46 protein-coding genes (2 of these 46 running past the window's edge) are annotated in these 57671 nt (G+C 36.2%); 26 read left to right on the plus strand and 20 right to left on the minus strand.

Translation table 11 applies throughout. The annotated features are described in order from the left end of the window. The 6 genes from HAV12_RS15535 to rpsF all read right to left on the minus strand — a co-directional run. Positions 1-3200 carry the 5' end (the start) of a gliding motility-associated C-terminal domain-containing protein gene (locus HAV12_RS15535; RefSeq protein WP_171570461.1) on the minus strand. The gene continues 8026 nt to the left of window position 1, outside the view, so 3200 of the gene's 11226 nt are visible here — the first part of the coding sequence; the start codon lies at positions 3198-3200; the stop codon falls past the left edge of the window. Positions 3201-4572: 1372 nt separating this feature from the next. Next, positions 4573-5046 carry a DUF6495 family protein gene (locus HAV12_RS15540; RefSeq protein ID WP_171570462.1) on the minus strand — a complete coding sequence of 158 codons (474 nt, stop codon included), beginning with the start codon at positions 5044-5046 and terminating at the stop codon, positions 4573-4575. A gap of 107 nt (positions 5047-5153) precedes the next feature. Beyond that, positions 5154-8357: a carboxypeptidase regulatory-like domain-containing protein gene (locus HAV12_RS15545; RefSeq protein WP_171570463.1), complete on the minus strand. Its 3204-nt coding sequence runs from the start codon at positions 8355-8357 to the stop codon at positions 5154-5156. A gap of 100 nt (positions 8358-8457) precedes the next feature. Beyond that, positions 8458-8898: a 50S ribosomal protein L9 gene (gene rplI / locus HAV12_RS15550; RefSeq protein WP_132033577.1), complete on the minus strand. Its 441-nt coding sequence runs from the start codon at positions 8896-8898 to the stop codon at positions 8458-8460. Positions 8899-8965: 67 nt separating this feature from the next. Further along, entirely contained in the window at positions 8966-9262 is a 297-nt protein-coding gene (gene rpsR / locus HAV12_RS15555) for a 30S ribosomal protein S18 (RefSeq protein WP_002987043.1), read from the minus strand. Between the two features lie 5 nt (positions 9263-9267). Beyond that, positions 9268-9609, minus strand: coding sequence for a 30S ribosomal protein S6 (gene rpsF, locus HAV12_RS15560; protein ID WP_059118879.1), 342 nt, complete (start codon positions 9607-9609; stop codon positions 9268-9270). A gap of 177 nt (positions 9610-9786) precedes the next feature. Between rpsF and HAV12_RS15565 the strand changes: the two genes are divergently transcribed. Next, positions 9787-10485 (plus strand): LytTR family DNA-binding domain-containing protein, encoded by a 699-nt coding sequence (locus tag HAV12_RS15565; RefSeq protein ID WP_132033575.1) that lies wholly within the window; start codon positions 9787-9789, stop codon positions 10483-10485. Here the strand turns inward: HAV12_RS15565 and priA are convergent, their stop codons facing one another. The 5 genes from priA to nadC form a co-directional block, all read right to left on the minus strand. Beyond that, the gene (gene priA / locus HAV12_RS15570) at positions 10486-12936 is read right to left on the minus strand and encodes a primosomal protein N' (RefSeq protein ID WP_171570464.1); all 2451 of its coding nucleotides are present in this window, start codon (positions 12934-12936) and stop codon (positions 10486-10488) included. 185 nt (positions 12937-13121) lie between these two features. Then, on the minus strand, positions 13122-13877 hold the full coding sequence (gene bla-B1-FLAV, locus HAV12_RS15575; RefSeq protein ID WP_171570465.1) for a subclass B1 metallo-beta-lactamase: 756 nt from the start codon (positions 13875-13877) through the stop codon (positions 13122-13124). A gap of 20 nt (positions 13878-13897) precedes the next feature. After that, the gene (locus HAV12_RS15580) at positions 13898-14329 is read right to left on the minus strand and encodes a DUF2147 domain-containing protein (RefSeq protein WP_132033569.1); all 432 of its coding nucleotides are present in this window, start codon (positions 14327-14329) and stop codon (positions 13898-13900) included. 4 nt (positions 14330-14333) lie between these two features. After that, a complete protein-coding gene (locus tag HAV12_RS15585; protein ID WP_171570466.1) occupies positions 14334-15254 on the minus strand; it encodes a YihY/virulence factor BrkB family protein in 921 nt (306 codons plus the stop codon). Positions 15255-15351: 97 nt separating this feature from the next. After that, positions 15352-16209, minus strand: coding sequence for a carboxylating nicotinate-nucleotide diphosphorylase (gene nadC / locus HAV12_RS15590; protein ID WP_171570467.1), 858 nt, complete (start codon positions 16207-16209; stop codon positions 15352-15354). 235 nt (positions 16210-16444) lie between these two features. On the opposite strand from nadC, the gene HAV12_RS15595 reads away from it, so the two are divergent. The 10 genes from HAV12_RS15595 to rlmH all read left to right on the plus strand — a co-directional run bounded on the left by HAV12_RS15595 (position 16445) and on the right by rlmH (position 30048). Then, a complete protein-coding gene (locus HAV12_RS15595) occupies positions 16445-17539 on the plus strand; it encodes a DNA alkylation repair protein (protein ID WP_171570468.1) in 1095 nt (364 codons plus the stop codon). Positions 17540-17653: 114 nt separating this feature from the next. Continuing rightward, positions 17654-17941, plus strand: coding sequence for a DUF6660 family protein (locus HAV12_RS15600; RefSeq protein WP_370528499.1), 288 nt, complete (start codon positions 17654-17656; stop codon positions 17939-17941). A 93-nt stretch (positions 17942-18034) separates the two neighbouring features. Further along, a complete protein-coding gene (locus HAV12_RS15605) occupies positions 18035-22351 on the plus strand; it encodes a CusA/CzcA family heavy metal efflux RND transporter (RefSeq protein WP_171570469.1) in 4317 nt (1438 codons plus the stop codon). 12 nt (positions 22352-22363) lie between these two features. After that, positions 22364-23572 carry an efflux RND transporter periplasmic adaptor subunit gene (locus HAV12_RS15610; protein WP_171570470.1) on the plus strand — a complete coding sequence of 403 codons (1209 nt, stop codon included), beginning with the start codon at positions 22364-22366 and terminating at the stop codon, positions 23570-23572. 9 nt (positions 23573-23581) lie between these two features. After that, on the plus strand, positions 23582-25579 hold the full coding sequence (locus HAV12_RS15615) for a heavy metal translocating P-type ATPase (RefSeq protein WP_171570471.1): 1998 nt from the start codon (positions 23582-23584) through the stop codon (positions 25577-25579). A gap of 377 nt (positions 25580-25956) precedes the next feature. After that, entirely contained in the window at positions 25957-26838 is an 882-nt protein-coding gene (locus tag HAV12_RS15620) for a pirin family protein (RefSeq protein WP_171570472.1), read from the plus strand. A gap of 2 nt (positions 26839-26840) precedes the next feature. Next, positions 26841-27236, plus strand: coding sequence for an OsmC family protein (locus HAV12_RS15625; RefSeq protein ID WP_171570473.1), 396 nt, complete (start codon positions 26841-26843; stop codon positions 27234-27236). A gap of 6 nt (positions 27237-27242) precedes the next feature. After that, entirely contained in the window at positions 27243-27527 is a 285-nt protein-coding gene (locus tag HAV12_RS15630; protein WP_171570474.1) for a GNAT family N-acetyltransferase, read from the plus strand. 380 nt (positions 27528-27907) lie between these two features. After that, positions 27908-29326 (plus strand): adenosine deaminase, encoded by a 1419-nt coding sequence (locus tag HAV12_RS15635; protein WP_171570475.1) that lies wholly within the window; start codon positions 27908-27910, stop codon positions 29324-29326. Between the two features lie 248 nt (positions 29327-29574). Further along, positions 29575-30048, plus strand: coding sequence for a 23S rRNA (pseudouridine(1915)-N(3))-methyltransferase RlmH (gene rlmH / locus HAV12_RS15640; RefSeq protein ID WP_171570476.1), 474 nt, complete (start codon positions 29575-29577; stop codon positions 30046-30048). A 33-nt stretch (positions 30049-30081) separates the two neighbouring features. Here rlmH and HAV12_RS15645 read toward each other — a convergent pair whose 3' ends face one another. Together HAV12_RS15645 and folP are read right to left on the minus strand one after the other, a co-directional pair. Continuing rightward, positions 30082-30729 carry a hypothetical protein gene (locus HAV12_RS15645; protein ID WP_171570477.1) on the minus strand — a complete coding sequence of 216 codons (648 nt, stop codon included), beginning with the start codon at positions 30727-30729 and terminating at the stop codon, positions 30082-30084. Positions 30730-30731: 2 nt separating this feature from the next. After that, positions 30732-31556, minus strand: coding sequence for a dihydropteroate synthase (gene folP / locus HAV12_RS15650; RefSeq protein ID WP_171570478.1), 825 nt, complete (start codon positions 31554-31556; stop codon positions 30732-30734). Positions 31557-31706: 150 nt separating this feature from the next. Between folP and HAV12_RS15655 the strand changes: the two genes are divergently transcribed. The 15 genes from HAV12_RS15655 (at position 31707) to HAV12_RS15725 (ending at position 43868) form a co-directional block, all read left to right on the plus strand. Further along, positions 31707-32246 carry a DUF1599 domain-containing protein gene (locus HAV12_RS15655; RefSeq protein WP_171570479.1) on the plus strand — a complete coding sequence of 180 codons (540 nt, stop codon included), beginning with the start codon at positions 31707-31709 and terminating at the stop codon, positions 32244-32246. Between the two features lie 81 nt (positions 32247-32327). Further along, positions 32328-33449, plus strand: coding sequence for a BT_3928 family protein (locus tag HAV12_RS15660; RefSeq protein ID WP_171570480.1), 1122 nt, complete (start codon positions 32328-32330; stop codon positions 33447-33449). Positions 33450-33543: 94 nt separating this feature from the next. Beyond that, positions 33544-34209: a YqiA/YcfP family alpha/beta fold hydrolase gene (locus HAV12_RS15665; protein WP_171570481.1), complete on the plus strand. Its 666-nt coding sequence runs from the start codon at positions 33544-33546 to the stop codon at positions 34207-34209. A gap of 294 nt (positions 34210-34503) precedes the next feature. Further along, positions 34504-35007, plus strand: a complete 504-nt coding sequence (locus tag HAV12_RS15670; RefSeq protein ID WP_171570482.1) for a TlpA disulfide reductase family protein — start codon at positions 34504-34506, stop codon at positions 35005-35007. A gap of 53 nt (positions 35008-35060) precedes the next feature. Next, positions 35061-35813: a triose-phosphate isomerase gene (tpiA, locus tag HAV12_RS15675; RefSeq protein WP_132033532.1), complete on the plus strand. Its 753-nt coding sequence runs from the start codon at positions 35061-35063 to the stop codon at positions 35811-35813. A 202-nt stretch (positions 35814-36015) separates the two neighbouring features. Next, on the plus strand, positions 36016-36849 hold the full coding sequence (prmA, locus tag HAV12_RS15680; protein WP_171570483.1) for a 50S ribosomal protein L11 methyltransferase: 834 nt from the start codon (positions 36016-36018) through the stop codon (positions 36847-36849). A gap of 144 nt (positions 36850-36993) precedes the next feature. After that, the gene (locus HAV12_RS15685; RefSeq protein ID WP_095381901.1) at positions 36994-37269 is read left to right on the plus strand and encodes an ATP-dependent Clp protease adaptor ClpS; all 276 of its coding nucleotides are present in this window, start codon (positions 36994-36996) and stop codon (positions 37267-37269) included. Positions 37270-37333: 64 nt separating this feature from the next. Next, a complete protein-coding gene (locus HAV12_RS15690) occupies positions 37334-38605 on the plus strand; it encodes a sterol desaturase family protein (RefSeq protein ID WP_171571704.1) in 1272 nt (423 codons plus the stop codon). An 11-nt stretch (positions 38606-38616) separates the two neighbouring features. Then, positions 38617-39315, plus strand: a complete 699-nt coding sequence (locus tag HAV12_RS15695; protein ID WP_171570484.1) for a lysoplasmalogenase — start codon at positions 38617-38619, stop codon at positions 39313-39315. A gap of 98 nt (positions 39316-39413) precedes the next feature. Further along, positions 39414-39866, plus strand: a complete 453-nt coding sequence (locus tag HAV12_RS15700) for a 2-dehydro-3-deoxyphosphooctonate aldolase (protein ID WP_171570485.1) — start codon at positions 39414-39416, stop codon at positions 39864-39866. Positions 39867-40511: 645 nt separating this feature from the next. After that, the gene (gene kdsA, locus HAV12_RS15705; protein WP_171570487.1) at positions 40512-41330 is read left to right on the plus strand and encodes a 3-deoxy-8-phosphooctulonate synthase; all 819 of its coding nucleotides are present in this window, start codon (positions 40512-40514) and stop codon (positions 41328-41330) included. Between the two features lie 19 nt (positions 41331-41349). Beyond that, positions 41350-42246 carry a hypothetical protein gene (locus HAV12_RS15710; protein ID WP_171570488.1) on the plus strand — a complete coding sequence of 299 codons (897 nt, stop codon included), beginning with the start codon at positions 41350-41352 and terminating at the stop codon, positions 42244-42246. Positions 42247-42344: 98 nt separating this feature from the next. Continuing rightward, positions 42345-43019 (plus strand): YiiX family permuted papain-like enzyme, encoded by a 675-nt coding sequence (locus tag HAV12_RS15715; RefSeq protein ID WP_171570489.1) that lies wholly within the window; start codon positions 42345-42347, stop codon positions 43017-43019. Positions 43020-43107: 88 nt separating this feature from the next. Next, entirely contained in the window at positions 43108-43560 is a 453-nt protein-coding gene (locus HAV12_RS15720) for a hypothetical protein (RefSeq protein WP_171570490.1), read from the plus strand. A gap of 2 nt (positions 43561-43562) precedes the next feature. Beyond that, positions 43563-43868 (plus strand): hypothetical protein, encoded by a 306-nt coding sequence (locus HAV12_RS15725; RefSeq protein ID WP_171570491.1) that lies wholly within the window; start codon positions 43563-43565, stop codon positions 43866-43868. 73 nt (positions 43869-43941) lie between these two features. Here the strand turns inward: HAV12_RS15725 and HAV12_RS15730 are convergent, their stop codons facing one another. From HAV12_RS15730 to HAV12_RS15760, 7 genes are all read right to left on the minus strand, one after another. Next, positions 43942-45333: a M20/M25/M40 family metallo-hydrolase gene (locus HAV12_RS15730; RefSeq protein WP_171570492.1), complete on the minus strand. Its 1392-nt coding sequence runs from the start codon at positions 45331-45333 to the stop codon at positions 43942-43944. 168 nt (positions 45334-45501) lie between these two features. After that, positions 45502-47424, minus strand: a complete 1923-nt coding sequence (locus tag HAV12_RS15735; RefSeq protein WP_171570493.1) for a family 43 glycosylhydrolase — start codon at positions 47422-47424, stop codon at positions 45502-45504. A 97-nt stretch (positions 47425-47521) separates the two neighbouring features. Continuing rightward, positions 47522-49822, minus strand: coding sequence for a beta-glucosidase BglX (gene bglX, locus HAV12_RS15740; protein WP_171570494.1), 2301 nt, complete (start codon positions 49820-49822; stop codon positions 47522-47524). Between the two features lie 188 nt (positions 49823-50010). Then, complete coding sequence (locus tag HAV12_RS15745; protein WP_171570495.1) at positions 50011-51378, minus strand: glucoamylase family protein; 1368 nt, start codon at positions 51376-51378, stop codon at positions 50011-50013. A 71-nt stretch (positions 51379-51449) separates the two neighbouring features. Further along, positions 51450-52925: a RagB/SusD family nutrient uptake outer membrane protein gene (locus HAV12_RS15750; protein ID WP_171570496.1), complete on the minus strand. Its 1476-nt coding sequence runs from the start codon at positions 52923-52925 to the stop codon at positions 51450-51452. A 4-nt stretch (positions 52926-52929) separates the two neighbouring features. Then, the gene (locus tag HAV12_RS15755; protein ID WP_171570497.1) at positions 52930-55959 is read right to left on the minus strand and encodes a SusC/RagA family TonB-linked outer membrane protein; all 3030 of its coding nucleotides are present in this window, start codon (positions 55957-55959) and stop codon (positions 52930-52932) included. Between the two features lie 244 nt (positions 55960-56203). Beyond that, positions 56204-57671, minus strand: the 3' portion of a protein-coding gene (locus HAV12_RS15760) for a LuxR C-terminal-related transcriptional regulator (protein WP_171570498.1). 1277 nt of this gene lie beyond the right edge of the window; only the last 1468 of its 2745 coding nucleotides appear in the window; its start codon lies beyond the right edge, outside the window; its stop codon occupies positions 56204-56206.

Below are 57671 nucleotides of genomic sequence, written 5' to 3' on the forward strand. Positions count from 1 at the left end.
GCTTCCAGAGGGCTTGTTATAACCACATCGGCAGGAGTTGCTAACGGATTTACAGTTATTGTAACAGGCTGACGAACACTATTGATACAGGCACCACGCGCTGATTCTACATAATAGGTTGTAGTACTACTTAACGGAAGTGTTGGATTAACAGCCACTATACTTCCTCCTGTTGGTGAATCGTACCAGGTAAACGTTTCTGTTCCTGTTGAAGTAGCGGTTAATAAAGCTACATCTCCTGCACAAATTGTTGTGGCTCCGGTTATTACCGCATTTGGATATCTGTAAGAAGCGCCATAAATATTCACACTAGTCAATAATGTTGCTACACCGCCTAAACGAACTTCCACTCTGTCAAAGACTGCAGCTGTAGTAAAACTAGCTTTGAATCGGTTTCCTGATAATAATTGTACATTCAATAAATTATTATTAATGGCAACTCTGTCATTATTATAAGTCACTCCGTTATAGGTTGCCAAAGTAATATAAGATAAAGCACTTATATCAAGAAGTCCACCCGGAACTTCCAATTCGACGTCTATAATATCTCCGGCCTCACCTGCTGAAGCGAAAGTTAAGGTTTGCTGAATATAACTTCCCAGTACTCCAATTGGTATGGTAAGAGTAGCGGCTGTATTTATATTTCCGTCAACAGAACCACCCGGATTGGTTGCTCCACATCCAACACATAAAAGCCCCGGATCTAAAGTGGTAACCTGCGAATTAGCCTGCAAGCAATTACTAATCGTATTAATTACTACAACATCAATTACTGCTCTCGAACTACTTACACAACCTGTAGTTATATCTGTAGCTTCCACATAAAATGTTTTATTTGCCGTTAAAGCCGGAGTTGGCGTATAAGTACTTGTATTAGTTGCTAAAGCAGTTCCTCCTGTTGGAACATCGTACCAAACATAAGATATTCCGGGATCAGGATTTGAAATGCCTAACATTACATTCTGACCAGACTGAATAACCACATTCGATGATAATGGTACCGGAACTGCTGGTAATGGATTTACAATAAGGTTGAAGGGACTACGGTCAGCTGTACAACTTCCTATTGAAGCTTCAACAAAATAAGTAATGTCGGCTGTTAAGGCAGGTGTAGTAAAAGAAGTTCCTGTAAACACTAAGTTCCCTCCTATATTTGCATCGAACCAATTGTAAACTGTACCCGGAACCGGTGCCTGAATACTTAAGTCAGCAGTCTGTCCGCTGCAAATTGTTGTTGGAACAGCCGTAATCGTTGGAGATATAGGGCTTTGCACTATTACCGATACAGGATTACGCTCACTGTTTAGACAACCATTTCTGGTAATGGCTACATAATAAGTGGTATCGGCATTTAAAGGCGGTGTTGTATACGACGCTGTATTTACTAATGGGACGCCGCCGGTTGCTGCACTGTACCATTCAACTGTTTCACCCGCACCTAGCGTGGCTGTCAGTGTAGTGGTCTGTCCATTACAAATTGTTGTAGTACCTGTAATGGCAGGAGCTTTATATCGGTAAGCAGCCTGATAAATATCTAAGCTTGTTACGGCTGAAACCAGACCGCCCAATCGCACTTCAACACGATCAAAAGCGGCACCTGCAACAACACTGGCTCTAAAACGGTTTCCACCTAATAATACAATATCAACTATATTATTAATCGAAACTCTGTCATTATTAAAAGTTGCTCCATTGTAAGTTGCTAAACTGATGTAATTTAATACACTTAGATCCAGAATCCCTCCCGGAACTTCCAGTTCTACGTCAACAATATCCCCTGCTCTGCCGGGATTATTAAATTGGAGTGTTTGCTGGGCATATCCGTTAATTAAACCAACAGGAATGGTAAGCCTTGCTGCAGTTGCCGGATTTCCGTCAACTGAATTATTAGGGTTTGTCGAACCACATAATAAACAAAGACCATTAAAATTGGTTTGCTGACTATTCGCTTCTAAACATGTTCCCAAAGGATTGCTGACAACTGTTACCGTTACCGGTACTCTAGAAGCACTTGCACAACCTCCGGCTGCGCTTTGGGCTTCTACATAATAGGTCTTAGTAGCAATTAATATAGGTGTTGTAAATGTTGCCGAATTAGTCAGAAGCGCAGTTCCGCCGGTGGCAACATCATACCAGTTTAAAGTAACGCCTGCTCCGGTAGCGGCAGCAGTTAATGTGGCATTCTGACCTGATTGTATCGTAACACTTTGTGTCAGAACTGTTGGTAGTGCCGGTACAGGATTTGATGTTACAACCACCTGAGTTCTTGCCGGACTTACGCAGGAACCAATTGCTGCTTCTACAAAGTAATTAGTAGTACCAACAGGTACTGTTGGAGCGTATGTATCACCGGAGGCTAAAATCGTTCCTCCACTATTTACAGAATACCAATTGTAAGTGGTACCTGGAATAGGATTAATTACAGACAAAGTAGTTTGCTGTGTAGCTCCTGTAGAACATATTGCGGTTCCTACTGTACTGATAACCGGAGCAACAGGATTAGAAACATTAACCACAAGTGGTACACGTTCACTGCCTTCACAGCCGGCGGCTCTGGTTACACCTATATAATAAGTGGTAGCTGTCGTTAAAACAGGTGTTTGATAACTATTAGCAGTTATCAAAGGAGTGGTCGAAGTTGCAGAACTATACCATGACAGCGAAGTGCCTGCTGCAGGAGTGGCAGTTAAAGTAGTAAAATTTCCGGAACAAATAGTTTGACTTAAACCTCCTGATACAGTTGGTTTTGCAAAATCTAAACGAACATCATAAATTCTTAAACTTACCAAAAGGCTTAAAAGCCCGCCTACTTGCACCTGTATCTGATTCGTATCAGCTGTAACAGTAAATCGAACTGCTGCAATTGAGTTACCGGATAACAAACTTAAGTTTAAAAGCGGGCTGTTTAATGCCACACTTGGACCTACATTTGTTCCCGAAAGTTTAGCCTGAATAGTGGCATTAGATAATAATCCAACATCAAGTAAACCATTTCCTGTACCCAGATAAAGTACAATTTGATCTCCGGCTTTTGCCGTCTGATTCAGTGTTAATGTCTCCTGGACAAAACACCCGACCCCAACAGCGTTTGTCAGGGTTGCATAAGTAGTCAGGCCTGCGTCATTGTCGTAGGCACTGGCGGGACTATCTATATCTAATCCTACACATAATAATCCACCCTGGCTATTCGTTTGGGACACAGGCCGACAAACTGTTTGCGAAAATGCATTAGTACATAATAGGAATAAAAATAATAGTCCGAATAATCTCTTCTTTGGAATGAGATTACAAAAAGTAAAGATTTTTTTCATAATTTGGAAGATTAGAAAATGGACAATAAAATACCTGCTGCCATAAGTACGTATACTCAGGCAATTTAAAAAACGTTAATAATCAATAGATTAGAGTTAAACTTAAAACCTAACAAGCAAAACTTAAATTAGATTTCCTTTAAAAAAAAATAATTATGTAATAGTTATACAATGAAACACTAAGAGTCTTTTTATTCACTTTGAATAAAAAAATAACTCAAAAATTTTGAGGAACATTGACCTGAATCAATTTTCCGGACGGAGTGATTTGTTGTAGTGCAAATTTTCAGAAAAGAAAATTTTATTAAGCCAAATAGAATTGGGGAGATTCTATGGATTGATACATAAGAATGATTCAATATTAATAGAAAGTTGATTAGTCAATCTGTTAATTGGTTTGATTAGAAATAAATTCTAAAAAATTGAAACCATGATTTTATATCAATGAATTTAAAATTAGAACATAGCAATGCATTTTATTACCAAAACTAATGACTGGGTTTTGGCAGCAAAAATGAAAATTTAATATAATGTTGGAATTTATAAAACAAATTTGTTGCTAAACTAAAATTCAATTTGGGAATAAATTTCAGTTTTTTGAAAATTAAAAGATTTAAAGCTAAAATGATTAGGACACTTAAAACAAATTTGATAAAGAGAGTATTTGTCAATTCCATAAGCAACTTAATTAAGTTAGTAAAAAATTTTAACTTTAAAAATTATAGAAGGAAAATCAAAAAAAAGGTTTCATTATATTTTGAAAAAAGGCTGTAAAAAATTACTTCCTTTATAAATGTTTATAGAAAAACCTAAAAACCATTTTGTTTAACTTTCTTTTACTAAAATTAGTTAAATTTAAAATACAAAACAAACCTAAAATTGTTGTTTTTTTGGATTGGCTTAAATTTTAAAAAGAAAAAAAACAGCTCAAGCACAGGAATTACTGATATTTTAAGCTTAAAATGAAGCAGTTACATATATCACATTTTTTTTAACTATTTTTTGTGAAATATATAAAAAGTAGGTTTAGTACTACTTTTAAGCATTTTGAAAACTATTTTTATTAACACAAAAGCAGTATTTGAAAAGTAAAACTTACAGAATTAATGAAAAAGTTAAAATGATTAGCTATTCGAAAAAAACACGTAGAAATACGGGTAAAAAAAAATAAAAAAGATTAAACAAAAGTTAAAACACTAAAAAAAGGTAAATAATTTAACACCAATCATTTACCTTTTTCAATTTAATAGTTTCTAAATTATCAAGATTCAATAATCGTATTGATTTGTTTGAATAATTGTCCGTCACTTAAAAAAGCACCCTGCTGAATTAATTCAAAAATAGATATATTACGATCTTCAGTAAATACTTTTTTTCCGACCTTCATTTCTATGTTCTCTGTAAACATATTATCGCTCAGCCACTGCAAACCTTCCTGCGTCAGAAAATCAGTTTCAGGAACCAATGATTTTAAAACGATAGACTGCACATGACTATCAAAACATTGAAATAAGAAAATATGGTTTTTAGAAAAATGTTCCAAAAACTCAGCTCTGGACAAAACACCTTCCCAGATCAAATCTGAAAAAATGTCCAGTTCCTGCTCTGCTACTTCGGGTTTATTTTCTTTTATGGAATCCCACTCTGCTTTGTCAATTGCCTGCGTTGCCAAAAAACTGGAAAATTCTGCATGCAATTCGTCAAATTGCTCTTTTGTTAATCTTGCGTATTTCATTATTATTTTTTCAAATTAAACCTTTGTACAGCTTTATAAGTATCTACATTTTTAAACAAAAAAAGCCCCCTCAAATGAGGGGGCAAATTTACAATATCTTTATTCGATTAGAAAATATATCTGATACCAAATTGCATTTGCCATCTTGAATTCAGACTGGCATCATAACTAAAGGTTTGTGTCTGTGTATTGGTAAAGGTATACGTTGGCGTATTTCCAACAACCGTAACTCCAATTGGCTGTACACTGGTAGGAACCTGAACAACTCCCCAGTCAGAATTTAACAAGTTTCCAACATTTAAAATATCAATACTAAACTGTATGGTATTCTTTTTTTCTGAAGCAGATGAAAACTTGAAATTATAATCCTGTAAAAGTTTTAAGTCCCATTTTCCTCTCCACGGAGAAATTGCCCCGTAACGCTCTGCATACTGACCTCTTCTGTCTCTTAAATAATCATCCTGTTCAATAAATTTATTAAAAGCATCACCTTGTGCCACTCCTCCTGTAAACGTCATTTGTCCGATTTCGGCTGCTGTAGGCACATAGATTAAGTCATTTACCGCCGATCCGTCATTATTGATGTCACCTCCATAAGTATAACTAAAACGACCTCCTCTGGCATATTCGAAGAAAGTAGAAATTGTCGTAGACCACTTATCGTTCCCGTATTTCCATTTCTTTGACCCCACACCAATGAAACGGTTATTGTCTCCGTATTTAGAGTTAGAAAGTACATCTTTATTTACATTACCCAAAGCAGGATTAAAGGCAAAGGCATCTCCGGTAATTTCAGCTTCGATAGAATTCACATCTTTAGACACTAAATAATTATAAGCTAAACTCGCATACAAACCATTTTCAAAAGTTTTCTGGATTTTAACGGAACTATTAAAAGCAAATCCTTTATCTGAGTTAGTCATCACATAGGCATTATTTGCGCCTTTATCAGCAGCAGTATAGATCAATCTGCCGTCTACACCTCCCAAAGTTCCCGTTGGATCTTTTAAACCCCAGTTTTGCACATGAACGCCATTAATATCTTTGTTATAAGACATATCAATAGTCAAAATATAATTACTTTCAAATTTATGATCATATCCTAAACTGGTTCTCCACACTTGCGGCCATTTATAATCCGGATCCATAATCTGAAAAAAACTGTCATCGGCACCACTTACCTGATTACCTAACCAAACAAAAGGAATCCTGCCCGTAAAAACTCCGGATCCGCCTCGAAGCTGTGATGTTTCATTACCACTGGCATCCCAGTTAAAACCAATTCTTGGTGACCACAAAATTTTATCGCTTGGCAGGTCAGTAGAAATTAATTTTACGGCTTTTCCTGTTTCAGGATCAAAATAATCTATATTATTATTTCTTTTCGATCCGCCATTATTCGTATCAATATATTTCTGAATTAAATCTGACGTATTAAAGTACAAGGGTTTATCTGCTCTTAAACCAAATGACAACTTGAAATTATCGGTAACACTCCAGTCATCCTGAGCATAAAAAGCCCATTGGCCTACATTTAACTCTGCCAGCTTCCAACCATTATCGGCACCAACAGCATAATTATTTTTCGAGTTATACGTATCAATCGCATTCTGCATATTCTGGGCTACGGAACTGGATGCAAATGGCAAAGCCGCATCTGCTAAAAAGTCCGCTACACTTGCATAAGGTCTAAAAGTTCCGTAATAAGGAACCGGATCTGTATTAGCACGAAACTTATCGTAACCCGCTAAATTAAAGGAATTTTCGAAATTAAATTTTTCAAAAGAAGTCCCAAAAGTAAAGGCATGGCTGCCTACAGTATAATTCAGATTATCGGTAATCTGAATTACTTTCTGCTTCAGTGTGTTATTGATGGAAAATGGCTCATGCCCTGCAATGATATAATTTGATCCGGCACCGTCCTGTATATTAATCACCGGAGCGGGAGATGAAAAAGGATCCCTGAAATCATTGAAATACGTATAACCGGCCTGCAGTTTATTAGAAACAGATTCGCTGAATTTTGAATTTAACTCCAATAAAAAAGAACTCAGTTTATTGTTAATCTGATATCCTGCATTCTGAAACTGAAGAATTGAAGCATTTGGCCCCCTGAACCCTAATGCTGTCGGATGTGCCGGTTTATCTTTGGAAGCATCCAGAAAATTATAAATAACAGCTAATTTATGATTGTCATTAATATTCCAGTCTACTTTTACAATTCCTTTTGTAGAATTTGAATTGTGTACAAAACCCTGGTAAGCGCCGGGATTATAATTAAAATTATTACCATTGGCATCTTTTAGGCCCGCTAAGGCATTTGATACTGCAATTAAATCAGACTCCAATACTCTGGATTCGTTAATTCCGGTAACACCATCATTATTATTGGCCACGAAATTAGATCCCAAATCGCTTCTTTTATCAATTTCAAAATTTCCGAAAATGAATAATTTATCTTTAATAATTGGAGCTCCCAAACTGAATCCGGCCTGGGTTTGTTCTAAAGAAGGTACAAATATTTTTTCTCCTTTTATTTTACTCCCCGTTAAATCCTGGTTTCGGTAAAAAACATAGGCAGTACCATGAAATTCGTTACTCCCCGACTTTGTTACCGCATTTACAGAAGCTCCTGTAAAACCGGACAAAGTAACATCGTAAGGAGCGGTTGCTACCTGAATCTGATCAATTGCATCTAATGAAATTGGCTGGGAACCTGTTTGCCCACCCGGAGTTGCCGCATCCAAACCAAATGGATTATTAAAAATAGCACCATTTAAAGAATAATTATTGTACTGGTCATTTCTTCCTCCAAACGAACCCCCGCTGGCCGTTGGCTCTAAACGTGTAAAATCTTCAGCTGATCTCGAAATAGTAGGTAAAGCAGTCAGCTCTCTTCTGCCAATTGTGGTTTCGGCGCCGGTTCTTCCGCTTTGAAAAACTTTATTTTTAGAAACTACTTTGACTTCTTCTAAAGCCTGGCTTTCATTTGCTAAAATAACATCTAAATTAAATACCTTTCCCAAATCAAGATAAACATCATTATATTCCTGATTTTGGTACCCTACAAAAGTAAAAATGATTTTATATGGCCCGCCAACTCTCATATTCAAAATATTAAATCTTCCATCTCCATTAGAGAGAGAAGAATATTTTGAACCAGTCGGAGTATGAATTGCCTGAATAGTCGCTCCCGGCAAAAGTTCGTTACCCGAACTTTTTACTATACCTTTAATACTCGATGTCGTAGTTTGCCCCATACTGGCGGTAAGACCTAAGACACATAACAATAATGCAAAGATTTTTTTCATTTTCTTGGTTTTGAGTGAGTTATTTCACTCAAAATTAGGCAAAAAAAAATCACTCCAAGGAGTGATTTTTATATTTTATTAACAAAAAGTTAACAATCTGTTATTTCTCTGCAATAATTTCGTAAGGTAACTCAACTATTACATCTCTGTGTAAACGGATGTTTGCAGTATATTTTCCAGTACGTTTTACGATACCACTAGTGATGAATTTTCTATCAATAGCGTTACCGGATTTTTCTAAAGCTTCAGCAATGTCGATGTTTGTGATAGAACCAAAAAGTTTCTCTCCACCAGCTTTTGCAGTAAGTTTAATTTCAAGAGCTTTTAAAGTTTCAGCTAATGCTTTTGCATCACCAACTACTTTAGCTTCTTTGTGTGCTCTTTGTTTTAGGTTTTCAGCCAAAACTTTTTTAGCAGAAGGAGTTGCTAAAGCAGCAAAACCCTGAGGTATTAAAAAGTTACGTCCGTAACCCGCTTTTACAGATACTACATCATCTTTAAATCCTAGATTCTGTACGTCTTGTTTTAAAATAAGTTCCATGTTGTTGTCCTTATATTTGAGAAGTTAGGTTCCGTTTTAACGGGAAACCAACAACTGAGTTTTTAAATTATTTTAATAAATCGGCCACGTATGGCATTAAAGCTAAGTGACGCGCTCTTTTTACAGCTACAGACACTTTTCTTTGGTATTTCAATGAAGTTCCTGTTAAACGACGAGGAAGAATTTTTCCTTGCTCATTAACGAATTTCAATAAGAAATCAGCATCTTTATAATCGATATATTTGATTCCTGATTTTTTGAAACGACAATACTTTTTAGTTTTGTTAGTTTCAATATTTAAAGGCGTAAGATATCTGATATCCCCGTCTTTTTTTCCTTTTGCAGATTGCTCTATTGTAGACATAATAATTAAGCTTTAGTAGATTTTAATTTGGCTCTTCTTCTTTCAGCCCAAGAAATTGCATGTTTATCCAAACTTACAGTCAGGAAACGCATAACTCTCTCGTCACGTCTAAATTCAGTCTCAAAAGCAATTAGGACTTCTCCTGCTACTTTGTACTCAAACAAGTGATAAAAACCACTTTTTTTGTTTTGGATTTCGTAAGCCATTTTTTTTAGGCCCCAATCCTCTTTTGATACCATTTCAGCTCCTCTGCTAGTAAGAAATTCTTCAAATTTCGTTACTGTTTCCTTCACCTGAACCTCAGATAAAACGGGATTTAAAATGAAAACAGTTTCATAATGATTCATAAATATAATATTTATTTGTTAAAATTGGGTGCAAAAGTAGTGAATATATTTATATCCGCAACACTTTTTTACGTTTATTCGCCGGAAAATGAAAAATAAACTTCAATTTTAGTTTTTTTTCTAAAAAAATAATATATTTACTACTGCTATCCTGAATTTATACTAAACTTAAATGTTATGAAACTAAACTGTGTTGTTGTGGATGATAGTTCTATACAGAGGACAATTATTGCAAAATTAGTAAATAATCACCCAGGCTTGCATTTGATTGGTGACTTTTCGAACGCAATTGAAGCGAAAAGCTGTATCTCTCTTAATAATATCGACTTAATATTTCTTGATATAGAAATGCCCGTTATCAATGGTTTTGATTTCCTGGACGGGCTAAAATCCAAACCGCAGATCATTTTTATTACTTCTAAAGCTGAATATGCCTTAAAAGCATTTGATTATGATGCTACCGATTATCTTCAAAAGCCTATTGCTGTTGATCGTTTTAACTCTTCCGTTAAAAGAGCGGTTGATATGCATTTACTTAAAAAAGAGGTAAAAGAAGAAGAAGGCGAACATATTTTCATCAAAAGCAACCTTAAAAAACTTAAAATTTTCACTGCAAAAATCAAATGGATAGAAGCTTTCGGAGATTATGTAAGAGTGGTTACCGAAGATGACAGCAATCTGGTACTTTCTACGATGAAATCTTTTGAAAATGATTTATCTAAAGATAAATTTATTCGTGTACACAAATCCTATATTATTAATATTGATAAGGTAGAACGCTTTAACAGCAAATTTGCAGAAATTGGTATTACAAAAATTCCGTTAAGCAGAAATAAAAAGGAAGACCTTGTAAAAGCTCTTTCTACTTCTTCTTAATTAATAGAAATCGACATTTATTACCACTTTTATAGCTCTGTATTGAGCAACGGCCTCAAAACTATTCAACATTTTCTGAATAGTTTTTTTTGTACCCCCTAATGGCAGATTTTGAGGAATCTTAATCAAAATCGTACGTATGTACTCATTTCTTATTCTACTGATAGCCGGCTCTTCAGGCCCCAGTACCGGCATAGCCAGATTCTGGCTCAGCACCTGATACAGCCACATGGAACCTTCTTTGAGTTTATCAAAATCACGATGTTTTAAAGTCAGTTTGATAATCCTGAAATAAGGAGGGTATTTATAGATCTGGCGATCGTACAATTGCTCCTTATACATACCTGCATAATTATTGTTTGTTACCTGTTGAATGGTATTATGATTGGGATTATAAGTCTGGATCACCACTTTACCTTGTTTTTCAGCTCTTCCAGCCCTTCCCGCAACCTGTGTCATCATCTGAAAACTACGCTCGAAAGCCCTGAAATCCGGATGATACAGCATGTTATCAGCATTCATGATTCCGACGAGACTCACATTATCAAAATCCAGACCTTTGGCTAACATTTGTGTTCCTACCAGAATATCTATTTCGCGATTTTTAAACGAATCAATAATTTTTTCAAAACCAAACTTTCCACGGGTTGTGTCCTGATCCATTCTGCCGGTTTTCGCTTTCGGAAAAAGAGTCAGTAATTCCTGCTCAATCTGTTCTGTCCCGAAGCCTTTTGTCGTCAGGTCAATACTGGAACAGCTGTGGCAGTGTGTAGGTTTTGCAATCGCATAACCACAATAGTGGCAACGCAATTGGTTTTTATGCTTATGAAAAGTCAGACTCACATCGCACTGCTGACAATGCGGAACATGGCCACAAGTCAGGCATTCAATTACAGGGGAATATCCACGTCTGTTTTGAAACAAAATCACTTGTTCGCCTAATTGTAGTGCTTCAGCAATTTCTTCGATCAGGAGGTCACTAAAATGTCCGGTCATTTTTTTTCTGAAATGTTTGTCTTTCAGATCAACCAGAACAATTTCGGGCATTCGGACATTATTGTAACGTTCCATAATCGACACCAAACCGTATTTCTCTGTTTGTGTATTAAAGTACGTTTCTATACTTGGTGTTGCGGATCCTAAAAGTACTTTGGCATTATGAAAATTTGCCAAAACTACCGCTGAATCCCTGGCATGGTATCGTGGTGCGGGATCTGCCTGCTTAAAAGTCTGCTCGTGCTCTTCATCTACGATCAATAAACCTAAATTGGCAAATGGCAGAAACAATGCCGACCTTGCCCCTATTATAATCTGGGCTTTATCCGCATTTTCGAGTGTTTGTTTCCATACCTCAACTCTTTCATTATTACTGTATTTCGAATGAAAAACAGCAATTTTATCTCCAAAATGAAGTCGCAAACGAGAGACCAACTGTGTAGTCAGTGCAATTTCCGGCAGCAAATACAAGATTTGTTTTCCGGTAGCCAGATATTCTTCAATTAATTTGATATAAATCTCCGTTTTTCCGCTTGAAGTTACACCATGAAGCAGACAAACGTCTTTATCTATAAGATTTTCTTTAATCTCAGTAAAAGCCTTTTTCTGGGCTTCACTTAAGTGTAACAGCTTTTCTGAAGCTTTCCCTTCAAAATTAACCCGGTCGTGCTGCAGTAAATATTCTTCTAAAATTTCTTTGTCTACCAATGCTTTTACAGCCGCTGAAGAAGACTGCGAAGCTTCTACAATTTTCTTCACCGTGATTGGCTTTTTTTCGGAAGCTCTCAACTGAAAATAAGCCAGGACTATTTCCTTTTGCTTATTGGCATTTTTAAGTACTTCCAACAACTGTCCTAAACCTTCATCTGTTTCGTATTTAGGATGCAATTTTACATATCGAATCAGTTTGGGTTTGTATCCTTCCTTTATTTCTTCTTCTAAAACAATAATACCTTTGGCAATCATTTTTTGAAGAATCGGGAAAATATTTTTCTTGTTCAAAATCGCAATGATATCCTGAACTTTAAGAGAACTTTGTTGCTGCAATGCTTCATAAACCAAAAATTCTTCATCTGAAAGTTCGTTTTGGTTTACGGAAACATCCGCTTTATGCGAAATAATAGTTTCACTTTCTAATAACAATCCACTTGGGAATGCGCCACGATACACATCGCCAATACCGCACATATAATAGCTTGCTACCCAAAGCCAGTGTTTTATCTGGATTTCTGTAGCAATTGGTTTTTCGTCTAAAATCTGGTGCATTTCTCTGGCTTCGTATAAAGTTGGTGCATTTTCATGAATATCGAGAACAAGTGCCGTATACATTTTGCTCTTACCAAAAGGTACCGCCACTCTCATTCCTTTTTTTATAAAATGGAATTCAGCCTCAGAGACGCGATAGGTAAAGGTTTTTGCTAGGGAAAGCGGTAAAATAACTTCAATAAAATACATTGACTTTTTTATAGTTTCGAAATAATTAAAAACTAATTCTTTTCGATTTGGATTTTTCTGTACTGCCTGTAAGAACCGCTTTCGATAAATAATACACAAAATGAACCGGATTCCTGACAAAGTTAATACTCCGTCAGTAAGTACCCAAAATATTTACCGAAATTCCAATAACAGGAATTCCCCAATTACTTTTTCTCTCCTTTATCCGAAGCTTTTAAAATATTATATTCCTTCACCATTTTTAAAGTATGATTCAGCGATGCTGTATTTTCCCAGCCTTCATGCCCCGGAATAATATATATTGGATTTTTAAATTTGGCCTGCACTTTCTTAATTGACTTTTCCCATTCCTTCACATCAGAATCTCCCAGATAGCCAAGATCCTTTGCTTCGGTACTCTTTATAAAACAAGCACCATAAAGTACTTTTTCTTTAGCAAACCACGCCACAATATTATCTGGCGCATGTCCTTTTCCGGGGTAATATACTTCAAACTTATATTGCCCTACGGTAAATATGCTGTCGTCCGGAATTACAAATTCGGCTCTGGGCTTATTTTCTTTCTTTAAAATTTCATCCGTGAGTTTTCCGGTATAGGTTTTAATTCCTTTTTGTCTGTAGAATGCTATCCCTCCTGCTCTGTCATCATGGGAATGCGTTGCAAAACACATAATAACATCTTTATGATGTTTCGCTTTTATGCTGTCTAACAAGGGTTGAAATTGCGTTTCGTCCCAGGGAGCATCAAACAGCACAACGCCCTTATCTGTAACCAGATACATGGCGTTGGCAGAAATCAGGGTTCCTTTATAATCGTGAAATGTTTTATAAACATAAAAGTCACCGGTTAGATGACTTATGGGTAATGCTGTATTTTTAGATTGTCCAAAACTGTTTGACAATGCTAATAAGAATACGAGTATGGATACTACTTTTCGCATGTTGAAGAATCAAAAAGAAATTAATTTTTTACTCTTGTCCAATATTGCGTTCTGCCCATTATGGCCACGCCAACATAACCGCGAAGTTTTAGTTTATCAGCAGAATCTAATGTGATATAACATTTGTATTTTTTACCATTTGTAGGATCCAGAATACTTCCTCCGTTATATTCATCACCGTCTTTTTTAAGACCGTTAATAATAATCATCCCCAAAATTGGTTTGTTCTTTTCAGCTCCGCTGCATTTTGAACAGATATCTTTTTTATGGTCGGCACGAAGTATTTCTACTACCTTTCCATATACTTTTCCTGATTTCTCGTAAACCTCTACAATTGATTTCGCTTCACCCGTTTCGTCGTCAATTGTTTTCCATTTTCCAATGACACTCTGACTCTGAATAGTGCCTAATGTTAGAAAAAACACTCCAATTGTTAACATCCAATTTTTCATAATATTATTTATTTTTTTGTTTTAATTTTCTGACAGTGGCATTCAGTTCAAACCCCAAAAGCAGAATCATACAGTTTATCCAAATATAAAACATTAGAATTAATAATGTCCCAATTGAACCATAAAGTTCGTTATATTTTGAGAATTTTATAACCCAAATCCCAAAAAAGAACGAAGATATAACAATTAGGATCGTCGTAAAAACAGAACCTATGCTGATAAAAGGCACTTTATTATACTGTTTTGTACCATAACGTAATAATATTGAGGATGTTATAAGAATCATTAATATAACGAAGGCATAACGCCCTAATATGATCAGCGGAATGCGGTCACTCAGCACATCCTGAATGATTGTTTTCTGAATAAAGACCTCGAAAACGACAATTGTTGCCACTGTTACAAACAGGATAATGGTCATAAGAAGCGAAATGGCCAGTGCTGCTAAATACTGACTGAAAAAACCTCTTTTATCAAACACATGTTTGGACGATTCAAAGCCACTCAAAATTCCGTTAATACCGTTTGCCATCAAGAAAATAGAAAGCAAAAATCCGGAAGATAATAAACCGGAGTGACTATTATTTAAAATATCGCTTATAATTTTACTGATCGCATCGTAGGTATTTGGAGGAACACCCTGTTGTACAAACTGCAGGAAATCTGCCTGAAATCCTTCAATCGGAATAAAAGGAATTAAGTTTAAAATAAATAACGCAAAAGGGAACAACGCCATAAAAAAACTGAATGAAACCGCGCTGGCGTGATAGGAAAAAGCACCTTCCAGAATTCCTAAAGTGTACAATTCCAGCAAATCGTATAATGAAAACCCTTCTAACCAGGGCAACTTTATTTTCTTGAAAATCCCAATTACAGAGCGCAATACCGGAATTTTTTCGATCCGGTCTTCTATCTCTTTAGACATAATTATTATTTTAGATTTTGGATTTTAGACTGTAGATTATTAGACTTTAATTTTAAATTTCAATTCATAACTTATAACTCAAAACTCATAACTCTTTTTAAAACGCCTTCAAACTTAAATCCATGTTGTAAACGGAGTGTGTCAAAGCGCCGGATGAAATATAATTCACCCCACATAACGCATATTCACGGATGGTTTTTTCGTTGATATTTCCGGAAGATTCCGTCTGACATTTAGTACCGATTAATTGTACGGCAGTTTTGGTATCTTCGTAATTGAAATTGTCAATCAGGATTCTGTGAACACCATCGCTGAGCAAAATTTCACGTATTTCATCTAAATTCCTGGCTTCCACAATAATTTTCAAATCTAAATTATTGGATTTCAAATATTCCTTAGTTTTCTTTATGGCAAGTGTAATTCCGCCTGCAAAATCAATATGATTGTCTTTTAGCATCACCATATCATAAAGTGCAAAACGATGATTTTCACCTCCGCCTATTTTCACCGCCCATTTTTCAGCAGCCCTGAAATTTGGAGTCGTTTTACGTGTATCCAGTATTTTGGCACCGGTTCCTTCTAAAAGCTGAACATATTGGTTTGTTTTAGTTGCAATGGCAGACATACGCTGCATTGTATTCAGAACGACTCTTTCTGCTTTCAGAATAGATTGGGAGCTGCCAGAAACTTCAAAAACAACCTCACCATATTCTACGTGTGTACCGTCTTCTATAAATGTTTTAATTTTTAAAGCAGGATCTACATATTCAAAAACCATTTTTGCAAGCGTAACACCTGCAATAATTCCCTGATCTTTTACCAATAATTTAGCCTGACCGTGCGCTGATTCCGGAATACAAGCCAACGAACTGTAATCGCCCGTACCAACATCTTCCCTGATGGCATTGCTGATCAATAGTTGTAATTCAGTTTGAAATTGTAATTCGCTAATCATTTTTTAAAATTTTATGAGATGCTAAAGTAGGACATATTTTGTGGATTTGAAAATTGAACTCAAATGAAAAGTTTTTTTAACACATCAAATACTTCTTTTTTTTAACCGATAAGAGATTTCGTTTTCTGTCCGATAAAGCTTCATTTTCCTATTTCCAAATCGTTTAAATTTTTTCTTTTTTGTTGACTGTGAATTAAGAACATTAAATATCTTTGAAGTTCATTCAAACAAAATCATGGGATTAATTAAAGATATTTATTCGGTTACTTTTTACGAAAAATTGGGTCAGGCTGTAGCCGAAGTACATCCTGCATTTAATAAACAAAAATTCATCGCTACTATTTATGAAGGTGATTTTGCCCAAAAAGAATGGAAAGACCGCATGAAACATACCACAGTAGTTTTCCATCAATTCATGCCTGAAAACTTTCCGGAAGCCGTTTCTTTAATCGATAAAATCATTGAAAATCTAAAAAATAAATTTACGGAGGGAAATCTGGCGTTTATTTTCTTTGCTGATTATATAGAAATGTACGGTCTGGACGATTTCAAAACTTCGGTAAAAGCCTTTGTTTCCATTACGCAGTTTATCAGCTGTGAATTTGCCGTCCGTCCTTTCATTTTAAAATATAAAGAAAAAATGATCGAAGAAATGATAAAATGGTCGCTGCACCAAAACCATCACGTACGAAGACTGGCCAGTGAAGGAAGCCGTCCGAGATTACCGTGGGCAATGGCAATTCCGTACTTAAAAAAAGATCCCGACTATATTCTGCCCATCCTGGAAAATCTTAAAAATGATCCATCAGAATATGTGCGCCGAAGCGTTGCCAATAACCTGAATGATATTGCCAAAGACAATCCTCAGACCGTTCTGGAAATTGCCCAAAAATGGAAAGGTTTGAGTAAAGAAACAGACGGAATTATCAAACATGGCTGCAGAACTTTACTTAAACAGGGACATCCTGAAATTCTGAGTCATTATGGCTTAGAAAGTTCGAATATTGAACTTTCTGCTTTTGAAATCAAAACGCCCATTGTAAAAACCGGGGACGCTTTACAGTTTCAATTTCATTTAAAAAACCTCAACAAGGAACCTAAAACAGTTCGTTTGGAGTATGCTGTTTATTACAAAAAAGCAAAAGGGCATCTGGCGAAAAAAGTCTTCAAGATAAGCGAGAAAACCTATCAGCCGCACCAATTGGTAAAAGTTGAAAGGAATCAGTCGTTCCGGATCATTACTACCCGTGTTTTTCATACCGGAATTCATGAATTATCGATTATTATAAATGGAACAGAAAGCGAAACTTTGCGTTTTGAACTGATTTAACTTTACAAAAATCTGATCTATTAAATAACAGGATTATAATTTTGCCCTAAAACATTTATCCTTATCTTTACCTCCGTGAAATGGATTAACATCATATTATCAGTTTATTTAATCGTGCTATCGTCTTTGCCGTGCGCAGATTCCCTACAAAGTGAGGGCATTGTGCATACCAACGAAACGGTATCGCAAACTGACAGTACCTCTCACGAAAAGGAATCAGATCTTTGTCCTCCTTTTTGTACCTGCAGCTGTTGTGCTGCGCAAGTACTCAATACAACTCCGGTGATTACGTGGTCTTTTGATGAAAGTATTCCTCTCATTAAAAAACCATTATCGTCTTACCATTCCATTCTTACTTCCAATTTCTACGGAAGTATCTGGCAACCGCCTCAGATCGTATAATGATGCCCCGATAATTTCGGGTCAGGATGTTGTGGACTTACCACAAAAAAACAGGCGTATTCCGTCTGATTTCTCATTCATTATATTCAAAAAATGCTCGATAAAATTATACAATTCAGTATAAAGAATAAATTCATTATACTTTTACTTACCCTGATTCTTATCGCCTGGGGAAGTTATTCGCTTAAAAATTTACCGTTAGACGCTCTTCCTGATATTACCAACAATCAGGTACAAATTATAACGACTGCTCCAACACTGGCGAGTCAGGAAGTAGAACAGTTAATAACATATCCGCTGGAACAGGCCGTAAAAACAATTCCAAAAGTCATAGAACTCCGAAGTATTTCCCGTTTTGGCTTATCGGTCGTAACTGTTGTTTTTGAAGAAAATGCAGATACGTACTGGGCCCGTGAACAAGTTTTTCAGCGGTTAAAACAAGCAGAGGAAAACATTCCAAAATATGCCGGGACACCGGAATTAGCTCCAATTACAACCGGTTTAGGTGAAATCTACCAATACGATGTGTATGCCAAAAAAGGCTATGAAAACAAATACAATGCCACCAGTTTAAGAACCATTCAGGACTGGATCATTGTGCCTCAGTTACAGGGTGTGAAAGGTGTTGCTGAAGTAAGTACCTGGGGAGGAAGTGTCAAACAATACGAAATTGCCGTCGATCCCAACCGCTTAAACAGTTCCGGAGTAACCATCACAGAAATCTTTGATGCTCTCGAAAAAAACAACCAGAACACCGGCGGGGCTTATATCGAAAAAGATGAATTTGCTTATTTCATCCGTGGTGTCGGTATGGCTTCCGGAATTAAGGATATTGGCAATATTGTGGTTAAAAACCGAAACGACACCCCTATTTTAATTCGTGATGTCGCCACCGTTCAGCCCGGAAACGCCATTCGTTTCGGGGCAACCACCAAAGATGGAAAAGGGGAAATCGTGGGCGGCTTAACGCTAATGCTCAAAGGAGAAAATTCGAAAGCCGTTGTTGAACGTGTGAAAGAAAAAATGATTCAGATCAACAAAATGTTACCCGAAGGTGTTGTGGCCGAAGCCTTTATTGACAGAAGCAAACTGGTTGATAATGCCATTGGAACGGTTACCAAAAACCTGCTTGAAGGGGCTTTAATCGTAATTTTTGTCCTGATTTTATTTCTCGGAAATCTTCGCGCTGGGTTAATTGTCGCCTCTGTCATTCCGCTGGCCATGCTTTTTGCGGTGATTTTAATGAATGCCTTTGGCGTAAGCGGAAACTTAATGAGCCTGGGTGCCATTGATTTCGGAATCATTGTGGATGGTGCGGTAATTATCGTGGAAGCTACGATGCATCATATGCAAAGGCTAAAAAGGAAAACCAGATTAACACAGCCTGAAATGGATGAAGAAGTATATGCTTCAGCATCCAAGATACGGAATAGTGCTGCCTTTGGAGAAATCATTATCTTAATCGTCTACCTCCCTATTTTGGCTCTGGTTGGAACCGAAGGAAAGATGTTTAAACCTATGGCTATGACGGTTGGCTTTGCGGTAATTGGTGCTTTTATTCTTTCGCTCACCTACATCCCGATGATGAGTGCTTTATTTTTATCTAAAAATCCGGAACATAAAACCAATTTGAGTGATCGAATGATGGCTTGGCTGGAAAAAATATACACTCCGTTTTTAGAAAAATCATTACGCTTTAAAAAGATAGTTTTAGGAATTGCTTTGTCTTTGTTTGTTTTCGCTATTGTTATTTTTCAAAATATGGGAGGCGAATTTATTCCAACCATTGAAGAAGGGGATTTGTCTATCAATGCCACCATCATGACCGGGAGTTCTTTATCTCAAATGATCAAAACAACAACCCAGTATGAAAAAATGCTGAAGGCCAAATTTCCGGAAATTCAAACCATTGTTACTAAGATCGGAAGCGGGGAAATTCCAACCGATCCGATGCCAATAGAAAGCGGCGATTTGATTATTGTCCTCAAAGACAAAAAAGAATGGACGAGCGCTGATAACTGGGAAGATCTGGCGCATCTGATGAAAGCCGAAATGGAAAAAATCCCGGGTGCCAATATTGAAGTTTCGCAGCCCATCCAGATGCGTTTTAACGAATTAATGACAGGCAGCCGAAGTGATATTGCGATTAAAATATTTGGCGATAATCTGGACGTTCTCGAAAGAAAGGCCAATGAACTGATTCAGAAAATCAATACAATTGAAGGCGTTGGCGATTTAAAAGCCGACAAAGTAACCGGATTGCCTCAGATTACCATAAAGTACGATTACGATAAAATTGCACTGTATGGTTTAAACATAGAAGATTTAAATAAAATCATACGCTCCTCATTTGCGGGAGAAGCGGCGGGCAAAATCTATGAAGAAAACAAACGATTTGATATTGTCGTCCGCATGAATAAGGAAAACCGAAATGATATTAATGATGTCAGTAATTTGTTTATTCCGCTACCCAATGGGCAGCAGGTACCTCTTTCGCAGGTGGCAACTATTGACTATGAGCAGGGTCCCGTGCAGGTAAGCCGTGAAGATGGCAAACGCCGGATCACCATCGGATTAAATGTTCGCGGACGTGATGTAAAAAGTGTTGTGGAGGAAATTCAGCAAAAACTGGACAAAAAATTCGAGCTTCCCGCAGGCTATTATGTTACATACGGAGGTCAGTTTGAAAATCTTATCGAAGCCAACAAACGGCTTTCTATTGCTTTGCCTATTGCCCTGAGCTTAATTTTGGTGCTGCTTTATTTCACTTTCAAAAGCATCAAACAGGCAGCATTAATTTTTACCGCAATTCCACTTTCAGCTATTGGAGGTGTATTTGCTTTGTGGCTGCGCGGCATGCCTTTTAGTATCTCGGCCGGAATTGGTTTTATTGCGCTGTTCGGAATCGCAGTTCTTAACGGAATTGTTTTGATTTCGTATTTCAATCAGTTAAAATCGGAAGGAATTGACAATGCCTTACAACGCGTTTTAATTGGAACAAAAACAAGATTACGCCCTGTTTTGATGACTGCGGCTGTAGCCTCTTTGGGTTTCCTGCCGATGGCTTTATCCACAAGCGGTGGTGCCGAAGTTCAGAAACCATTGGCTACTGTTGTCATTGGCGGCTTATTTTCAGCAACCCTCCTGACACTGATTGTTTTGCCTATACTCTACTTATTGTCCGAAAAAAGAATTAAAATCAAATCAAAAATGATAAAACCTATAGTAACACTTATGCTATTAGTTATAAGCAGTTTCTCATTCGCCCAAAATAAGCAGTCCGTTACATTAGAAAAAGCTATCGAAATGGCGAAATTCAATAATCTCAATTTAAAAATTGCCGATAAGGAAATAGAGAAACAAACGATACTTAAAAAGACCGCTTTTCAGGCAGATCCTTTGCAGGTACAATATCAGGGCGGACAGTTTAATAGTGTTGATTATGACAGTAATGTTTCTGTACAGCAATATTTCCCCGTTGGAAAAATCACCAGAGCCAATCGGCAATTACAGGAAGAACTGGTCAAACTGGCCGAAAAAAGAAAAGCCATGTCTGAATATGAAATTGAAAAGGCGGTTACATTAGCCTATTATCAATATCTCCACGGACTTTCTATTCAAAAACTAAACACCGAATTACTGGATGTTTACGCTTTGTTTTTAAAAAATGCAGAGCTTCGTTTTAAGACTGGCGAAAGTGGAAATATTGAAGTCATTAGTGCAAAGGCAAAAGTGAAGGAAATTGAAACCCAAAAAGAGCAATTAGAATATGATCTCACTATTTATCAAAAACAGCTGCAATATTTTGTTCAAACCAGGGAAAACATAGTTCCCGATGCTGCCAATTCTTTGCAATTTACGATACTAACGGATTCCAATAAATCGAAGGTAGAAAACTTAGTGGCAGACTATCATCAGCAGCAAATTTCGGTTTATCAGAAAGAAGCCAATGTGTATAAAGCACAACGAACTCCTAAAGTAGGCTTGGGTTACTTTGCACAAACCATTGATACCAAATCCTTGTTTCAGGGATTTACGGCAGGTTTGCAGATTCCGTTATTTGGCGGCGTGAATACGGCAAAGGCGAAAGCTGCAGCCATAAACATTACACAATCAGAATTGGAATTAGAGAAAGACAAATTCTCGCTGGAGTTACAAATGCAGGAATTGCAAAATGAATTTGAAAAACAACAAAAAGGATTGTCTTATTATCAAAAAGAAGGTTTACAATATGCGGAGCAAATTATTACAACAGCCCAGAAAAGCTACGCCAATGGAGATATGAGCTATTGGACGTATATCAGTTTTTTAAATCAGGCCATTGACATAAAAAAACAATATGCCGAAACAATGCATACGTACAATCAAAGCGCCATTCGATTACAATTTCCTTCCATTTCTACTAACTAATCTTCATTATCCATGAAAAATATAAAAAATACAAGCAACCGTTTCATCCTCCTGCTCTTCCCTGTTGCCCTTTTCCTCTTGTTTTTAACTTCCTGTAATGAAAAAAAAGCGGAAGAAATTCACGAAGAAGAAGAATCAGAAAATGAAGTAGCCTTAACCGCTGTACAGTTTAAAACAGTCGGTATTCAGTTTGGAAATGTAGAAAACCGAAACCTCAATACCATCATTAAAGCCAATGGTTATACGACGGTTCCGCCTCAAAATTCAGCCAAAATTGCGACACTGCTTGGCGGCACCGTCAAAGACATTTTAGTACTGGAAGGCACTTATGTCAACAAAGGCAAAGTACTGGCTACCATTCAAAATCTGGAAGTCGTAGAAATGCTGGAAGATTATAAATCGGCCACGGCTAATATTGAGTATTTACAATTGGAATACAACCGTCAGAAAACATTGTCTGATGAAAATGTAAATCCACGAAAAACATTTCAGGAAGTAAAAGCAAAATTAGCGGTAGAAAGGGCCAAAGCACAAGCGGCAAAAAGCAAATTACAGGCCCTTCATATCAGCCCTGGCAGCAACAGTGCCTTAATTCCGATTGTATCACCCATAAATGGCTACATCGGAAAGATTAATATTGCCAAAGGAGCATTTGCAGAAACCGGAATTCCATTATTTGAAGTCACCGATAACAGTCAGATGCACCTGGATTTAAATGTATATGAAAAAGATCTGGGTTCGATTTCAATCGGTCAGGAAGTCGATTTTATACTGACCAACCAATCCAATAAATCCATAAAAGGAAAAATATTCGGTATCAATAAATCTTTTTCCAATGAAAGCAAAACCGTTGCCGTTCACGCCAAAATAAATCCCGATGATGCCAAAGGATTAATCTCCGGAATGTACGTTTCTGCCAATATAAATCTCAATAATGCAACCGTAAAGGCGCTTCCAAAAGCTGCCATTGTAAAAAACGGTGATAAATATTTTATTTTTATTAAAGAAGACGAACAGGCCGAAAAAGAAACAAAACCCAAATCTGCAGCGGAAAACGAAGAAATACATTTTAAAGCCATTGAGGTGATTCCCGGCACCACAGATATGGGATTTACCGAAATAAAATTTGTAACTTCAATCCCTGATAATAGCAAAATTGTTACACAAGGTGCTTTTTACCTTTTATCTGCCCAAAAAGGCGGTGGAGAGCACACCCATTAATTTAAATTTATGATACATAGCGACGATACAGACTGCTGCGAAACCAAACAAAATGCAGCAGTCAAAAAAAACAAAGCTGCCAGTTGTTGCTCAACTCACGATCACGGACATGATGATCACGACGGGCATGACCATTCCATAGGAGATCAGACTACTTTTCAGCTTTTTCTCCCTGCAATAATCAGTTTTCTACTGTTGATTATTGCAATTGTTTTAGATAATTATATGCCGCAAACCTGGTTTACAGGATGGGTACGGATAATCTGGTATATAGTTGCCTATTTACCCGTTGGTTTTCCTGTATTGAAAGAAGCGCTGGAAAGTGCCAGAGAAGGATCTTTCTTTTCGGAATTTTTACTGATGAGCATTGCCACGGTCGGAGCTTTTGCTATTGGTGAATATCCCGAAGGAGTGGCCGTAATGCTTTTTTATGCCATTGGCGAAACGTTCCAGACCCTGGCAGTAACACGTGCCAAAGCCAACATCAAAACGTTATTGGACCAGCGTCCGGATGAAGTGACCATTCTTGAAAATAACCAGACCAAAATTATTAAGGCTGCAGATGCCCAGGTTGGAGCTGTCATTCAATTAAAACCCGGAGAAAAATTAGGTCTCGACGGCGAACTGCTTTCCGAAACGGCTTCCTTTAATACTGCAGCCTTAACAGGAGAAAGTAAACCGGATACTAAAAACAAAGGCGAAAGTGTTCTGGCCGGAATGATCAATCTGAATTCCGTAACCGAAATTAAAGTTACTGCTTTATACAAAGACAGTAAATTGTCTAAAATTCTCGAAATGGTTCAGGATGCTACCGCCAAAAAAGCGCCAACCGAATTATTCATCCGTAAATTTGCAAAAATATACACACCAATTGTGGTGTACTCCGCAATAGCGATTTGTTTGCTTCCCTACTTTTTTGTGGAGCATTATATTTTCAGGGACTGGCTGTATCGCGCCCTGGTGTTTTTGGTAATCTCCTGCCCTTGTGCATTAGTGATTTCTATTCCACTGGGTTATTTCGGTGGAATCGGGGCTGCAAGTAAAAACGGAATCCTGTTCAAAGGTTCGAGTTTTCTTGATATTATGGCGGCCATTCAGGTCGTTGTAATGGACAAAACCGGAACATTGACCAAAGGTGTTTTTAAAGTTCAGAAAGTTGTTGCTGTTGGGGTTTCCGAAGCAGATTTAATACAATATACGGCGGCACTCGAAACCAAATCAACGCATCCTGTCGGGACCGCTATTATCGCCTATTCGAATGGAACGGAGAAAAACAGCCTTGTTACGGCTGTTGAAGAAATTGCCGGTCATGGCCTGAAAGGTACCATTGACGGGAACGAAATTCTGGCCGGAAATACCAAATTACTGAAGAAATTCAACATTGCTTATGATTCCGAAATTGACAATACGCCTTTTACAATAGTCGTTGTTGCCATCAATCAGAAATACGCCGGTTATTTTCTCATAGCCGATGAAATCAAAGAAGATGCAAAGGATGCCATTCAAAGTTTACATCGCATACAGGTAAAAACAGTCATGCTTTCCGGAGACAAAACCGCTGTTGTAAATTCCGTTGCCAAAGCATTAAATATTGATGAAGCTTACGGCGATTTGCTGCCGGAAGATAAAGTTGCCAAAGTGACTGAACTAAAAAACAAAAACCTGAAAATTGCCTTTGTGGGCGATGGTGTGAATGACGCCCCTGTTGTCGCACTCGCACATGCCGGAATCGCGATGGGTGGTTTAGGAAGCGACGCTACTATAGAAACGGCAGATATTGTCATTCAGAACGATCAGCCAACAAAAATATATACCGCGATCAATATTGGTAAAAAAACCAAACAAATTGTATGGCAGAATATTGGCCTCGCGTTTGTCGTAAAAGCAGTTGTACTCGTTCTTGGTGCCGGCGGCCTGGCAACAATGTGGGAAGCTGTTTTTGCAGATGTCGGAGTGGCTTTACTCGCCATATTAAATGCCGTAAGGATACAACGAATGAAATTTTAATACAAAACCGAAAATTTAGCCACAGATTAAAAGATTCTCACAGATTTCTCAGATAAAGTCAAATAAAAATTCGTGAAAATTCGTGAAATTCGTGGCAACCTTTTCTAATCCGTATAATCCGCGAAATCTGTGGCTAATATAATAATAATCAGCAGCTAATAAAACACCGGACTATTAGCCAAAGATTAAAAGATTCACACAGATTTCTCAGGTAAAGTCAAATAAAAATTCGTGAAAATTCGCGAAATTCGTGGCAAACTTTAATCCGTATAATCTGCGAAATCTGTGGCAAAAAGAATAAAGAAATCTTAATCTAAATTAAGTTATAGCTTTCCACTACAACTGTAATTTTGTTTTCAACTCAAATAAACCATACCATGTCAAACATCAGCTTAATTATTGAAGAACGTGCCGCCAATATCGGCAATTTTATGGTGGGGAGATTATTGCCCTTCCGTGAAAAAAGAGCTGTCGGGCCCTTTGTATTTATTGATCATATGGGACCGGCGCATTTAAACCAGTACCAGAATATGGATGTCCCGCCCCATCCGCACATCGGACTTTCCACTTTAACTTTTTTGTTTGAAGGAAGCATCATGCACCGTGACAGTCTGGGAACGGAATTAGAAATAAAACCGGGAGCCGTAAACTGGATGACCGCAGGAAAAGGAATCGTACATTCCGAAAGAACGCCGGAATATTTAAGACATTCTGATAAAATGCTTCACGGATTACAGATCTGGGTAGCGCTACCAAAAGAATTAGAGCAAATGGATCCGAATTTTGCACATGTGGAAGCAGAGGATATTCCGCATTGGGAAGAAAACGGGGTTTCTTATAAATTAATTGCCGGAGAAGCTTTTGGAAAAAAATCACCCGTTCCGGTGTATAGTCCGTTGTATTTTATTGAAATTAAAAGCGAAACCACCCAAAAAATAAACATCGGAAAAGATTTATTTGGCGAAAGCGGATTGTATATTCTGGAAGGAAGTATCAAAAGCGGCGAACATGTTTACGATCCGAAGCAAATCCTGATTACCAACGACAGTACTTTGTGTGAGTTTGAAATTACGGCCAATTCAACCGTTTATATTTTTGGAGGAACGCCTTTCCCGGAAGAACATTTTATCTTTTGGAATTTTGTTTCTTCGGATAAAGAATTAATAGAAAAAGCAAAAAAAGACTGGACCGAACAAACTTTTCCGAAAGTTCCGGGTGAAACCGAATTTGTACCTTTACCTGAACCAAGAATTAAATAAATATGGATACTATTAAAGCAACAATCGATACCCGAAAATATCGTACCGAAATAACCTCTAAAACCGGCAATACACTTATTTCGGATGAACCGCAGGAAATAGGCGGAAAAAATTTAGGTTTTAGTCCGTTTGAACTTCTCGCTTCATCCCTGGCTTCCTGCACTTTAATTACATTGCGAATGTACATTGACCGCAAAGGCTGGGATGTTTCAGAACTTACCATCTGGGTTGATTTTGATAAAAATGAAGAACATACCGTTTCTTTGTTTTCGACGAAAATCTTAATTACCGGAAATGTAGACGATGCACAAAAACAGCGGATTTTGAAAATTGCAAACAGTTGTCCGGTTCATAAAACACTTGTAAATACAATTAAAATAGAAACTTCATTAGTATAAATAATCATGGAAATTCAACAAATAAACGATATAAAAAGAGGCCATTTTGAAGCACTTGAAGACGGAAAAGAAGCCGGAAAAATGACCTATACCTGGGCCGGGGATTCTAAATTCATCATCGATCATACGGAAGTCGACGAAGAATTCAGCGGAAAAGGGGTTGGCAAAAAACTGCTTATGGCTACCGTAGACTATGCCAGAAATAATAATCTAAAAATCATTCCGCTTTGCCCTTTTGCGAAAAGCGTTTTTGATAAGACGGAAGAAATTCGGGATGTGCTTTTTTCTTAAAGTTGCAGAGTTGCAAAGGTTCAAAGTTTTTTTTTAGCTGCTGAGGTTCTTAGTTGCTGAGGTTCTAAGGTTTTATTTTAGACGCACGTTGTGCGTCTTTTTTTTTCTTTCCAAACAACTGCCAATTTTCAATATTAAGAACGAATTAATTCTTTTGTTTTACGCCAGCGTGTCATTTCGACGAAGGAGAAATCGCACTAGCAGCTCTACAAAGATTGGCAGATTTTGATTGTGGAGTTACTAGTGCGATTTCTCCTTCGTCGAAATGACAAAAAATGCGAAAAAATTCTCTCTTTGCGGTTAAGCTCTTGCCAATTTCAAGCCGCATTTTCAAATGTCCTCAAAATCCATTACATTTGCATGTAATTTAAACCTAGACTATGACGAGGATAATTACACTTTTCTGTTTTTTTATAGCGCAAATCGGCTTTTCTCAATCAGCTGAACGCTATTTAGAAAAAATCAGAAACAATGAAGCACTCTCTACTGCTTTTTTTCAACAAATGCCCAAAGGAGGCGATTTACACCATCATTTTTCAGGATCAATTTATGCGGAACCTCTTCTGGAGAGAGCCATTGCAGCAGATTTTTATCTGAATTTAGAAACGATGGAAGTTTCCAGATCAAAACCTGCTAAAGGAAACTGGGAAACTTTTTCTACTCTTAAAAACAACGGAAAACTCGAATTCTACAAACAGCAGGTAATGCAAACCTGGTCTGCTAAAGATTACAATGGTGTATCTGTTCCTTCCGATGATTTGTTTTTTGATTCATTCAATAAGTTTTCCCCAACAATCGAAGGTCATTTTGCTGAAGGAATGCTTGAACTTAAAAAACGTGCCATTGCTGAAAATGTAAGTTATATCGAAACACAATTATCCACAATCCCATGTGATATGAATGTTTCCGATTTAGGGGAATTTAATGCTAAACTTCGTCAGGCAGCAATGCAAAAAAACGAAAAGGCAGTTCTGAAATATTTAGATGAATTGTACCAATCACTACAGCAAAAAGACGCTAAAAAATATGCCGAAGACTTCAATACCAACTTTATAGCAAAACTGCACAAAGACCTGAAAATTGACGATGACCGTTTCACCATGCGTTATCAAAACTTTGTGCTTCGCTTTATGGAACCGGTAGATTTGTTTAAAAATCTGGTGATTGCTTTTATTTCGACTAACGAAAGTAAATTGGTAGCCGGTGTCAATATCGTGTCACCCGAACATGGCGAGAATTCAATGAAAGATTACTGGTTGCATATGGTGATGTTTAAATATTGCCATTCGAAATTTTCTGATGTGAAATATACGCTGCACGCAGGAGAATTAACTTTAGGATTGGTACAGCCGGAAGATTTAACCTGGCATATTAACGACGCCATTTATGTTGCCGGAGCCAACAGAATCGGGCACGGCGTTGATATTGCCTACGAAGCAAATTCATATGATTTGTTGCGTTACATGGCAAAAAATACGATTCCGATTGAAATCAACCTGACGAGCAACGAATTCATCTTAAAAGTTAAAGAAAACAGACATCCCTTTTCACTTTATAAAGAATTCAATGTACCAATAGTCATCAGCACAGACGATGCCGGAATTTTAAGAACCAACATGACCGAACAATATGTTTTACTGGCAAAAAGATATCCTGATGTGACCTATGCAACAATCAAACAATATGTTTACAACAGTATAAACTATAGCTTTATTCAGGATGCATCGGTAAAAAAACAATTACTGAAAGATCTGGACGCAAGATTCAAAACCTTCGAAGAGAAATTTTCTAAAAACTAATAAAAATAAAATCTGCTAAATCTGCGAGAAAAAAATAGCTCCCGCAGATTTAGCAGATCAGGCAGATAGAAATAATTTGTAATATGATTCTGGAAGTCGTATTTCTTTTATAAAACCCGAATTAGTAAGTCGATTCGAAAACCGTTTTTTAGAATAAAAAATAGCGTATTTTACCACAGATTAAGGGATTTAAAGGATTTTTAATCTATGAAAATCTTTTAATCCGTGGCAAAAAAATAAAAAAAAAGATGAACATCAAACTTATCGCCATTGGCAAAACCGACAATAAATCGCTTCAAACCCTGATTGACGATTATACCAAACGTTTGTCTTTTTATATCAAATTTGATCTGGAGATTATTCTGGATATCAAAAACGTAAAGAATTTGTCGGAGAGCCAGCAAAAGGAAAAAGAAGGCGAACTGATTTTATCCAAATTAACACCAACAGATCAGTTGATTTTGCTGGATGAAAACGGGAAAAACTTATCCAGCGTTGGTTTCTCGGAAGAATTGCAAAAGAAAATGAACTCCGGAATCAAAACGCTTGTTTTTGTAATCGGCGGTCCTTACGGATTTTCAGATACGGTTTACAGCAAAGCACAGGGGAAAATTTCGCTTTCACTAATGACGTTTTCACATCAGATGGTACGTTTGTTTTTTATCGAGCAGCTGTACCGCGGATTTACGATTTTAAGGAATGAACCTTATCACCATCAATAAAAGTTTTTGTTTCAGGTTTTCTTTGTTTCAGGTTTAAAAAACGAATTCTTCTTCTTCATTTATAAAAACAAGTGGAATCTTTTTATCAATTATAGTTTTCACTAAGATTTTACATTGAATGTAATCTCCATAAGTCATGTTTTTATCATAAGAAAATTTAATTTCAGCTTTTGGATTAATTACTAAACTATCTAACAATGGCTTTAAATTATTTTTAGGAAAATCATATATTTTTCTACCGCTATATTGTATCAAACCGTTCTTTTTAAAATACAACTGACTTCTGTTATTGGCAATTTCCATTTTATAATACACTTTCGTGAACGGCAGAAAGGCTAAATTCTTTCCGACAGAATCAGCGTAGGAATAATAGTTTTCGGCTTTTTCGTTTTTATGCGCTTTCTCAGCACGCTTTTTTTCCTGAAGTTTCATTACTTCCGGAATCACCAGTTTTAAAGGCAGACGTTTGTCTATATTGAAAATCCAATTGGTTGAAATGATACTGTTTTTCCGGTTTAATTCAGCAATGGTATCTTTGCCTTTGGTTTTAAAAAAGATATAAATCGGCGAAAGATCTTCTACATTTTTAACGATACTAACATTTGATTTTGGTAATAAAACGTCTTCTTTTTTTCCACAGGAGAAAAGAAGAGCAATAAAGAGCAGAAATAAGTATTTCATATTTACAAAGTCATTTTATTAAACAAAGTCACACATTCCATTGCTTCCTTCACATCATGAACACGAAGGATTTTAGCACCTTTTGTCAAGGCAATCGTATTGATCACAGTGGTCCCGTTTAAAGCTTCCTGAGCTATAATATTCAGTGTTTTATAAATCATTGACTTTCTGGATATTCCTGCCAAAACGGGCAAATCTAACACATTAAAAAGCTCCATCTTTTGCAGCACCTCGTAATTCTGCTCCGTAGTTTTGGCGAATCCGAAACCCGGATCCAGAATTAAATCATTGATTCCAAGACTTCTGGCTTTTTTTACTTTTCCCGAAAAATAAAACAGCATCTCTTTTACAATATCTTCGTATTGCGTCATGGTTTGCATAGTCTGCGGATTTCCACGCATGTGCATCATGATGTAAGGCACATTATAATGGGCGATTACGTCAAACATTTTATCGTCTAATTCACCGGCCGTAATATCGTTTATAAGCGCAGCGCCGCTTTCTATACTTGCTTTTGCCACTTCTGCCCTGAACGTATCGACCGAAAGCAGTGCCTCAGGAAAGTGTTTTAGAATTATTTCAATAGCAGGAACAATGCGATCAATTTCTTCCTGTTCCGACACAAAATCGGCACCAGGCCTGCTGGAATAAGCTCCAATATCTAAAAATGTTGCACCTTCGGTTAAAATTTTTCCCGCACGCGTGACAATCTCATATTCATTTTTATATTTTCCGCCATCAAAAAAAGAATCCGGCGTGACATTCATAACTCCAATTACTTTAGGAGTCGATAAATCAATCAGTTGGCCTTTGCAGTTAATTAACATTTTGTTTGAAATTTTTATTTGTTTCAGGTTTCAAGTTGTCCGATATTGCAAGTTCTATTTTAAAAACTTGAAACAAAGAAAACCTTAAACTTGAAACTCTTTAATTTTATCCTTATTTTTGAAGAAATTTAAGCAAATATACAGCAATAAATGAAGAATACTTCCTTAGAATATGATAATGTAGTCACGGTTTGCCGTACCTTATTTATCAATAAAATGAAAGATTACGGCAGTGCATGGCGTATTTTAAGACTGCCTTCCCTTACGGATCAGATTTTTATAAAAGCACAACGCATCAGAAGTTTACAGGAAAATGAAATCCGTAAAGTCGATGAGGATGAAAAAGGAGAATTTATCGGAATCATCAATTATTCGATTATGGCTTTAATACAGTTAGAATTAGGTGTGGTGGACCAGCCGGATCTGGATTTAGAAAAAGCAACCGAACTGTACGACGCTAAAATTAAACTGACCAAGGAATTAATGGAAGCCAAAAACCATGATTATGGTGAGGCCTGGCGTGAAATGCGCGTGAGTTCGCTTACGGACCTGATCCTGCAAAAACTGCTTCGTGTCAAACAAATTGAAGACAATAAAGGTAAAACTTTAGTTTCTGAAGGGATTGATGCCAATTATCAGGACATGATCAATTACTCGGTTTTTGCGTTGATTTTAAACCCTATGAAATAAAAATTTCCAAAATGAAATTCCAAATTCCAATCTTGTTTTAAGAATGTAAAAGGAAATGGAATTTTAAATTAAACTATACTTATGAAAAACATTATTACCCAATTCTCAAGACTATTTGTCGGCGTATTATTTATCATTTCAGGATTAATTAAACTCAATGATCCGGTTGGTTTCTCTTATAAACTGGCAGAATATTTTAGTGAACCGGTTTTCAATATGCCTTTTTTAGAGCCTTTGGCTTTAGGATTAGCGATATTCTTAGTGATTCTGGAAGTGGTTTTAGGAGTAATGTTATTAGTGGGTTACAAAGCAAAAGCAACGATCTGGTTTTTATTACTATTGATCGTCTTTTTCACCTTCCTGACCTTCTACTCTGCTTATTTTGATGTAGTGAAGGATTGTGGCTGTTTTGGAGACGCTTTACATCTTACACCGTGGCAATCGTTTACAAAAGATGTTGTTTTACTTTTCTTTATTCTGATTTTATTCTTCAATAAAAAATTGGTTAAACCTTTATTTTCAAAACTGGTAACCAATATCATTACTTTAATAAGCGTGATTTTGTGTGTGTTTATGGCCGTTTGGGTATTAAATCACAATCCGATTAAAGATTTCCGTCCTTTCAAAGTGGGTAATAATATTGAAGAAGGAATGAAAATTCCCGACGGTGCTCCCAAATCGGTGGTTGAAATGATTTTTATCTACAAAGTAAACGGAGTGGATAAAGAATTTACCGAAAAAGATTTAGCCAATATTCCTGCGGGTGCCACTTTTGTAGACAGAAAAGACAAAGTAATCACAGAAGGTTATGTGCCGCCAATTCATGATTTTACAATGGTAAAAGACGATTCTGATTATAAAGAAGAATTACTGAAAGAACCGAAATTAGTGATTTTTGTGACCTACGATTTAAATTTATCAAATCCAGAAGGAATGAAAAAACTGGAAAAAGTAAATCAGGAAGCAAAAGCGAAAGGCTATAAAGTAATTGCAATGACGGCTTCGGGGCCTGATGAAATTGCTAAAGCCAAAAAACAATACGGTTTAAATGTGGATTTCTATTTCTGCGATGCAACGGCTTTAAAAACCATCGAAAGAGCCAATCCGAGTATCGTAGTTTTACATAAAGGAACTGTGGTTCAGAAAGTACATTACAACGATGTGGATGATTTAAAATTATCCGATATTGCTTATGGTCTTTAATAAATAACAGATAATATTACTGGCGCCAATATTCTATATTTTAGAGGTATTGGCGCTTTTTTTTAAAAAAAAATTCCAAACCAATTAAACCGCCATGAAAAAACCATTTCAACTTCTTACTTTTTTGCTTATTACGCTTTCGTGCTTTATGAGTTTTGGCCAGACACCAACCAAAAACACCGATCAGGCGTATATCTTTTTCCTGCACAATAGATTCATCGAAGAACATGATTTAAACGAAGCCCATCCGGAATATGGCAGAGCGGAATACAATGAAATCCTTAATTCTTTTAAGGCCGATAATTTTATTGTTTACAGCGAAAAAAGGAAAAAGAACACCAATGCGGCCGAGTACGCAGAAAAGGTGGTCAGACAAATTCACAAACTATTGAAAAAAGGAGTTAAGCCCAATAAAATAACCGTAATCGGAACTTCAATGGGCGGTTATATTGCACAATATGTTTCGACTTATCTGGCGAATCCGGAAGTTAATTTTGTATTTATCGGCTGCTTTCGTGATATTGATATTGAGGAAATTCCGGATATTAATTTCTGCGGAAACATTCTGACCATTTATGAAAAATCAGATGTTTTTGGAGTATCAGCCATTAGACGAAAAGAAACTTCCAAATTGAAGGTCAATCACTTCAGGGAAATTGAATTAAATACCAATTTAAAACACGGCTTTTTGTACAAAGCTTCAGACGAATGGATTGTTCCCTGTAAAAAATGGGCCAACGGAAATTATGATCTGAATTGATTATTGAGCGTTCAAAAAAAACAAATCAGCAGCGTTTTTCTAAAGTTTTTTAAACCTTAAAAAAGGAAAAACCATCCTTTTTCCACCGATTTAAAAATCCATAGCCTGAAATTTATTCAAAAATTGAATTTTCCCAACGAACTATTACGATTTCAGGGGCATTTTTTTAACCGAAATTTCCTCTTTTGTGATAAAGTAAGGGAGTGTTCAAATTTTGTTAATCTCCATTTGGCATTCGATTTCTTTGTTTAACTTTGTGAATTCAGTATTGAAATAAAATTTTATAATCCTATTATGAAACAAATAGCCCTAATCGTTATTGCATTTGTTACCTTTTCATGTTCACAAGCTCAGAAAACGAGTTTTTCTAAAGAAGCCTTATCTGAAAAATTATCAGCGACTGATGGAAGCCAGGTTGCTTTTAAAAACATATTAAAAAAATACAAAGGAAAAACCCTGGTAATCGAAGTCTGGGCTTCCTGGTGTGGTGATTGTGTAAAAGCAATGCCAAAAGTAAAAGAACTGCAAGCCAATAATCCTGATGTTTCTTATTTGTTCCTTTCTGCTGACAAAACAGCTGATAAATGGAAAATCGGAATTGAAAAACACGAACTAAAAGGAGATCATTTTATGATGAATGACGGTATGAAAGGTGTTTTCGGAAAAGCAATTGATTTAGACTGGATTCCGAGATATATTATCGTCGACAAAACCGGAAAAATTGTTTTATACAGAGCGATCGAAACAGATTTTGATAAAATCAATGCCACTTTACAAGGATTAAAACAAGTGCAATAAAAATTGCTATTTCATCTAAACAAAAATTAAAAGAATAAATAAAAACTACCAAAATGAGAAAAAAGATTGTTGCAGGAAACTGGAAAATGCATAAAAATGCCGCACAAACTGAAGAATTATTAAATGAATTAATTACCAAAATACCAGCACAAACTACCGCTCAGGTAATTGTTGCACCAACATTTGTAAATTTACAGGCAGCTGTTGCCAAAGTAAAAAACACAACAATAGGTGTTGCTGCTCAAAACGTTCACCAGGCTGAAGGTGGTGCTTTTACAGGAGAAATTTCTGCTGAAATGCTAACCAGCATTGGAGTAAATACAGTAATTCTTGGTCACTCTGAGCGCAGAGCTATTTTTCATGAAACAGATGCTTTGATCGCGAACAAAGTAGACACTGCCCTGAAACATGATTTGACTGTTATTTTTTGTTTTGGAGAAGAATTAAAAGACCGTCAGTCTGAAAACCATTTCAATATTGTTGAAAACCAACTACGTGACGGATTATTTCATATCGCAAAAGAATCATGGTCTAAAGTTGTTTTAGCTTACGAACCGGTTTGGGCGATTGGAACAGGAGAAACTGCTTCTCCGGAACAAGCACAGGAAATGCACGAATTCATCAGAGAAGTGGTTCGTAAAGCTTTTGGTGCTGATATTGCCGATGAAGTTTCAATTTTATACGGTGGTTCTGTAAAACCGGACAACGCTAAAGAGATTTTCTCTAAACCGGATGTTGACGGTGGTTTAATCGGAGGTGCTGCTTTAAAAGCAGAGGACTTCTTAGCTATTGTAACAGCAATCTAAAAATTATTTTGCAACAGATTACAAAGATTTGGACAGATTTTTTAAAAATCATATTAATCTTTTAATCTGTGGCATTAAATACAGAGCGATACTTCAGGTATCGCTTTTTTTATGTTTATAAATTATACTTAAAATAATAAGGTTCTGCCGGATTTGTAAACAACTTCTGCTTTGGATTCTTACCTTTGCAAAAAAAATAGTTATGTCGAATATATATTTAGGATATCATTTTACCATTGAACCAAAAGAACCGGGTTCGGAAATTTTAATTGCGGAATTAGGCGAAAAAGCGTTTGAGACTTTTACAGAAACAGAAAACGGAATTTCGGCTTTTGTAAAGAAAGATTTATGGGATTCGACTATTCTGGATGACATTTATATCTTAGAATCAGAAGAATTTAAAATTGAATATACCATTGAAGAAATCGATCAGGTAAACTGGAACGAAGAATGGGAAAAGAATTTTGAAGCCATTGATGTTGACGGAAAATGTCATGTTCGTGCGCCTTTTCATCCAAAAACTGATGCCGAATTTGATATTGTAATTGAACCAAAAATGAGTTTCGGAACGGGTCATCATGAAACTACGCATATGATGATTCAGCATTTGCTTGAAACTGATGTTGAAGGTTTGAAAACTTTAGACATGGGTTGCGGAACTGCAATTTTGGCTATTTTGGCCGAAATGAAAGGTGCACAACCTATCGATGCCATTGATATTGACAACTGGTGTTATTTGAATTCGATCGAAAATGCAGAACGCAATAACTGTAAACATATTACCGTTTATGAAGGCGATGCTGCGTTGTTGGCCGGTAAAAAATACGATCTGATTATAGCCAATATCAATCGTAACATTTTGTTAAACGATATGCAGGCTTATGTAGATTGTTTAAATCCAAAAGGGACTTTATTATTAAGCGGTTTCTACGAAGAAGACATTCCGTTTATTGATGCTTCCTGCACGGAAAAAGGTTTGACATATGTTAAAAAGTTTCAAAGGAACAACTGGGTTTCATTAAAATACGTAAATTAGATTGTTAATTATTTCCAGGTTAAAAGGGCTCGGAATTAAACGAGCCAAACGGATTTTCACAGATTCTGAGTTTTAAAATCTTTACAATTCGTGTAATCTGTGGCAAAAAAAATAGTAATTACAACAGTACAAAAACTTAAAAAAATGAGTACTAAAGAAAAAGTAAGAGAAAGAGTTCGGGAAAAAGAAGCTACAGGTTTCAATAACGAAATCATTGTTTATAACGACGATGTAAACACTTTTGATCACGTAATCGATACTTTAATGCGCGTTTGCAGTCACACGCCCGAGCAAGCAGAACAATGTTCCTTAATTGTACATTACAACGGAAAATGCACCGTAAAGACGGGTCCGATGGACAAGCTGAAACCGCAATGCACGCAACTTCTGGAAGCTGGTTTAAGCGCCGAAATTGTTTAAATTGAGAATATTTTAAAAAACATTCAATTTTATCTATATTTGATAAAAATTGAATGTTTTTTTTATGGAAGAATATGGAAAAATATTAATTATTGCCACACCGATTTTTTTAGTATTAATCATAATCGAAAAAATATATGGCATTTACAAAAAGGACGATACTGTACCTTTAATAGACAGCGTATCGAGTATCAGTTCCGGAATTACCAATTCGGTAAAAGATGTTTTAGGCCTGAGCCTTACTTTTATTTCTTATGAATGGCTGGTTTCTAAAATTGCTGTTTATCATCTGGAAGCAAACGTTCTCTCCTACTGCATTGCCTTTTTTGTGATCGATTTTTATGGATACTGGAGTCACCGATTGGCACATCAGATTAATTTCCTCTGGAACAAACATGCAATCCACCATAGCAGTGAAGAGTTTAATTTAGCCTGTGCGCTGCGACAGCCTGTTGCAAGCTTAGTCAATTTGTTTACTTTTTTACTTATTCCTGCCGCTTTGATTGGTGTTCCCGCTACTGTCATTGCCATTACCCTGCCTCTTCATTGGTTTTTGCAATTTTGGTATCATACCAAGCATATTAAAAAAATGGGCTTTATTGAACACATTTTGGTAACGCCCTCCCATCATCGTGTGCATCACGCTATAAATCCGGAATATTTAGATAAAAATCATTCGCAGATCTTTATTTTCTGGGACAAACTTTTTGGGACTTTTCAGGAAGAATTGGATGATGTTCCTCCTGTTTTCGGAATTACCAGACCTGCTAATACCTGGAACCCGATCCGGATTAACTTTCAACATTTGACTTTGCTGATTAAAGATGCCTGGCGCGCTCCGAAATGGAAAGACAAACTCACCATCTGGTTTAAACCAACAGGATGGCGGCCGGAAAATTTCGAAGAATTATTTCCTGTAAATAAAATCGAAAATGTTTTTGAGTTTGAAAAATACGGAACACAAAATTCGCAAAAATTGATTTATTGGTCTGTTGCACAAGTCTTACTCACCCTTTTGTTTGTCACGTATCTATTTGACAATATTGCCAAAATTGGTTTGCCTAATATTTTTATTTATGGCTTTTTTATTCTGATTACGATTTACAGTTACAGTGAGCTTATGGACAAAAGTAAATATGCTCCTTTCTGGGAAGGTTTTCGTTTTATAACAGCGATTGCAATACTCTCTTATTATGGAGACTGGTTTGGACTGAACAGTATTTTTCCATTCGCCAATTCTATTATTATCGGCTATTTGACTTTATCTTTTTTTGTCTCGGTATATTTTGTCTCGGTCGATTTTAAAACTGATTTAAATCAACTTATCAATTCATAATCCCCCAATCTATGAAAAACACCTTATTCCTTAAAATTTATATTGGTTTTAGTATTGTTTACCTAATGCTTTTACTTTCCGGATACGAGAGTTTTGATCTTTTCCTAAAGCCAATTCTAATTCCTTTATTAGGATTTGGAGTTTATCTTCATAAAAAATTTCCTTCCAAAAATATTGTTTTAACTGCCTTACTTTTTTCGTGGATTGGTGATGTCATTTTGCTTTTTGCAGACATAGCGGAGATCTATTTTATTCTCGGATTGGTTGCTTTTCTTATTTCACATGTTATTTATTCTGTTGTTTTTAATAAACAAACCAAAACCCGCAATAAAAAAACAAAGGCCGCTTTTTTAATTGGAAGCCTTGTAATTGCTGGTTATTTAATTGTAATGTTATCACTTTTATTACCCACTTTAGGAGAATTAAAAATTCCTGTAATTGTATATGCGACAGTAATTTCACTAATGTTATTGTTTGCCTTTAATGGATTCCTGACCTGGAAAAAACCCGGAAATCAATATGTTTTTGTTGGTGCGATTGTCTTTGTTGCTTCAGACAGTATTTTGGCAGTGAACAAATTTCACTCTCTAATTGAAAAAAGTTCATTTTTCATCATGTTAACCTATCTTGTGGCACAGTATCTGATTATAACTGGTATTTTAAAATTGAATTCAAATCAAAACCTGACAATAGAAAATCAGAAGATTTAAACTTAATTTACGCATTTCAGGCGGCATTTTTCTTAATCCAGATTATTTTAAAAACCGTTTTTACAGCTTACATTTGTACTACAAAACACGTATTTAACATGAAAAAAACAGCTCTTTTTATCGTTTTACTTATTTCGGTAACTTCTTGTATCAGCACCAAATCTACTTTGAAAAATGTAGATGACAATGCTCCGGATTTAGTTTTGAAAAAAGACAATACGTTTGTCATTACTTTATTCAGCAATGATAAAAAATACGGTTATGATCCGGATTACCCGGTGAATATTTTTTACCGAAACACCAAAGATGAAGCGCTGAACGAAACCCGTTTTTTAAATGCCCTGGCCGGACCAAACGGAGAAAAAATCACTTATATACGATTAGAAACCTGCTGTCCCTTCCCGACCAAAAGAAGTGATATGGGAGCCGGATTCCTGAATGTTTATGAACTGAAATGGGACGGACAAAAGAAACCAATAAAACTGTACCTGAACATTTATGAAAAAGGAATTTTAATGGTTCCGATGGGATTGCGTCTGAAGAAAGAATAAAGCCTTAAATAACATGATGAAAACAAAAACCACTTTTTTAATTTGTATCTTTTTATTGGTTCTTTTATTTCCTTATTCAACTTTATATCTGACTTCTGATTTTTTATCATCAGTCATACCCGGATGGCATACCACGATTTATCCTTTGGCAACATTGCTTAAATTCATTATCTTATTAATTGTAGCTTTTTATTATTGGAAACTTTCAAAAATTATAACTGACGTAAATTTCAAAAATGTCATCATTTATTTTTTATTAACCCTTCCTGCGATTATAATTACAAAATTGGATCTTTATACAATATTACATTTTAGATCAAACGATCCTGAGGGCGTGATGACAACCATCAGGGCTGTTATTTTTATAAGAATTTTTACAAATATTTTATTTTTTACCGGACAAATTTTGTTTGCAGTTTACTATAAAAAGCAAAGCAGGAAATTAACTTAAATTCTCATAATTCCACTAAAGTTCAATCACAATAGAAATGAAAATCATTTTTATTGAGCAAACCTGTTTTTTCAAGTGAAAAACACCGGAGTAAATCAGTGTTCCGATACGTATCGGACTCATAAAAAAAACTTAAATCTTCATCTTCGATTCATAAATCATAACTACCTTTGCACAGTCAAAAAAATCATACTATGAACATACAACATATTCCACAAATTAAGCATACTGATAGCGGAAATTTCTTTTTACTTGCCGGGCCTTGTGCCATTGAAGGAGAAGAAATGGCGCTTAGAATTGCTGAAAAATTAGTTGGTATTACCGACAAACTTCAGATTCCTTATGTTTTTAAAGGATCCTTTAAAAAAGCAAACCGTTCCCGAATTGATAGTTTTTCCGGAATTGGTGATGAAAAAGCATTAAAAATTTTAAGAAAAGTTTCAGAGACTTTTCACATTCCTACCGTAACAGATATTCATACCAATGAAGATGCTGAAATGGCGGCACAATACGTAGATGTATTACAAATTCCTGCTTTCCTGGTACGCCAGACAGATTTAGTTGTCGCGGCTGCCAATACAGGAAAAGTAGTGAACCTGAAAAAAGGGCAATTTATGAGTCCGGAAAGCATGAAACACGCAGTTCAGAAAGTACTAGACTGCCACAATGAAAATGTAATGCTTACAGATCGTGGAACCATGTTTGGTTACCAGGATATGATTGTGGACTACAGAGGTATCCCGACTATGCAGCAATATGCGACTACGGTTCTGGATGTTACGCACTCTTTGCAACAGCCAAACCAGACAGCTGGTGTTACGGGCGGAAGACCGGATATGATCGAAACGGTTGCCAAAGCCGGTATCGCAGTGGGAGTTGACGGTATTTTTATCGAAACTCATTTTGATCCTGCTAATGCAAAAAGTGATGGTGCCAACATGTTGCACTTAGACTATTTTGAAGGTTTAATGACCAAATTGGTTGCCATTAGAAAAACAGTTAACGCATTTTAAATTTTAATACTTAAGTTCTTTGAAAACAAAAATTTTATTTTTCCTTCTGACTTGTGTTTCTTTAAACACATTTGCTCAGGAAGAAATACCTGTACAAAAATATGCTGCTCACAACAAAGGAAAATTCTTTGTTATGTGGGGAGGGAACAGAGAAAGTTACTCAAAATCTGATGTAAACTTTAGAGGTAAGGATTACAACTTTACAGTAGATAATATGGCCGCTCATGACAAACCAAAAGGATGGCATGTAGACTATATTAATCCGGCAAATATGACTATTCCGCAAACCAATTTGAGATTAGGCTATTTTTTTAGTGATCATTATAGTGTTACAATTGGTGTTGACCACATGAAATATGTAATGACACAGAATCAAATTGCAAATGTTAACGGATATATCAATTTACCTGTAGATCAGACCGGAGCTATTTATAACGGAGATTATAATAACAGACCTGTAGATATGTCTCAAGGTGGTGCCAATGAAGGTGGTATGCCGGAGGGCAGTACTGGTACTCCTTTTTTAATTTATGAGCATACTGATGGTTTAAACTACATTAATAGTGAGGTTTCGAGATTTGATGATATTTCGAAATGGTTTAGTCTTCCCAATATTGATAAAGTTCAGATTAACTTAACCGAAGGTCTTGGAGCAGGAGTTTTATATCCTAAAACAAATACTACTCTTTTAGGTAAAGAACGTCATGATGATTTTCATGTTTCCGGTTACGGTGTTTCTGCAAAAGCGGGTATGAACATTACTTTTTTCAAACATTTCTATGTTCAGGGAGAGTTAAAAGGCGGTTATATCAATATGCAGGACATTAGAACTACAACAAGTAGTGAAGACAGAGCTTCGCAGGATTTCTTTTTTTTCCAAAGAATTATTGCTGTCGGAGGGATTTTCAGACTTTAAAAAATACTTTACTTTATTTAAAAATAGCTGTCAATTTATTTGGCAGCTATTTTTTTTATCATTTACTTTGTACTGCAAAGTACTTTAATTCATGCTTCATGAAATCTAAAAAATATCTATTTCCGGTAATCACCTTCCTAATCAGTTTTGGATTGGCGTTGTTTATTAGTTTGAAGGTTTTTCCGAACAATCCATTTACGGGAAATAAACTGGAAAAAACAGTATCCGGCAAGTACAAAGATGGTGATGTAATTTTTCAAACTTCGGAATCTAAACAATGTGAAGCAGTTCGTATAGCAACTCATTCAAAGTTTTCACATTGTGGAATTATTTACGATATAAATGGAAAATGGTTTGTTTTTGAAGCCGTTCAGCCCGTTAAACTTACTCCGCTCGAAGAATGGATCAAACACGGAAAAAATAGCAAATATGTGGTTAAACGATTGAAAAACGACAGTGTCCTGAAACCTGAAGTTCTCCAAAAAATGAAACAGTACAGCCAGCAATTTGACGGCAAAGAATATGACGCTTATTTCGAATGGACTGACGACAGAATTTACTGCTCTGAATTAGTCTGGAAAATTTATAAAAACGGAGCAGGCATTGAATTGTCAAAACTCCAACATTTAAAAGATTTTAATCTGGAGGATGAAAGGGTCAAAAAAGTACTGAAAGAAAGATATGGAACTACTATTCCACTCGAAGAAGAAGTTGTTTCTCCCTCTAATCTTGCCGATTCTAAACTGTTAACAACCATCATAGATAACTATTAAAAAACATAAAAGCCAATTGAAATACTGATTGGCTTTTTATTTATTAAATTACTTTGAAATTCAAAGAGCTTTTAAAAATAACCAACTCATGAAAGACCAGATTATTGAAAAAATATACGAATACAGCAAACAGCCTTACCAAAAGTATTTCAAAAAAAATAAACCGTGGGAAATTGACAAAACTGCCTTATTAAACTACCCTGAAGGAAGTTTAGGTTTTGGATTAGGAAACTTTCTTTCTAAAAATCATTTTGATATGCAGCCCAAACTGGAAGATCATGATATGATTCATGTCCTCACCAATACAGGTATTTCGGTACGCGAAGAAATCGGAATGCAATATTATCTTTTGGGGAATGGCAAAAAAAGTTTGTATTTATTTTTGGTGATTGCCTCCGGAACGCCCTTTTATATGAAAGAAATCAATTATTTTATTGAACAGTACAAAAGAGGCAAAAAGGCATTACCGTTTCATTACCTGGACTTTTCAAAGATGTTGTTCACGTCAATTCAGTCTATTCAGAAAACTTTTAATATTTAATCATGAAAACTACCGACAAAAAAACTTTCAATGAAACAGAATCAATTGATTTAACTATCGGATCGTTTATAATTAGTACTCTGTTGTTTGTATTGTACATTCTTTCTAATGAAAATTCGAATGTTTTGGTTATCGCAAGTCCGTTTGTCTTTTCTGCCATTGTGCTGAATACGATAATGCTATTGCACCTGACAGACCATTTTATACGAATGCCGGAACTGCGAAAAGACATCGGAATTAAAATCCTGATTTTACTTTCTAATATTCCGGTCACCTTTTTATATTACTGTATTGTTATGAAAGTCTGATCACTTTCGACTACTTCCAAAAAAAAAGCTGCAAGTTATCCACTTGCAGCTTTTCTATTTTATTGATGAAAGCTTAATTGGCCTTAGGCGCATCAATTCCGTTTTGGTCCATCAGGTACATCAGAGCTGTCATTGTTGCTGCCCCAAGTTCTAATTCTCTTTTGTTGATCGCATCAAATTTATCATTTGCTGCGTGGTGATAATCAAAATAACGCTGTGAATCCGGTTTTAAACCTGCTTTTACAATCGCTTTAGACGTTAGATGATCAATATCCGATCCTGCATGTCCTATAGTAAAACTGTGCACTAAATAAGGTTCGAAAAAGTCTTTGTAACCTTGTATCTTTTTAACATTGGCATCATCCGCTTGTATTGAAAATCCTCTTGGGCTAAATCCTCCTGAATCACTTTCTAAAGCAAAAATATGGTTCTCGTTGTTTTTCTTTGAAACTTCTTCATATTTCGCTCCGCCTTTTCCACCATTCTCTTCATTCATAAACAAGACAACACGAATCGTATTTTTAGGTTTGTAGTTTAAGTTTTTAAGAATACGGATTACCTCCATACTTTGTACTACTCCTGCCCCATCATCATGTGAACCGTCTGCTAAGTCCCAGGAATCTAAATGCCCGCCGACAACCATAATGTTTTCCGGGTGTTCTTTTCCTGTAAGTTCACCAATTACGTTATAAGATAAAACATCCGGTAACGTTTCGCAGGATTGTTTGAAATAGAATTTTAAAGCCGGATTATTTTTTAAGGTTGCACTCAGTAATTCTGCTCCGTTAGTACTAATTGCAGCTGTTGGAATGTATTGCTCTTTTGGTAAATCACCATAGCTTTGCGCTCCTGTATGAGGAAAATCGTCCAGACGTAAATTCATCGAACGAACAATTGTTCCTACCGCTCCTAATTTAGCCGCTTCTTTTGCTCCTGCAAATCTTTGATCTACACAAGCTCCGTATGATTTAAACGTTTCGATATTTTCAGGATCCATCGGTCTGTTAAAAAACACAATTTTTCCTTTTACTTTGTCTGCTCCCAGTTCTCCTAATTCTTTAATTCCCTGTACTTCGATTACTTCAGCAGTAAGCCCTGTTTTTGCAGTCGCCACTGATCCGCCCAAGGCACAAATCGGAACTACCGTTTTTGTTTTATCATCCAGGATATAAGCTGTTTCTTTTTCGCCTCGTACCCAATGCGGCACCATTACTTCCTGAAGGTATACTTTATCAAGTCCTAATCTTTCTAATTGTGTTTTTGTATATTGCACTGCAGCCTCAGCAGTTGGAGAGCCTGATAAACGACTTCCGATATCGTTAGACAAGTATTCAAGCCAGGTATAACATTTGGATTCGGTTAAGGCTTTTTTGTAGAATAATTTAATGTTTTTTTCATCGTTTGATTGCGCAAAAGATGTCAATCCGTTTAAAACTAAAACAGTTAAAAGAATCGTTTTTCTCATGGTTTTTATAGCATTTTGGGTTACTTGTCCGCTTCTTTTGCGAACAAGACAAAGGAACAAAATTCTTTACAACCCAACGTCTTTTTCCGAAACCTTTTCTCAAAAAAAAACGCTGATTAACAACTTTTTTGTTGTAATCAGCGTTTTAAAAAATTGATTATAAAAAAATTATTTTACCTCAATAATCTTATTTTTTATACCGATTCCATTTTCATTAAAAGGTTCAATTGTAAAATAATACTTTGTTCCCTTATCCAAACCTCTGAAATCATAAGAACTGTCTCCGTAGACCATTATGCTGTTGTATAATTTATCGGGAGTAATTCCATAATAAATATTGCAGCCAATAGCGTCTGCCTGCGTTTTCCACGAAATAATGGCATTACGGGAATCGGCTGTATTTCTTTTGACTTTAAAATCAGTAACTGACTTTGGTTTTTCTGCTAATCCGTTTCCAAAAACCCTGAAATCTGACACCGCAAACATTCCTGAAGCATTATGAATGTTTACCATTTTAATATAACGCGCTTTAATCGTTTTTGTTAACTCAACATAATCGTGTGGCACATCTTTATCGTTTTTTGATTTATCGATAACTAGAGTCCAATTTAGGGCGTCATCTGACATCAGGATTTTATACTGATAATAAATGTCCATCGCTTTATTAAACTGTGTCGCTTTATGATCTGCATAATTGATTTGCAGCGCGCTGATTTCCATCTTTCTGCCTAGATCAAGCTGTAGCCACTCGCCCGGTTTATCGGATGTTGCAGACCAGTAGGTCTGAATATTTTCATCGGTTAAATTGGCCGCATCGTAGCATATTTTTTCATATACTTTTTTACCTCCATGATCCATTCTGTGTGTCTCAACATCCTTGCATTCTTCAGAAGAAGAAACCGTCACCGGCTTTTTATAGGATAATAACATCCAGCCGGAAGAAGCGCCTTTTGTCTGTTCTCTTTGTGCTGTGGGCAATACAATTGGAAAATCACCGTAAGCCGTAATGGAATACATCACATCGTCTTTATCGAATCCTGCCGGAAACATATCGATACGACGTTCGAAGCGGTCTTTTATCGAAATTTTACAGGTTCCTGTATTCCAGTAGTTCCCGTAATTGTCGGCAAAGGTATTTCCGTGTCCGGCACCAATTACAAATCCGCCTGGTTTATACGACATCGGATTGTGCTTTTGGTATACGAATGGCCCTAAAGGATTATCCCCCACGTGAACACCATTGGCATAGCCTTTAAACTCGGTAGCCGGAGCGCCGTATTGCATGTAATATTTTCCGTTGTGTTTGGTCATCCAGGCTCCTTCTATAAAATTTCCCCAGGGCGCAGGTTCCATATCATTGTTGGGACCGAAACGTTCCCAGCCATGTGCCGCAGGATCTAAACCAACCACCGCTTTTGCCTGTCCGTAAGGTTTCTGAATATCTTCTACTTCCGTAGCGGCGTATAATTGGGCATAATCAGCCTGATTCCCTTTTGGAAGCCAGGTATTGTAATCGACTTCTACACCAACCAATGGTAATTTTCCGCTTGAACCGTAATACATATAGACTTTTTTGTCATCATCCTGAAAGATAGCAGGATCCCAGGTGGGCAGCATGGCGGTATTCACATGTCTGGTCCATCTTCCTGATTTCGGATCCGATGTTTTCCAGACCGGATGATCTTTTTTCCAGGTCGAACCTACGTAAAATAAAGTATCATTTACGACCCAGGCTGCCGGTGCGCACTGATCGTCATCGCCCGGATTTCTTTGAAAACTTCCATAAACGAATTTCCAGTCTGACATGTCTTTACTCCAGAAAAACCCCGCCTGATTGGTCGCAAACAAATAGTATTCTCCTTTGTAAGTAATAATTACCGGATCTGCACTGGAACGTCTGGATTCCGGAATACCATTATGATTCTGAGTCGTGTAATTGTATCCAATGTTTATGGGGTTACAATAGGTTGTGGCGGGCCTGTCCGGATCAAACCACGCTGTTTTTCCGGAAACATTTTGAGCGGAAACATTGCTTACAAACCCAAAAAGAAACAGCCAAATCGCTATGGAATACCTTTTATATGTTTTCATTGTGATCTTATTTTGTTAAAATATTTTAAATTTTTAGCTTAAAAAAAGCCCCTCGGTTAACCAAATCCGAAGGGCTAATTACTAATTAACAAACCAATTATTTAGTTAACTCAAAACTAACTTTCTTATCGGCATTTGAATTTGTTCCCACGAAAACATCAAACCGCCCCGGTTCTGCTACAAATTGTAAATCAGAATTATAAAATTTTAAATCTTCAACCGTGATTTCAAAAGTCACCGTTTGTTTTTCTCCCTTTTTTAAGGCTATTTTTTGGAAACCTTTGAGTTCTCTAACAGGTCTTGTTACGGAACCGATTAAATCTCTGATATATAACTGAACGGTTTCTTTTCCGTCAAAATTTCCTGTATTGGCAACATCAACGGTCACTTTTACTTTTCCGCTAAAGTTCATTTTATCGGATGAGATTTTCAAATTTGAATATTCAAAAGTGGTATAACTTAACCCAAATCCAAATGGAAATAACGGTTCGTTTCTTTCATCGATATAATTGGATCTGAATTTTTCAAATTTTCCTTCGGTGTTAGAAAGTGGTCGCCCTGTATTTTTGTGTGCATAATAAATCGGCACCTGTCCTACGCTTCTTGGAAAAGTAGCGGTCAGTTTTCCGGAAGGGTTAACATCTCCAAACAAAACATCTGCGATAGCGTATCCTGCTTCACTTCCTGCAAACCAGGCATTCAGGATAGCCGGAACAGTTGCATTTTCTTCATTTAAAACCAACGGACGACCATCGAATAAAACTAAAACTACCGGTTTCCCTGTTTTAATCAAGGCTTGTAATAAATCTTTCTGGGCTTGTGGAATTTCCAAATTGGTACGGCTACTGGATTCTCCGCTCATTTCAGCAGATTCTCCCAATGCTGCTACAATTACATCAGACTGATTGGCTACTTTTAATGCTTCCGCTAATAAATCTTCTTTCGAACGCCCATCACGGTGTAAAGTTTTACCAAACATCGTTGCATTCGTTTCAAAAGTTTCATCGTAATCTAAATTGCTTCCTTTGGCATATAAAACTTTGGCGGAAGGACCTGCAACTTCTGTAATTCCTCTTAAAAGTGATACTGCATTTTCCATTTTTGTCGCGACACTCCAGGTTCCCGGCATGTTTTCTTTCGCATCCGCTAATGGTCCGATAAGCGCAATAGTCCCTGATTTTTTAAGGGGTAATGCCTGATTTTGATTTTTTAGCAAAACCAGTGATTGTGCTGCAATCTGACGTGCTTCTTTTCTGCTGGCTGCCGTAAAAATTTCGGTTTTTGCTCTTTTTTCATCGCAATATTTATAAGGATCTTCGAATAATCCTAAATCGTATTTAGCGTCAAGAATCAGTTTAACAGCATGATCTATTTGCTGGATCGTTACTCTTTTCTCGTCTAAAGATTTTTTCAGAGTAGTCAAGAAACCTTCGCCCACCATATCCATTTCCACTCCGGCATTTAAGGCTAAAGCAGATACATCCTGAAGATTACCCATTCCGTGCTCGATCATTTCCGGAATTCCCGTAAAATCAGTGACCACGAAACCTTTAAAACCCCACTGTTTTCTTAAAACATCGGTCATTAACCATTTGCTTCCGGTTGCAGGAATTCCATCTACTTCATTAAAAGAAGCCATAACAGAACCTACACCTGCTTCAACCGCAGCTTTGTAAGGCGGAAAATAATCATTGAACATTCTGATATGACTCATATCAACTGTATTGTAATCACGTCCTGCTTCCGGCGCACCGTATAACGCAAAGTGTTTTACACAGGCCAGAATCGTATTGTTTTTGGATAAGTCTTTTTGCTGGTATCCGTTTACCATCGCCTTTGCGATCTGACTCCCTAAGTACGGATCTTCACCTGAACCTTCAGAAACTCTTCCCCAGCGCGGATCACGTGAAATGTCTACCATTGGTGAGAAGGTCCAGTTGATCCCGTCGGCACTTGCTTCCTGAGCGGCAATCTGGGCACTTCTTTCGATTAAATTCATATCCCAGGTACAAGATAATCCTAACGGAATCGGGAATGTTGTTTCGTAACCGTGAATAACATCCATACCAAAAAGCAACGGGATTTTTAAACGGCTTTGTTCAACAGCAATTTTTTGTACTTCCCTAATTTTTTGAACCGATTTTATATTGAACAATCCACCGACTTTACCTTCCGCAATATTTTTGGCTACATTAGAGCTGTTGGCTTGCCCTGTCGTAATATCACCGGATGTTGGCAAATTTAGCTGGCCCAATTTTTCGTCGAGCGTCATTTTTGATATCAACTCCGCTACAAATTCAGACTTTGGTTTAATTTTTACTGTGTTTTTAGTGTTCTTTTTTTGAGCGTAACCCAAAACAGCACATCCTAAAAAAAGTAAGACTAATTTGTTTTTCATGTGTATATAATATTTATTTTTTAACGGAAGATGGAATCGCTTTTCCTGAATCCCTTTGTAATTTTGAATAAAAGCGATTTCACTCTATTGTATTTATTTTTCTTATTCGTTTTGATCTGTCTGAACATTCAGTCATAAATTTCAGGATTTCGTTCGCTTTTCTCCATCATTGTATATAAAAACGACTTTTAGAATCCATATTTAGTTGAACTAAATCCAAGTTTTACAAGACCTTGTTGTACTTCCGGAGCATTCATAAACAATTTCCACAATAAACCGGAACGATAATTTTCGATCATTACAATTTCGGGTCCCTGATCTATTGCCAGATAGCGTTGTGCTGCCCATTTATTCTGCAGATCAACTGCATCATAAAAACCTGCGCTTCCCCATGCTTCTTTCTTATGATTTTCGTATAAATTTCGAATCACAGCCAAAGATTCTTTGGGCGTATAGACGATTGAACTAATTGCTGCCGTTGGAGAAATTACTCCTTTGTCATTGCCTGGCATGTGCGCATCATATCCGATCGATCCGTCAGGATTTCTGGAGTAAGAAGCGGTTAGCCCCCAATAATTGGCTCCGTAATACCCGAATTTTTTAGGATTCTCAAGACAATACTGATAATCGATTTTGACCTGATTTACATTCAGATCCCAATAATTAGCATATTTATCGCTTAATTGATTTGGATCTAATCCAACATAAGAATAGTGTGCCCAAAAAAGCGGACCGCCAAATTCCTCTGCACCGTTGTGTTTTAAGATCAACGGAAGATTGTATTTCGTTTTAGCAGAAACAATGCCGCCACTTCTGGCCCAGCCTTCGTGATAAACTTTTGCATCAATTGGGTGTGTTGGCGAGGAAGCTGCCATGATATACGTAATCAGACATTCATTATATCCTTCAAGCGGAAAATTCATCTGCCAGTCGTAGGTTGGTGACCAATGCCAGTACAACACATTTTTATTATTGGTAAACCATTGCCATTCAACACCTTTCCAAAGTGCGTCATATTTCTGAGCTACAGCTTTCTCTTTTTCAGAACCGGTTTTTAAATATTCCCGAACGGTAATCATTCCTGAAATTAAAAATGATGTTTCGACTAAGTCTCCTCCATTATCTTTGATTCCAAATGGTTTTACTTTTCCGGTATTTCCATCAATCCAATGGGACCATGCGCCATGAAAACGATCTGCTTTTGCCAGAAAATCGGCAATTTTATCTAATCTTTGTACGCCTTCTTCTTTTGTAACATAACCTCTTGACATTCCGGAAACGATAGCCATCAATCCAAAACCTGAACCTCCTGTGGTAACTATATTTTTATCATTATCAGGGTAAATTCCATCGGGATGAAAACGTTCTCTTGCTAATCCTGAATTGGGTTCAGCATAATCCCAGAAATATTTAAAAGTTTCTTTTTGAACGGTATCTAGAAGTTCGTCGTCTGTTAATTTGATTTCAGAAGATACACTTTCTTTTTGCTTATCTAGACTGGTTGTGCTACAGCCAAAAAAAGTAAGTGCTAAAAATATAAGTGAAAATCGAATCATTTTCATTTTTTTAGGATTGCTTAATAAAAATCACTTCCTTCTTTCGAAGGAAGTGATTTTGAAATTATAAATTAATAACCAGGATTTTGTTTTGATAAACCGTTGGCTTGTATAATGAATGTTGCCGGAATTGGGAACAATTCATTTCTACCTTCTGTAAATGTTCTTCCATTAGGAAAAAATTCATTTTTATCAGCTTCAAAAGCCGCTTTAGCCTGACCAGTTCTAACCAGATCAAAGAATCTGTCAAACTCAAAAGCCAATTCTACTCTTCTTTCTTTCCAGATTGCAGTTCTGACAGCTGCCTGAGAAGTTGCAGGAGTATCTCCTAAACCAGCTCTGTGTCTGATTTCATTCAATAAAGGAATCGCAGCAGAGGTTTGGTTTAATTCGTTTAAAGCTTCCGCTTTCATCAACAATACTTCGCCATATCTTAAATATTTGATATTTGCATCCGTTTCCCATGCATCCGTAAACGAGGAAGAATAGGCTTTGAAGTTATACATTGCATTTTCTACTGTGGCCGGAACTACTCGTCCATCATATAAAGTTGAATTTCTGAAAATAATAGTAGCGTCTTTTCTAACGTCACCTGCTTCATAAGCATCCAGCAAACTTTGCGACGGAGTGTTGAATCCCCATCCCCATCCACCGGCACCACGAGCACCCTGAACGTTAGAATATCCTATAATTCCTTTTGTAGGTACTGTACCGTGTCCGTTAATTTCGAACATAGATTCAATATCATTTTCACCTTCTAATCTAAACATTTTAGCATAGCTTGGGTTTAAGCTGTATCCTGTAATTAAATTACAGTTATCAACTACTTGTTGCCATTTCTTTTGGTATAAGCTAACTTTCGCTAACAAAGCATAGGCAGCTCCTTTTGAAGCCCTCTCTTTTTCATCAGCTGAATAAGAAGCTTTTAATGGCAATACCGCAATTGCATCTGCTAAATCTTTCTCAATAAAAGCATAAACTTCAGCAACTGGTTTACGAGTAAGCAACATTATTTTGTCTTCTTCAGAAGTTGGATTTTGCAAACGATCTACAATTGGTACACCTCCGTAACATTTTACTAAAGTAAAATACATGAAAGCTCTCAAAAATTTAGCTTCTCCCATTAATCTTTCTCTTAAGGCCGGATCTACTTTATCTAATTTTGGAATAATACTTAAGGCTTGATTACATCTGTTAATACCATCGTACTGCGCAGTAAAAGTGCTTTCTGCAGATGGATTTGATGAGTTATAGCTTAATGCATCCAAAACATCTTTGTCTGTTCCTGCATCTCCTGGTGATGATCCTTTATCGGCATCATCTGAAGTAATACTGGCTAATCCTATCCAGCCAAATGAACTCATGTCCCAGTCAAGGAATTTGCTGTAAATGGCTGTTACAAATGATTTTGCTCCATTGTCGCTATTATACAATTCAACATCCGTTGTTGGTATAGCTTGTGTTGGGTTAACATCTAAAAAGTCATCCTGACAACCTGCAAAAAACAATGCTGACAATGCAAGCATTGATATATATATTTTTTTCATAATATTAAAATTTTAAATTAGCACCTATAACGAAAGATCTTAAAGTAGGATAAGCATCAAGCTCGATTCCTTGAGTTCCGTATGGGTCACCATTCCCATTAAGTTCAGGAGAATAACCAGAGAATTTTTGTGTAATAAATGGATTAATAGCATTTACATATATTCTGCAATACTGAATAAAACCATCTGTAATAGGAAGTTTATATCCTAAAGTAATGTTATTGATTCTAAAGAAATCACCCGATTCTAAATAGTATGTAGAGGCAACAGGCACTTCATTAAATGGTTTTGGGTTTGATGCAGTTGGATTGGCTGCTGTCCAGTAATCATTAGTTAATGATGCCTCAACATTCTCACCTGTAAAACGTTGTGCTTTTTTACCGTTATATACTTTAGCTCCGCCTGTACCATATCCGTCAACAGAGAAATCAATGTTTTTATAGTTTATTCCTAATGATACGCCATAATTGCTTTTTGGCAAGATTGAGCCAACATACTTTTTATCTTTAGTTGCATCTAAAGCACTTTGTACTACTTTATTACCAGCTGCATTATAGTACAACATTTTACCATTTGCAGGGTCTATTCCAGCATATTCATATACATAAAAGCTACCTAACGGCTGTCCGACAGACGTTTTGTTCAACATTTTGGTATCCTGTCCATTTCCTAAATTCCCACCAATCACTGGTGAAATATCGAAATCTTTTAAAGCAGAAAGCTTGTTCGTATTTTGAGAAAAATTTCCACCAACCCAGTAACTTAAGTTGTCTGAAATTTTATCATCCCAACGCAACGAAAGTTCATAACCTTTGTTTGACACTTCGCCAACATGAGCAGGAGTAGCTATTGTTAATCCTGAAGACATATAAGGTTTTGTGTTCAAAATTACGTTGCTTGTGTTTTTATCATAATAATCAACGGATCCTTTTAATCTGCTGTTTAATAATTCGAAATCAAGACCTACAGAAGTTTCTTCTGTAATTTCCCAAGATAAGCTTGGATCAATTTGTGAGTTAATTGTAGTCCCCGGATATAAGATAGAACCTCCTAAATAACCATCTAAACCTGAAGCATAGGCCTGGCTGTTTAATGGAACGTTTTGGTTTCCTAATTTACCCCAGCTACCTCTCAATTTAATTAAATCAATACCTTTAATATCTGATAAGAAGCTTTCTTTTGTCATAATCCATCCTAAACCAAAAGACGGAAAAGTTCCCCAACGGTAATCTTTAGCAAAATTTGAAGACCCGTCACGTCTAATTGTCCCGGTTAATAAATATTTGTCCATTAATTTATACTGGAATCTACCAAAATAAGATGACAATCTGCTTTCATTATACGTTACATCATATAAACTTGTAATATCTCCTACATATTCAACTCCATGAGCATCTTTAGCATTATATAAAGACCAGTAATTTGAATTTGTACTTACATTTTTTCTTGCAATCGATAAAGTTTCTCTAGGCCCTTTTACAGAAGCCTCCATACCTGCAGTTAATTCAAGATCATGAATACCTCCAAACAGTTTATTATAGGTAAAATAGTTAGATAAGTTCCAGTTAAAATACTGCTCTCTGCCTCTTGTTAATAAGTTCACAGGATCACTTTTATGGCTGGCTACATAATCTGCGGCTGTTGTATTTGGGTTAGCTGCCATCCAGATTCCCTGTTTATCCTCATAATTGTATTGTTTCCAGGAATAATATTCTCCATTAAACTGAGAAGTGAATTTTAATCCTTCAATAATTTCATAATCTAATTTTAGACCCCCTTGAAGCGTTACACTTCTCTGTTGCTCATTATAAAAGTCTAATTGAGCTACCGGATTACCAACATTGTTGAATGAAGATCCTATTTGACTAGCGACACCACTTGCATTAACGCGTGATACGCCATACTGTCCGTCAGAAAAACGTACTGGAACTAAAGAAGATTGTTTATAAGCATTTGTAAAAGCTCCTAAAGGTTTTGGTGATGAATTAGCTGAAGTAAAACTTAAATTTTGAGATAAAGTTATTTTTTTAGAAATTTTAAATTCATTATTATTTCTAAAAGTAGTACGACCATAGTCTAAACCATTTAAAATAGCCTTCTCTTCGTAATTACCTGCACTAAAAAAATACTTAATATTTTCTGAAGCTCCGGAAATAGAAATATTGTTTTGTGTGTAGGAACCTGTTCTCGTAATTTCATCAAACCAGTTTGTATTAACCGGCTGATTTGCAGCAAATGTATTGGTACCTAAAGCTGCATTAGAATATGCTGCGTATTGGTTTGCATCTGCCATTTTAACTTTTTTAAGAGGCTCTCTGAAACCAGCAAAACTTTCGATTTCTACTGATACTTTATCACCTTTACCTTTTTTGGTTGTAATAATGATAACTCCATTAGCTGCCCTGGTACCGTAAATAGCTAAAGATGAAGCATCTTTTAGAATTTCATACGAAGTGATATCATTAGTATTAATATTATTGATATTTTCCGTTGGCATTCCATCAACAATATATAAAGGAGATCTTCCGCCTAATGCAGTTCCCAAACCTCTAATAACTACTGAAGGTGTACTTCCCGGCAAATCAGATGAAATAACCTGAACACCGGCTGCTTTTCCCTGAATAGCCTGAGAGGCGTTTAAGACTTTTGTTTTTGTAATTTCCTCTGCTTTTAAAGAAGTGATAGCAGAAGTATTATCAATTTTCTTTCTGGTACCGTACCCAATTACTACTACTTCTTTTAAGGCAGTATCACCGGATTCTTTTAATGTAATGGTCATTGGTGCTGAAGTTGCAGGTACAGAAACAGCTTCAAAACCCAGCATAGAGATTTTTAACATCTCCCCTTCTTTGGCATTGATTGTAAAATTACCATCGAAATCAGCATCAGCAGAAGTTCTTGATTGAGGTGCACTAATAACAGCTCCCGGAACTCCCATTCCGCTGCTATCTAATACTTTTCCTTTAATTGTCTGTCCGGACATATAAGCCGGCAGCAATAAGAGTGCTAAAAAACTAAAAATAAAATTTTTCATACAGTTTGTAATCGTTTAAGTTAGTAGAGCCAAATTAAACAATTACAACGTTGTAGTACATCAAATACCACTACTACACAGCTACATCACTACATCAGAAAAGTTCATTAAATAGCTACAAACAAAGACTTTAAGAAGTTTTAATTTTTCATTAACATAACGTTATGATGTAGTAATGATGTATTGGAATTATGTAAAAAAAGAATCAGAAAAATAAAATATGTTTAAAAAACACATACGAATCTTACACAGTCAATAAAAATTTGGACAGGTTTTCATCCTGATTAAGGTTTAATTTCTTTCTCAGGCGGTATCTGTGTAATTCAACACCTCGAAATGAGATGTTCATCATAGGTGCAATTTCCTTAGAAGAAAGGTTCATTTTAAGGTAAACACACAGTTTTATATCTTTTGGAGTCAGACTTGGGAATTTCTTTGTCAGATTAATAATAAACTCATTGTGAATTTGATTCAGATTGGTTTCGAAAATTTCCCATTCGTGTTTATTCACTTCATTGATTTTAATCGCTTTTTTAATTTCGCTTTTCAGTTTATTAAAATCTTTTTCTGAATCTAAGATGTTTTGTATGTTTTCAATCATTTCACTTTGCTTGGCTATCGATAAGGATTTACCCGCAACTTCAGATGATTTTGTCTGCAATTCAAGTTCTAAAATATGTTTTTCATATTCCTGCACATTTAATTCATTCTCAGCCTTCAGCTCCATTTCCAGAATTTCTCTTTGATGTTTAAGTTCTTCGGCCTGCAATTTTAACTTTTGGGTATAGCGAAGTTTGTTCCATTTATAATACAAAAACAATACTGCGGCGATTAAAAATAAATAGAGTAAAATCATCCCCAATGAAAAATACCAGGGCTGGGCTACTTTAAAAGAAAAATCTTCTACTTTTTCATAACTGGCACCATCGTGCTTATAAATAACGATAGAATGATAACCACTGCTTAAATTATTAAGTAAAATTACTCCATCAGAAATTGGAGTAAAATCTTTGCTTTTATTTAGTTTGTAAAATAGGTTCGGTTTACTGGCTCCATACATTCCGGAGATTACATTTATTTTTAACTCTTTATTGAATTTAATTTTAGAATTATCTGCAATTAGAACATTATCACTAAAGCCTTCTACCCTTAATGCTTTATGTTGTTTGTTTTCGTACTTCAATTGAAGGGAAATAAATCCGTCATCAAGATTTAACAGATAATGATTGTCGTTTTTAAAAATTCGCAAATTTTCATTGATCAGCTTTCCTTTATAATATTTCTCCTGAATAATATTCCAGACAAATTTATTTCCGGTCGCATAAATATGGTATAAAATTCCGTTTTGAAGTACCATAAAATGATCTTCATCTATTGCTACAACATCCGAAACATTCCTGAAGTTAGCATTAAATAATTCATTTTCTTCCAGTTTATTGGTAATGGAATTATAAGTGTACCAGGAATTATCGATTAGAAAAAGTATTTCTTTTCTGAATTCAAAAATCTTAATGCCAAAGTCATTTTTTATTTTGCTTTGCTGTGTGACATTCTCTATTTTTTTTGTTTTATAGTCATCGTCCAGCAAGACACGATATAAACCGCGATAATTATCCGCTGCCCAGATTTCATTTTTTTTATTTTGGGCAACATACTTGATAGGTTTCGCAAGATCTTTGATTATTTTATAATGAGATAGATTGGATAAATCA

Source organism: Flavobacterium sp. CLA17 (assembly GCF_013112255.2).
GTDB lineage: Bacteria > Bacteroidota > Bacteroidia > Flavobacteriales > Flavobacteriaceae > Flavobacterium > Flavobacterium circumlabens.

Coding starts and splice junctions, on each gene's coding strand:
- HAV12_RS15540 (WP_171570462.1), bottom strand. CDS start 5,046: ATGAAATACGCAAGATTAACAAAAGAGCAATTTGACGAATTGCATGCA.
- HAV12_RS15545 (WP_171570463.1), bottom strand. CDS start 8,357: ATGAAAAAAATCTTTGCATTATTGTTATGTGTCTTAGGTCTTACCGCC.
- rplI (WP_132033577.1), bottom strand. CDS start 8,898: ATGGAACTTATTTTAAAACAAGACGTACAGAATCTAGGATTTAAAGAT.
- rpsR (WP_002987043.1), bottom strand. CDS start 9,262: ATGTCTACAATAGAGCAATCTGCAAAAGGAAAAAAAGACGGGGATATC.
- rpsF (WP_059118879.1), bottom strand. CDS start 9,609: ATGAATCATTATGAAACTGTTTTCATTTTAAATCCCGTTTTATCTGAG.
- HAV12_RS15565 (WP_132033575.1), top strand. CDS start 9,787: ATGAAACTAAACTGTGTTGTTGTGGATGATAGTTCTATACAGAGGACA.
- priA (WP_171570464.1), bottom strand. CDS start 12,936: ATGTATTTTATTGAAGTTATTTTACCGCTTTCCCTAGCAAAAACCTTT.
- bla-B1-FLAV (WP_171570465.1), bottom strand. CDS start 13,877: ATGCGAAAAGTAGTATCCATACTCGTATTCTTATTAGCATTGTCAAAC.
- HAV12_RS15580 (WP_132033569.1), bottom strand. CDS start 14,329: ATGAAAAATTGGATGTTAACAATTGGAGTGTTTTTTCTAACATTAGGC.
- HAV12_RS15585 (WP_171570466.1), bottom strand. CDS start 15,254: ATGTCTAAAGAGATAGAAGACCGGATCGAAAAAATTCCGGTATTGCGC.
- nadC (WP_171570467.1), bottom strand. CDS start 16,209: ATGATTAGCGAATTACAATTTCAAACTGAATTACAACTATTGATCAGC.
- HAV12_RS15595 (WP_171570468.1), top strand. CDS start 16,445: ATGGGATTAATTAAAGATATTTATTCGGTTACTTTTTACGAAAAATTG.
- HAV12_RS15605 (WP_171570469.1), top strand. CDS start 18,035: ATGCTCGATAAAATTATACAATTCAGTATAAAGAATAAATTCATTATA.
- HAV12_RS15610 (WP_171570470.1), top strand. CDS start 22,364: ATGAAAAATATAAAAAATACAAGCAACCGTTTCATCCTCCTGCTCTTC.
- HAV12_RS15615 (WP_171570471.1), top strand. CDS start 23,582: ATGATACATAGCGACGATACAGACTGCTGCGAAACCAAACAAAATGCA.
- HAV12_RS15620 (WP_171570472.1), top strand. CDS start 25,957: ATGTCAAACATCAGCTTAATTATTGAAGAACGTGCCGCCAATATCGGC.
- HAV12_RS15625 (WP_171570473.1), top strand. CDS start 26,841: ATGGATACTATTAAAGCAACAATCGATACCCGAAAATATCGTACCGAA.
- HAV12_RS15630 (WP_171570474.1), top strand. CDS start 27,243: ATGGAAATTCAACAAATAAACGATATAAAAAGAGGCCATTTTGAAGCA.
- HAV12_RS15635 (WP_171570475.1), top strand. CDS start 27,908: ATGACGAGGATAATTACACTTTTCTGTTTTTTTATAGCGCAAATCGGC.
- rlmH (WP_171570476.1), top strand. CDS start 29,575: ATGAACATCAAACTTATCGCCATTGGCAAAACCGACAATAAATCGCTT.
- HAV12_RS15645 (WP_171570477.1), bottom strand. CDS start 30,729: ATGAAATACTTATTTCTGCTCTTTATTGCTCTTCTTTTCTCCTGTGGA.
- folP (WP_171570478.1), bottom strand. CDS start 31,556: ATGTTAATTAACTGCAAAGGCCAACTGATTGATTTATCGACTCCTAAA.
- HAV12_RS15655 (WP_171570479.1), top strand. CDS start 31,707: ATGAAGAATACTTCCTTAGAATATGATAATGTAGTCACGGTTTGCCGT.
- HAV12_RS15660 (WP_171570480.1), top strand. CDS start 32,328: ATGAAAAACATTATTACCCAATTCTCAAGACTATTTGTCGGCGTATTA.
- HAV12_RS15665 (WP_171570481.1), top strand. CDS start 33,544: ATGAAAAAACCATTTCAACTTCTTACTTTTTTGCTTATTACGCTTTCG.
- HAV12_RS15670 (WP_171570482.1), top strand. CDS start 34,504: ATGAAACAAATAGCCCTAATCGTTATTGCATTTGTTACCTTTTCATGT.
- tpiA (WP_132033532.1), top strand. CDS start 35,061: ATGAGAAAAAAGATTGTTGCAGGAAACTGGAAAATGCATAAAAATGCC.
- prmA (WP_171570483.1), top strand. CDS start 36,016: ATGTCGAATATATATTTAGGATATCATTTTACCATTGAACCAAAAGAA.
- HAV12_RS15685 (WP_095381901.1), top strand. CDS start 36,994: ATGAGTACTAAAGAAAAAGTAAGAGAAAGAGTTCGGGAAAAAGAAGCT.
- HAV12_RS15690 (WP_171571704.1), top strand. CDS start 37,334: ATGGAAGAATATGGAAAAATATTAATTATTGCCACACCGATTTTTTTA.
- HAV12_RS15695 (WP_171570484.1), top strand. CDS start 38,617: ATGAAAAACACCTTATTCCTTAAAATTTATATTGGTTTTAGTATTGTT.
- HAV12_RS15700 (WP_171570485.1), top strand. CDS start 39,414: ATGAAAAAAACAGCTCTTTTTATCGTTTTACTTATTTCGGTAACTTCT.
- kdsA (WP_171570487.1), top strand. CDS start 40,512: ATGAACATACAACATATTCCACAAATTAAGCATACTGATAGCGGAAAT.
- HAV12_RS15715 (WP_171570489.1), top strand. CDS start 42,345: ATGAAATCTAAAAAATATCTATTTCCGGTAATCACCTTCCTAATCAGT.
- HAV12_RS15720 (WP_171570490.1), top strand. CDS start 43,108: ATGAAAGACCAGATTATTGAAAAAATATACGAATACAGCAAACAGCCT.
- HAV12_RS15725 (WP_171570491.1), top strand. CDS start 43,563: ATGAAAACTACCGACAAAAAAACTTTCAATGAAACAGAATCAATTGAT.
- HAV12_RS15730 (WP_171570492.1), bottom strand. CDS start 45,333: ATGAGAAAAACGATTCTTTTAACTGTTTTAGTTTTAAACGGATTGACA.
- HAV12_RS15735 (WP_171570493.1), bottom strand. CDS start 47,424: ATGAAAACATATAAAAGGTATTCCATAGCGATTTGGCTGTTTCTTTTT.
- bglX (WP_171570494.1), bottom strand. CDS start 49,822: ATGAAAAACAAATTAGTCTTACTTTTTTTAGGATGTGCTGTTTTGGGT.
- HAV12_RS15745 (WP_171570495.1), bottom strand. CDS start 51,378: ATGATTCGATTTTCACTTATATTTTTAGCACTTACTTTTTTTGGCTGT.
- HAV12_RS15750 (WP_171570496.1), bottom strand. CDS start 52,925: ATGAAAAAAATATATATATCAATGCTTGCATTGTCAGCATTGTTTTTT.
- HAV12_RS15755 (WP_171570497.1), bottom strand. CDS start 55,959: ATGAAAAATTTTATTTTTAGTTTTTTAGCACTCTTATTGCTGCCGGCT.